The sequence below is a fragment of the Elusimicrobiales bacterium genome (genome assembly GCA_041651175.1).
Taxonomy (GTDB): Bacteria; Elusimicrobiota; Elusimicrobia; order Elusimicrobiales; family Elusimicrobiaceae; genus JAQTYB01.
Map to the genome: position 1 here is coordinate 112,339 of JBAZJT010000004.1, position 52,190 is coordinate 164,528.

Below are 52,190 nucleotides of genomic sequence, written 5' to 3' on the forward strand. Positions count from 1 at the left end.
CAGCGCCTTGTGAAAACGCCATTTTACCGTGTCCACCCCGTTGCGGATTACGGCGGCGCGCGCCGGATCATACCCCAGGCTGCCCACCAGGAAATCCCGGCTGGCGGAGGATTCGCAGACGGTAAACTCGTCTTTTGTCCTTGTAAGCGCGTCCAGCCACAGCAGCGGCAGAGCGCGGGTGCGGTAATTTACGCGCGGAGAAGTCAGCAGCGCCGCGCCGCCGCGCCGGGCCAGCCGGCAGAACTGTATCGCGCGGTAGAGGAGGGCGTGTATCACGTCCGGCTTGTGCCGGGCTATTATGCGCGAGAGCTTCATAACATCAAACGGCGCGGGCGCATAGCCGGAGCCCAGCGTCTCCACCGGAACGCCGGCATTCTCAATATCGGCGGCCAGATGGCCCCGGTGCTTTAGCGACACCGCGCACACCGGCTCGTATTTGGCGCGATTGAGGCCGGAGACTATTTTGAGCAGCGTATTCTCCGCCCCGCCGCGCGAGGTGGAAGTGATGACATAAAGTATGCGCATATCAACGTTTGAAATCCGCGCTCAATGCGGCGCGGCGGGGGCGGAAAGCATTTTCTCCCGCAATTGCGCGCTTGCGGCCTGCGGCTCCAGATTTTTGCTGACGCTGACCATCACGGTTTTGGCGCGCGTGGTGACTCTGCCGTGCTGGTTGCGGATGATGTATTCAAACTCCGTCTTTATCTCGCTCATGGCGGTTACTTTGGTTTCTATCTCCAGCTCGTCGCCGTAGAAGGCGGGGTATTTGTAGTCCACCTCCTGCCGGTAGACGACAAACATCAGCCCCTCGTCCATCAGCTTTTTGACCGACAGGCCGCGCGCCTCCATGTACTCCGTGCGCGCCTCCTCCAGGAACTTGAGATAGTTGCCGTAATAGACAACACCGCCGCAATCCGTGTCGTGGTAATATATCCGTTTTTTCATTCGCCTATTATTTTGACAAGCACGCGCTTGTCGCGCCGCCCGTCAAACTCCCCGTAGAATATGCGTTCCCAGGGGCCGAAATCCAGCCGGCCTTTGGTGATTGCGACCACAACCTCCCTGCCCAGCAGCGTCCGTTTGAGATGCGCGTCGCCGTTATCCTCGCCGGTGAGGTTGTGGCGGTAGCGGTCAACGCCGTAAGGGGCCAGTTTCTCGGTCCAGTCCAGAAAATCCTGATGCAGCCCGCTTTCATTGTCGTTTATAAAAACGCTGGAGGTGATGTGCATGGAATTGACCAGGCACAGCCCCTCCCGGACGCCGCTTTTTTCCACGGCCTCCTCCACCCGGTCTGTGATATTGATTATCTCATACCGCTTGCCGGTGTGAATTACAAGGTATTCGGTGAGTGATTTCATGACACCCGCTCCAGAACGCGGACCGCGCATTTGCAGAGTTTTGCGAAATCCGCGCCGTAATTTTCCTGCCCCGGCTTCCAGCCGTAATGCATGGGAACCGCGATTTTCGGATTGATGAGCGCAGCCGCCTGCGCGGCCTCCCCGGCATCCATGGTATAAGTTCCGCCCACGGGAAGCAGGGCTATGTCCGTCCGGCAGGCGGACATTTCCGGGATTTTGTCGGTGTCGCCGGCGTGATAGAGACGCTCGCCGTCTATTTCCGCGATAAAGCCGGTGTGGCCCAGGCTCCCGGCGTGATTGGGTATTTTCAGGTTGTATGCCGCCACCGCTTCAAAGGCGATTCCGGCGGCGGTATTTTTTTCGCCCGGCTTTACCGCAAGGATTTGCCGCCCCAGCTTCGCCGCGACGGCGGCATTGCCCGCGATGACGGTGGAATCTTTCGTTATCAGCGCGACATCTTCCGGCGAGCAGTGGTCGTAATGCTCGTGAGTTATGAAAATAACGCCGGCCTTGTCCGCGCCGGGCTTGAGCCGGAACGGGTCGAAATAAACGGTCAGCCCCCCCTCCGTTTTCACGCGGAACGCGGAATGGCCCAGCCACTCAAGCCTGTCAATCAGCATATGCGCCGGACCTTGTAGCCGGCGGCTTTAAGCTCGGCCTCCACGAAGTCGCGCCTGTCGCCCTGAAGCTCCAGCACGCCGTGCTTGACCGTCCCACCGGAGCCCAGCCGTTTCTTGAATTTCTTCAGCAGTTCTTCCTTGCCTTCGGGGTGCATTTGCAGCCGCTCTATAAGCGTAAGCCCGCTGCCCTTGTGCCCCGCGCGGAAGGAAACGCGCACCGGCTCCGCCTGTTTGGGCCCCGGGCATTTGCAGGGCGATTTGCCGCAGGAGGGGCAGGGCGGTTTCCACCCCGGCTCGTTGGAATAGACCACGTTCCCGTCGCAACTCATAAATCCATTTTAGATAACCTTGCGCGCAAAAAAAAGCCCGCCGTCAGGCGGGCTTTTCTGCCGGCGGGAAACTTACTGCGCGCCGTACCCGTTAAACTTCATTTTCTTTCCGTGGCGGCTGCCGGTATGATGCAGGTTGTAAATCTGGCCGTCGCCGCGAACGACATACATATTATTGCCCATCACGGTGGAGGTGAAGGTGGTTACCGCCCAGGACACGTTCACATTCATGGATGCCACAGGCTCATCCGCGGAACCGGCGTTGACTATGCCTTCCTTGGGTATCTGGCAGACTATATCCATCTTGTGTCCCCAGGAGGCGTAGCCGTCCACCATAACCGTAACGCCCTTGAGGTACTGCCCTTTCCCCATAAACTTCATGCCGGGCACGCCCACTATGGTGTATGTGGCGTCCACCACGGTAAAACCCAGCCAGGTGACATTCATGTAATAGGACTTGGCCACCGGCGGCTGCGCGTCGGTAAGCTGGTCCCATTCCGTCGCGGCGGCGGGGATGGCGTTGGCGTACTGATTCGTGGCCGCAACGACGCCCTTGTTTGTCACCACCACCTTGAATATCTGGGTGCCGGTGTTTATTATCTGGTTCACCGCGTCGGCGATATCGCCTACGGACGTTTTTCCGTCCGGCAGTCCGGGCATGTCCTCCCCCTGCCGAACCTGGGGCGGCACCTCGCGCACGCGCACTGACACCGCGTCCTCCGGGCTGGTGGCCATGGCCTTCTCATACAACTCCGGCGAAGAGCGCCTGAGTTGCTCCAGAAAAGGCTTCATATCGTCCGAAGGGCCGGCAAATCTAAGCCCGGAGGGTCCGGCAGGAATGAAAGCCTGCGCCGCCGCGCCCGCGGCGAAAACTGCGGAAACTGCCGCTGCCAACATCGCTTTTTTCATGTTTGCCTCTCCATGCCGCCCATCGTTATCCACGCGCCCCGCCGCAGGCGAACCTGCGGACGGGACTTTATAACAGGCGTCAGGTAAATGCTATCACGGCGCGGCAGGCGCGCGACAGGGCCAAAAGGCCCACACTCTCCGGTAATTTTACCGGCGGCGCGCATAAATGTTATAAAGGAAGAATATGGCCTTTGTCATCGCCTGGATTGCCATCGGGTCCGTTGCGGCGGCGGCGCTTATCGTTGCCGCAGCCTATTTATACAGCAAGCGCATGCTGCGCCCGCCCCATCACCGCGCGCCGGTTGCCGTATTCCCGGACCAGTTCCGCCTGCCGCACCAGAACACTGTTTTCACCTCGGAAGACGGGATAACCCTGCGCGGCTGGTTCATCCCGGCGGACAATTCGCCCAAAACCATAATTCTGCTGCACGGCTGGGGCAACAACAGGGGCGACGCGCTGGCCGCCACGCATTTCCTGCACGAGGCCGGCTTCAACCTGCTTTATTTTGATTTCCGCTGCTGCGGCGAAAGCGGGGGGGCGGTATCCACCGTGGGCTATCTGGAAACGCGCGATATGGAAGCCGCCCTGGAGTATCTTAAAACGCGCAAGCCGGAATGCGCGCAGGCCGTAGGCGTCTACGGCATGTCCATGGGCGCGGCGGTGGCGGTATACGCCGCCGCCCGGCACGACATCATAAAATGCGTCGCCCTGGAGGCGGCTTTTGATTCTTACGAGAAAGCGGCGGGCCGATATGCCTGGACACATCTCAGGATTCCCTATTATCCGTTCGTGCCGCCCGCGCTTATGTTTGCGCGCATGAAGCTGGGAACGGACCCGGAAAAATTCAGCCCGCAATACCACATACGGGCCGTCAGCCCCAGACCGGTGCTTTTCATACACGGCAGCCACGACGCGCTTGTGCCGCTCAAAGACGCCAAGGCGCTTTTTGAAAAGGCCGGCCAGCCCAAGGAATTCTGGACCGTTGCCGGCGCAAGCCACGCCAAATGCGCCGAGACCGGCGGCGCGGAATACCGCAAGCGCCTGACGGACTTTTTCACAGCCAATCTGAAGGGTTAACCCGGACCATTGCGCCGCGCGGCAGGCCATGATACAATAGATTTGCGCGGGCGAGAGTCCGCACATATATCAAAATCCCGCACGCAGCGGTTCAACGCCGTCCGGCGGAGTTTGCGCGTGATTGGCAGCCGGGGCGGGATTAATCCGGTAAACCGAGGAGAAACTGATGGCAAAGGCAATGATGTCGTTGTGCGCCGCCGCGCTGTGTCTGTCTGCTGCGGCGGTTTCGGCCCAGGATTTTGATTTCCGCTCGTATTACACGGACCATCAGGATGAAATAGAAGCCCGCCGGTCGTCCATGGAATTCCGGTCCCCCGATAGATTCATAGCGCAGGCCGGCCCCGGGCCGGACCTTCCCTGCCCGGTGGACAGCGATGTGCCGGAACGGGTGCAGCAGCAGCTCTCGGACGATTTTGCCTTCATCAAAACCATAAGAGGCTCCTCCGCGTCCAGGCTGCACCGCGAGGTATTCGGCGAAGTGGACGGCGAGAATTACTATAAATTTTTCACCTCGCGCGTGAAATCCATCGGGCTTGACGAATGCGGCGGCGGCAATGCCGTGGCCTGCGTGCAGCCTTATTATGACCCGTCAAAAATGTGGCTTACGCAGAACTACATAAAGTTCAGCCATCCGCAGATAGCGCGGCTTATGGTGGTGTTTCACGAATCCCGCCATACCGAAACCAATCACGGCAACTGGATGCACGCTAAATGCCCGACCCCCTTCGCGGATGAAAACGGCCGCGAATACACCAGCATCTGGACAGGAGCCTCCCTCGCGGGCGAGCCGGCGTGCGACCGCACCGCCTTCGGCTCTTACGGCTCTTCCATGATAATGCTCAAAAACGTCCAGAAATTCTGCTCCAGCTGCACCGACAAGGTGCGCATGGACGCCGGCATATACGCGGACGACCAGTTCAACCGCGTTATAGACGCGCAGGCCAGATCGTCAATCCGCAAGGACCTTTACTAATTTGAACAGCAAAACCGCCTGTCGTTTCCGCGCGGGTTCCGGCGATACGCCGGAACCCGCGCCGTTTACGGCGCGCGCCACGCTGGCCGTCGCGCTGCTGCTGTCCGGCGGCTGCGGCACCGCCGGGGGTCCAGCTCCGGCAATCCGGCAGAACGCGCAGTCTCTGCGGGAGTTGCGCGTTCTTGAGGAAATACTGGCCTCCAGAAACGACAACGATTCCAGACTGGATACCGGGTTCAACGGCCTTTCGCCGGAGACAAAAGCGCTGTTCCGGCAAAAATACGCCAGCCTGCCCGCGGAAGCCCGAAACGAGCGCGGCACCATCGTCTATATTATCGGCAAAAACCTGTCCCAGCCGGAAGATTGGGTTTTCCTGGAGGAAGTTGTCAGGGAAAAGCCATGCCTCAGCCTTCAGAACTGCGCCGCGGCGGCGCCGGCGCCGGACCACGAGCAGCACACCGTCAGCGTCACGCTGGCCTATCCCGCACTGGTCGCGCTGCGCCAGGCGGGCCGCGCCGCCGGCGGCGGCGATAACCGGCGAGCCGTGGCCGTTGCCGAAGCGGCCAGACTGTCGGAATCCAGGACCATATCGAATGCCGCGGTCAGGCTGGAACTGGAACTGCTGCGGCCTGCCGGCAAAACCCCGTAACGGGGGGCATTGCGGCCTTCACAGAATCTCCAGCGACCTCTGCCGCAATCGCCGCTTCACTGAACGGGGCGTGAATTTGTAAGATGGGTTTCAGTTGTATGAACAAAGTCTGCCCCTATTGCGGACACAACCGCAACACGCCCTGGGACGACTGTTGCCGCCGCTGCGGCAAGTCGTTTTTCCATCCGTCGCTTATGCCGGCGGCGGCCAAATGGCTCGCCGTTGCAGCCGTTCTGGGCGGAGCATATCTGCTGTTTGCCGCGAAATACGGGCACAAGCTGCCGCCCGCCGCCTCCAGGCCGGCGGAGTATGTCAAGGCGCGCGCGACCCAGTTGTGGAGGGAAGTCGGGGACAGGGCGCGGTTCAGGCACGGCTTTTCGCCGTCCATAAAACAGGAGAAGGCGCGGCATTCCGGCCCGCGGGACGGGATGGCATACATACCCGCGGGAACATTCCGCATGGGCGCGCCGGAAGAAAACGGCGTCAAAAACAACTGCCCCGTCCGACAAGTCAGCCTGACGGGGTTTTATATGGATATAAACGGCGTAACAGCCGCCGAATACGCGCAATGCGTCGCCGAAGGCGTCTGCCCGGCGGTAACCGGCCCGGCCTGCAACTCCGCCAATCCGGCGCGCGGCAATTATCCGGCAGACTGCGTTACCTGGCACGCGGCGCAGGCCTACTGCCGGTGGCGCGGCAAAACGCTTCCGTCCGGCGCGCAATGGGAAACGGCGGCCCGCGCCGGCAGCGCGGACGCTTATTATTTCGGCGCCGACACCAGGCAGCTGCACCGCCACATCTGGTATGACAGGAACTCTGACGGGCGCACCCATCCCGCCGGCCTGCTGCCGCCCAACGGCTATGGTCTGCGCGACATGCAGGGCCAGATACGGCAATGGGTTCTGGACGATTATGGCCAGTCCTGCGCCGGGCAGAACGCGCCAAAAGGCAAATACAAAATACTGCGCGGCTGCCACGCCGCCGAGGATGAAGAGGCCTGCCGCCTCAGCCGCGTCTCCAAATCCGAGCCCGGCAAATCCGGCGTCTCCATAGGCTTCCGCTGCGCGGCGCAATGAAATTCACCCTTATAATTCCGGCCAGAAACAGCGCGCCGCTGCTTGCAAAACTGCTGCCCGCCGCGCTGGCGCAATCCCGCCCGCCGGAGGAAATTCTGGTGCTGGACACCTGCTCGGAAGACGGCACCGCGCAAACCGCGCGCGGTTTCGGGGCCAGGGTTATAGAAGTGCCCGTTGCGGAATTTGACCACGGCGGCACGCGGACGCTGAGCGGCAGGGCCGCCTCGCATCCGCTGCTGCTGTATATGACAGACGACGCTTTCCCCGCCTCTCCTGACTGTTTTGAAAAGCTGCTTGCCGCCTTTGACGACCCCGCCTGCGGCGCGGCATACGGAAGGCAGCTCCCGAAAGAAAATGCCTCGCCGCTGGCGGCGCATCTGCGGCTGTTTAATTATCCCCCGCAATCCTGCGCACGCTCCTACGGCGACCGGGCAAAATACGGGATAAAAACCGCTTTTCTTTCCAACAGCTTCTGTGCCTACGACAAGGCCGCGCTTGAGGCCGCCGGCTGGTTTCGCGGCAACCTTATTATCGCAGAAGATATGCGCGCCGGGCTGGAACTGCTGCTGCTGGGCCGGACACTGCGCTATCAGGCGGACGCCTGCGTGTATCATTCCCACAATTATTCCGCGCGCCAGGATTTCAGCCGGTATTTCGACATCGGCGTAATGCACGCCCGCGAAAAAACGCTGCTCCGGGAATTGCGCGGCGCCGGGGGCGAAGGATTGCGCTATGCCACCAGCGCCGCCGCATACCTGTGGCCGCGCGCATGGCTGTATCCGCTGCTGCTGTGGCGCACCTGCGTGAAACTGCTGGGCTACCGGCTGGGCATGGCGCACCGCGCGCTGCCGCTCCGGCTGAACAGAAGGCTTTCCATGCATCCCCGCTGGTGGGACAAAAACCGGTAGCGCCGCCCGGCAGCACGCGCCGGAGAAGGCTTCAGCGCGGGAGACTGCTGTTCATCATTGCGCCGTAGCGGAAAACGTGATACCATGCAAACGGTTCCCAGAACAGGAGGAGATGATGCTTAAAAGAACGGTTGCAACAGCGGCCTGTATGGCCGTGTTCGCGGCGCTGGCAGGCGCCGCCGTTAATGCCGATTTCGACAGGGGAGGACAGGGCGTGAAAGCCGCCGCGCGCCCGGAAGCGGCGCTGTCGCAGGAAGTCCCGTCCGCTAAGGCGCAGCCCGCCGTTTTGGAAGAAAAGCAGCCCAGGGCCGCTGCGGACTGGACGCTTATGGTGTTCATGAACGGCAAGAATAACCTTGAGCCCTACGCCTTCAAAAACTTTTACCAGATGGAGCGGGTCGGCTCCAGCGACAAGCTCAACATCGTCGTGGAGTTCGGGCGCATGGCGAAACACTCCTCCAACGACGGCGGATGGAAAGGCTGCCGCCGCTACCTGGTCCAGAAAGCCGACGACAGCAACGCAATCTCCTCCCCCGCGGTGGAAACCTACCCCCAGTGCGACATGGGCGATTACAACCGCGCCATAGACTTCGGCAAATGGGCGATGCAAAAATACCCGGCCCGGCATTACATGTACATCATCTGGAACCACGGCTCCGGCTGGACCAGGGCCGGCAAGCCCGAGGTGATCAAAGCCATTTCCAGCGACGACGAAACCCGACACCGCATCAACACCCCGCAAATGGGCGATATTCTCAAGGCGCTGGGGCATATAGACGTCTACGGCTCCGACGCCTGCCTGATGCAGATGGCGGAAGTGGCCTATCAGATAAAGGATTACACCTCCTTTATTGTCGGCTCCGAGGAAAACGAGGCCGGCGACGGCTACACCTACGACAAATTCCTCAACGCCGCGCTGGCCTCCGGCATGTCGCCCGAAGACGTGGCCAAAGCCGCGGTTGAAACCTACACAGAGCATTACGGCAGCGGCGCCACGCAATCCTATGTCCGGTCAGCCGCGCTCAAGGGGCTTCCCGGAAAGCTGGACGCCTTTGCCGACGCCGTCATGCTTGGCGGCGACAAGGCCGCGGTGCAGAAAGCGCGCGCGGATGCCCAGCATTTCGCCGTGGAATACAATTACCGCGACAATGCGGACCTGGGGCACTTCGTGTCGCTTGTTATAAATTCGCCCGGCTGCCGCGAAGATGTGAAAGCCGCCGGCGGAGCGCTGCTGGACTATCTCAACCGCGAGGTGGTGGGCCTCAGCCGCGTAACCGACGATTATTCCAACGCGACCGGCCTGGCGATATACCTGCCCGCGCAGGGATACAACATGACCTACGACGAGCTGGCCTTCGCCAAATCCGGCAAATGGCCGCAATTCGTCAAATGGCTGCTTAACTGAACGGCAAACTATTGAAAAAGGCCCGCGCCCGGCGCGGGCCTTTTTTTCATCACGGAGGACACAAATGAAACGGCTTATACTGGCGTTCCCTCTGCTGGCGGGGGCGGCTTTCTCGGCGGAGACGCCGGAAAAGCACATTCAGGTCTACGCGCACAGGGGAATGCGTTCTTTTTTGCCAGAAAACACGCTGCCGGCCTATGATGCTGCGCTGCGGCTGGGAGTAGACTGGGTGGACATGGACGTAATTCTCACCAAAGACGGGCAGGTGCTTGTCTCCCACGACATGGCGCTGAACCCCGACATAACGCGCGGCCCGGACGGCAAATTCATCGCGGAAAACAAGGAATCGCTCAAAACCCTTTCCACAGAGGAGCGCGCGGCTTTCAACCGCAAATACGCCGTTCTCGGCATGACGCTGGAACAGACGCGCGTCTTTGACGTCGGACGCCTGAACAGGAGCAGCGCGTATTCCCGCTTTTTCCCGGACCAGACAGCGATTGACGGAACCAAAATGCCACCGTTGCGCGAGGTGCTGGAGCATGTGAGCCGCATCGCCGGAAGCGGAGTCGGCTTCCAGCTTGAGATGAAGACGGATCCCGCGCATCCCGAATACAGCCCGGACCCGGCAGCTTTCGCCAAAGCGGTGTACGGGGCGGTGTCCGCCGCCGGCGCGCTGGACCGCACCGAGATACAGGCTTTTGACTTCCGCTGCCTATACGAACTGCAAAAGCTAAACCCGAAGGTGAAAACAGCCTACCTCACCTCGCGCGACAACGAGCGCGGCGGCGAGGACGATTTTTTCAGCCCGGATGCTGCCGCCGCCGGACGCTGGACGGGCGGAAAGCTGGTTAAAAATTACGGCAATTCCATTCCGCGCATGGTAAAGGAATTGGGCGGCTTTGCCTGGGAGCCGGAGGACGCCCAGCTTACCAGGCAATCGCTGGACGAGGCGCGCGGGCTGGGGCTGAAGGTGGTTGTCTGGAGCTGGCCGGAGAAAAACGGGACGGCCTTTGACCCCGCCATGATGGCGCGGCTGATAGACTGGGGCGTGGACGGAATAATCACCGACGACCCGGGACGGCTTTCCTCAATGCTGGCGGCGCGGGGGCTGCGGCTGCACAAACGCTGCGATATTCCATAACCTGAAAGTTTCAGTTGGTGCGAGGACCGAGGCGAAAAAGCGCGAGATAATGCCGAACAAAATTATCCGCGCGTGCTTCACAGCACGAAAGGATAATTTTGTGAAGGCAGTATGAAGCGATTTTTCGCCGAATCCCGCAGCCAACTGAAACTTTCAGGTAAACCTGAAACTTTCAGGTAAACGCGCCCGCGGCTGGCGGCAGGAACAGGGGCGGCGGAATACCGGGCAAAACGGCAATACGCCCCGGCCTATGCCGCCTGCGGTTCGGGAAGCGGCTCATCCCCGCCGTCCGTTTTCGGGACCGGGATTTGCTCCGGCTCCGGCGGAACCTGCGGCGCGGGCGCCGCTTCCGCCGGCTTCGGGTTGAGAATGGCGTCTATCTCGGCGGCGTCAACCGTCTCTTTTTCCAGCAATTTCATGGCAAGCGCGTCCAGCGCGTCCCGGCGGGAGGACAGCAACTCCTTCGCGCGCACGTACGCGGCCTGGACTATGGCGAAAACTTCCTCGTCTATCTCGCGCGCGGTGGTGTCGGAATAGTGCTGCGGGCGCGCGATATCGCGCCCCAGAAACACCTCGCCGGAATCCTTTTTAAGCGACACCGGGCCCAGCTTTTCGCTCATCCCGTATTCGGTTACCATCTCCTGCGCGTAGGCCGTAACCTTGGCAAGGTCGTTATGCGCCCCGGTGGTGATTTCGCCGAACACTGTTTCCTCTGCGGCGCGCCCGCCCAACGTTATCGCCAGCCGGTTGAGGATATGGCTCTTGGTGGTCATGTAGCGGTCTTCAATGGGCAGCTGAAGCGTGTATCCCAGCGCGGGGCCGCGCGGTATTATGGAAACCTTGTGCACCGGGTCGCTGCCCGGTATCAGCTTGGCCACCAGCGCATGGCCGCTTTCGTGATAGGCGATGATCTTCCGCTCCGCCTCGGAGATGATGCGGCTTTTGCGCTCCGGGCCGGCGACCACGCGCTCGGTCGCGTTTTCCAGGTCGTGCATATCAACGGCTTTCTTGTCCTTGCGCGCCGCCAGCAGCGCGGCCTCGTTTATGGCGTTGGCCAGGTCCGCGCCCACAAAGCCCGGCGTCTGCCGCGCCACAACGGAAAGGTCAACGGTAGGCTCCAGCTTGATTTTTTTGGCGTGGACCTTGAGAATCTCGTGCCGGCCCTTGATGTCGGGGACAGGGACATTGACATGCCGGTCAAAGCGCCCGGGGCGCAGAAGCGCGGGGTCCAGCACGTCGGGGCGGTTGGTGGAGGCGATTAGAATTATGCCCTCTTTGGACTCAAAGCCGTCCAGTTCTATAAGCAGCTGGTTGAGGGTCTGCTCGCGCTCGTCATGTCCGCCGCCTATGCCGGCAAAGCGGTGGCGGCCCACGGCGTCCAGCTCGTCTATGAAAACAATGGCGGGCGGGTTGCGCTTGGCCTGCTCAAACAAATCGCGCACACGGGAGGCGCCGACACCCACAAACATCTCCACAAATTCCGAGCCGGACGAGGTGAAAAACGGAACCCCCGCCTCGCCCGCCACGGCGCGGGCCAGCAGCGTCTTGCCGGTTCCCGGCGGGCCGTAAAGCAGCACGCCCTTGGGCAGGGTGCCGCCCAGCTTCTGGAATTTCTTGGGGTTTTTGAGGAAATCTATAATATCCTTGAGCTCCTCCTTAGCCTCGTCGCAGCCGGCTACGTCTGCGAAGGTTGCCTTCTGCTTGGAAAGGTCCTGCTCCTTGGCGCGCGAGCGGCCAAACGCCATCGCCTGCTTGCCGCCGGACTGCATTCCCCGCATGAAGATAAACCACCACAGGAAGAAAAACAGCGCTATCCAGCCGATATTGAGCAGCAGGCTGGTAACCCAGCCGCGGTCCGGCTCGCCCTGAAAGTTGACTTTGGCCTTTTCCAGGTCCTCCACCAGCCTGCCGTCGTTTAGCGGGATGGCGCGGAAGAGGACGGTCTTGCCGCCGTCGCTGTACTCGCCGTGGATAAGGTCCGGCCTGATGGAGAGCTTTTTCACCGTCCCGGCGGCGACTTTGGCCTTGAAATCGGAATAGGCGATTTCGGTTTCCTTCGGCTGGGTCTGCATCCGCTGGTAGAACATCAGTATCAGCGCGAACGCCATAACCCACAGCAGCACCTGCTGCAACGGATTGAACTTCTGTTTCTTTGGAGGCATGGTTATATCCTTGTCTTCTTCAACGTTCCGACATAGGGCAGATTGCGGTAAAGCTCCTTGTAATCCAGCCCGTAGCCGACGACAAACTCGTCGTCTATTTCAAACCCGCTGTAGCGCACCGGCACGTCGGCTTTGCGGCACGGTTTCTTGTTGAGCAGCGCGCAGATGGAAAGCGATTTGGGTTTTCTGGTGTTAAGATTGTCCAGCAGATAGCGCATGGTCAGGCCGGAGTCCACCACGTCCTCAATGAGGATGACGTCTTTGCCCGCTATATTTTCCCGCAGGTCCAGCAGCAGCCGCACCACGCCGGAGGATTTCATCCCGCCGTTATAGGAGGACGGGCAGATGAAATCCATGGAGCAGTCTATGCTTATGTTCTGCGCCAGGTCCGACAGGAAAAGCGCGCAGCCGCGCAGCACGCCCACAAGCACCGGCTTTTTGCCGGCGAAGTCGCGCGAAATCTCGCGCCCCATGGCGCGGACGCGGGCCTTAATCTCGTCGCGCGAGACCAGGACTTTTTCTATGTCGGGATGAATATCCGTCATGTTCAGTCCGTATAATCCCGCAGCAGCTTGCTGCGCGAGGGATGGCGCAGCTTCCTGACGGCCTTGGCTTCAATCTGGCGGACACGCTCGCGCGTAACTTTGAATATGCGGCCCACTTCCTCCAACGTGCGCGGATACCCCGTGCCGATGCCGAAGCGCAGCTTGATAATCTCGCCCTCCCGCTCCGAAAGGGTTGCCAGGACGTTGTTGACCTCCTGCTGGCGCAGGAAATCCACCGCGGAGGAGGCGGGGCCGGGGCCGCTTTTATCCTCTATGAAATCCTCCAGGTGGGAATCCTCGTCCTCGCCGATGGGGGTGGCAAGCGATATGGGGTCCTGCATGATTTTGAGGACGTTTTTGACCTTTTCAACCGAGATATGCAGATGCTTTGAATACTCGTCCAGCGCGGGGTCGCGCCCATGCTCCTGGCGGTAGCGGTTGGTCACCTTGGTGAGCTTGGAGACAAGTTCCTTCATATGCACCGGGATTCTGATGGTGTTGGCCTGGTCGGCTATGGCGCGGTTAATGGACTGCCGTATCCACCAGGTGGCGTAGGTGGAGAATTTGAAGCCGCGCTTGTATTCAAATTTCTCCACCGCCTTCATCAGCCCCAGCCCGCCTTCCTGTATGAGGTCGGACAACTCCAGGTTGGAGTTCACATGCTTTTTGGCGATGGAAACCACAAGCCGCAAATTCGCCTTTATGAGCTTGAGCTTGTCTATCAGAATCATGTCTTCCAGGAACACTATGCGCTCGTTGAGCGACATGAATTCTTCCAGCGAGATGGGCAGCATATTGGTTGTCCGGCGCAGCCGGTCCCGCACGGCGGTCATGTTTTCCAGCGCGGCCTCCACGGCGTTTAGGCCGAAGCCCGTCCGGTCCTTGAACTGCGAGGGGGAGAGCTTGCCGCGCTTGGCCTGCTCGCAGGCTTTTTGTATGTTGTCGTATTTGCCGAAGCGCTTTTCGTAACGCTCCAGCTCGAAGCGGCATTCGGTGACTTTGCCGGCTATGCTTTTGATTTTGTTGGTCAGCCGCTTGATTTTGTCCTGATTCAGATTCAGCGCTATTATCTGCTCCACCACCGCCTTGCGCCGCTTGTCCAGCTCGTGCTCCAGCTTGCGCCTTTTGACCTCCGGCATTGAGGCTGCGCGCAATTGCGCCATTATGGCGGTGATTATCTTCTCGTTTTTGGAGATGAATTTGGCTGTCTGCTTGAGCTTGCGGCGCATGGCGGAAAGCTCCTGTATGGACTTTCTGCCGCGGGGCATAAGCTCCTTGGGCGTCATCTCGTTCTGCTCCACCAGGTCTTCCCAGGAGCAGATTTCGCGCATGGTGATGGGGGATTCAAGCACCAGCTGGCGCAGCTCCCGCTCGCGCTCCCGGATATTGCGGGCGAGGGTGATTTCCTCGTCCCGGGTCAGCAGCGGGACCTTGCCCATCTCGGAGAGGTACATTCTTATGGAATTGGAAATATCGGGGTTGGAGACCCATTCCTCGGTATAAGCCTCTTTCTCGGCCATGGAGACGGCCTTGTAATTCTTGCGGTCCACAACCTTGATGCCCAGGTCGTCGAGGGTGGTCATCAGGCTGTCCATCTCCTCGCCGCTCATGGTGGCAGACATCAGCGAGCGGTTTATATCCTCCAGCGTCAGGTAGCCATGCTCCTTGCCGACCTCTATCAAATCGCGCAAAGCCTTGTTGTATTGGGCCATGATATTCTCCTATGGGTTGCGTCCCGATTTAAGCGACACGGCTATCTCGCACTGTTCCTTCAAAAGCGCCGCCGTATCCTGCCCGGCGGCGGAAACCCGCTTTATTTCCCCTTTAAGCTCCGCAAATCTGCGCGCCAGATACTGCCGCCGCACGCGGACGACGCAGGTTTCAATGTCGCGCGCGCCGTCAAAATCCGCGGGCAGCGGCTGCGCCGCCAGCCTGGTTACCAGAGCCGCTTCTTCCGGCTGGGACTGCCGCGCCAACGTGGCCGCCAGGCAATCCGCCGCCGCGCCGGAGCGGGCCAGCTTCATCACCTCGCGCAGCAGGCCGAAGGCGCGCGGGCTGGAAAACTCTTCCGGCGACAATTCCGCCGCCGCCATGCAGCATTGCGGCGCGTGAAGCGAAAATCTGACAAGGTCGCGCTCCTCCACCGGCATTTCCGGCTCGGGCACGGGCGCGGTTTCCGGCGCGTGGCGGCGCGGCGCGCGCGGGGAGGCCTCGGCCTGTTTTCTGGCCAGAATGCCGGTCAACGCTTTTTCTATGTCCAGGCTGGGCAGCGAAAGCATGTCGGAAACCGCTTTTGTCCACTCCACCCGCACCAGCTTGTCGGGATGGCGGGAGACAGTCTCCATCAGCGCGTCGGCGGCGCGGGTCTTGTCCTGCGCGGCAAGCGCGCGCAGCGGCCCGCCGGACTCCTCGCGCAGCAGCCGCGCGTGGAAAGCCAGCGCATCCTCGGCCCCTTCCAGCGCGGCGTCAAAGGCCGCCCTGCCGTGCTTGAGCAGATATTCGTCCGGGTCCAGCCCGCCGTCCAGCGAGGCCGCCTTCACAAACATCCCCGCCGAAACCAGCGTGTTCGCCGCCTTAAGCGCGGCTTTTTTTCCGGCGGCGTCGGGGTCAAAAAGCAAAAGCGCGCCGTCGCAATAGCGTTTCAGCAGCCGGGCATGCTCCTCGCCCAGTGCCGTGCCCAGCGGCGCCACCGCATTCTCCTGCCCGAACTGGTGGCAGGCGATGACGTCCATATACCCCTCCAGCACCAGCGCGCAGCCGGCCTTGCGTATATGCGGCCCGGCCTTGTCTATCGCAAAAAGCGTTTTGCTCTTGGAAAAAAGCGGAGTGTCGGGCGAGTTGAGATATTTAGGCTCGCCCTGGCCCAGTATTCTGCCGCCGAAACCCGTCATCTCGCCCCGGTGGTTCTTGATGGGGAAAAGAACGCGGCCCCGGAAATAATCCCAGCAGCGGCCCTCCCCCCTGCCCATAAGCCCGGCGCGGAACAGGATATCGTCCGCATGCCCGGCCTTGCGCGCGGCTTTTATGAAAGCGTCCGATTCCGCCGGCGCCCAGCCCAGCTCGAAAGCCGAGATGAAAGCCGGCTGTATCCCGCGCTTGTGAAGATATTCCAGCGCGGCCCGGCCCGGCGGCCCCGCCAACTCCTTGTGATAAAATGATTTGGCGAAATCCAGCGCGCGGCGCATGTCCAGCCGTTCCTTTTCCCCGCCGGAGAGCGAGCCGGAAGCCCGCCACTCCAGCCCGGCGCGGCCGGCCAGCTTTTCGCCGGCTTCGGGGAAGGTGAGACCTTCTATTTTCATCAGGAAACCGAAAATATCCCCGCCCGCCTGGCAGCCGAAGCAGTAAAACAGCCCCTTCTCCTGGTTGACGGTGAAGGAGGGGGTTTTTTCGTCGTGAAAAGGGCAGCAGGCCTTCCATGTCCGCCCCGCTTTTTTAAGCGAAGGGACATACTCGCGCACGAGTTCCACTAGATCAACCCGTTCGCGTATGGAATCCAAGCTGGCGCCCGAATCTCGCATGGTATAAATGATAGCCGTAACTCCTCCCCCCTGCGGGGGGAGGAGTTACGAATTGGCGATAACCCGTATCAGGAATGCCGGCGTCTTGACCGGCGCATTTTGCGCTGCGCTTCCTGCGATTTCAGCTTGCGCTTCACGCTGGGGCTCTGGTAAAACTCCCGGCGCTTGATTTCCCGCAGAATGCCGTTGCGCTCGCACTCGCGCTTGAAACGTTTTACTGCCTCTTCAAGCGGCTCTCCTTCGCGCACTTTCACGAAAACCATGTCTATCACCTGCCTTGTCCGTAGAAATAAATTGACGCTGCCTTTCCCCGCCGCCGGGGTTGCGGCGGCCCGCTATCCGGGCGGCCAGTTCATGCGCCGCCCGCCGAGCAAATGGTAATGCAAATGGTCCACCGACTGGCCCGCGCTCCTGCCGTTGTTTGTCACCAGCCGGAATCCCCTGTCCAGCTTCAACTCTTTGGCCAGTTTTGCGGCGGCAAGCTGTATTTCGCCAAGCAGCGCGGCGTCCGCCTCCCCGCATTCGGCAAGTGAGGCGATATGCTTTCTGGGAATTAAAAGCACATGCTCCGGCGCCTGGGGGTTGAGGTCGCGGAACGCCATCACGCGCTCCGTCTCCAATACCAGCCGGGCGGGAACCTCGCCGGAGGCTATCTTGCAGAATATACAGCCTGACATACTGCTATTTTATCTTTTTGCCGCAATGGAGGCAATGACAACATCAGCCACGGCATCAGGGTTTGTCCGGATTTTGGGAACCCGGGGAATTGCCCGCATCAGCCGGCTTGCCGCCTGCGCCGATAATATCGCCCGCTTCGCCCGGAGGGCGGCCATCGCCTTCCGGCAATTCGCCGGAACTGCTGTAATTGGAGGGTATGACTCCGCCCGAATACTCCCCGTCATAAGCGGAAGACACCACGTCGTCCCTGGTCCCGCCGCCCCTGATGCCGACCGATGGCAGGCCGCTGGACTTATTGATGGCTATGGCCGTGAACGCAGCCGTGACTCCCGCGGCGCCAAGCCCCGCGGTGAAAAACGCTATCAGCGAGCCGGCAAGGCCGGTTGCCGCGCTGGCGCTGAAACCAAGCGGCAGATAAACCCCGCTGCTGTCCACCAGTCCGGATGACAAAAGCAGCGCCCCCCCCGCCGCAAGCGCTCCGCCCAGCAGCGCCGCCCCAAGCCCCATCACCGCCACCGAAGCCACCACCAAAGCCACGCCCAGAATGACAGACAACAGGCACAGAATGACGCTGCACGGGTCTATATGCATTCTGGCATACTGGTTGCAGTCAACCTGCTGGTTATAGCTCTGGCAGGCGGAGGCCATAAGCCTGCCGTTGGTATTGAGCTTGATGCACAGCAGCACAAGGGCATACACCCGCTGATTCCATCTTTCCACCGCGCCATGGTCGCAGCAGCGCGGCGGGGAGCCCATGGTGGTGGCTATGCGCTCCATAAGCAGGCCGTCGGAACTCCAGGCCTTTCCGTAAGCCGTCTGGGCGCTGATGCACTTGAATTCCGCATCCTCAAGCTGGCGGGCGCCGCTTATCATGGTGGTTACGGCCCTGTTGGACACCGAGGGCAGCATCTGCTGGTAGGAAACGCTGAGCAGCCCGCTGTTTACGGTGTTGCCGTCATAAGGCGCGCCGCTGAAAGAAGCCTTCGTCTCGTAGGCTATGTTGCCAAACGCCACGGAAGCCATGCTGAACGCGGATGACAGCTGCCTTACCGCCTCTTTGGTTTTGTATAGCGCATACTGGCTGCCCATGTGCATGGCGACGCTTACCTTGTCCCACGCAAAGCTTGAAATTTTTCCCGTCTTCACGTCGGAATAGGAGGCGGACGGCTCGCCGGGCAGTTTGCTCGCCTTGCTGGAAAACGCGCCCTCCACCATATCCATACCCGCAAGCACAGAGACCGAATCCTTCCCGGTTCCCGGATAACGTCCGAGATAGGGGCGGTTGGACATTCCCGCTATCATTCCCCCGCCCCGCTGCCCGGACAGCATATCCGCCACAGACACGCCGTCGGCGCCGTTGCCGCTTTTGCGTTCTTGCGGGGTTACGGCTCCACGTATCGTCCCGGGCGGCAGCATTCCCACCTCTATAGCTGTGGCGCCGCCGGTTACAAGATCCACCGAGGAGATTGCATCCGCCAGCGCGCCGCCCCTAAGCGGACGGCCGCCGGACAGCCCGCGTCCGTACATACGCGCCTGGGCGGACAAATCCATCACCTCCCCCTGCGCCGCAGCCTGCGCCGTGCCGGAAACCCCTGCAACAGAGCCGTGTATCCTGACCGCCAGGTCCGCGCCCGCTCCGCCGGAATTGGAAACATACGCGAAAGTGTCAGCTTCCCCGCCGGACAGCCCCGCGCCCGCGACTCCCTTCACCGCCGCTCCGCGCCGCGCGGCGGATTTCGCCGCGGCGCGGCCCTGCCCGGACGCGAACTCGTCCGCCCCGTCCCCATAAAAATCACCGCCGTCTCCGGACGCGCCCCCCCGCCCTCCGGCGCGGCTGCCGGACAAATCCGAGCCCGCAGCCGCAGACAGCGCGGCAGGCGCGGCCAGTCCCGCGCCGGCGGTCAAGGTTCCGGCCCTGGCCGCCATAATGCCGGCGCTTTTCATGGCTGCCAGCACGGCGCCGGTTCTGGCATAAGCGTCCGTTCCGGAGTCCAGAGGCAGGGCGGAAACCGCGTCCGCTCCGCCGTAGCCGGCAGCCCCGCGCTCCGCTCCGCCCGCACGGGAGCGGCCGCCCGCTCCCGCGCCGGAAAAGGGCTTGCGCCGGAAAGCAAAGCGCGAACCGCCGCTTCCGAAACCGTCCTCGCCTGATTCATCGGACAGAGAGTAGCGCGCCTCCTCCCCTTGTCCGGCATCCGCGGCGCGCGCCATCGCGCGGGAGGTTCCGCCTTCCGCAACGGCATTCCTGCCGGCGCCGTAAGACACGCCCAGAAATTCCCTGAACCTGAACAGATAGCCGGCAAACTGGCCGCCCCAGAGCATGGATTTGCTGCCGAAGAGGCCCTCTTCCGTCTGCGTCATGAATCTGCTCATCATCGGAACTTTGACAAGCACGGTTTCCGGCAGGACGACCATGGCGGAAATAACAAGCAGCACCAGCACGAGCAACGCCATGAAAGCATTGCGCCTGTTGCCTATCAGCAGCAGAAAAAGGCCCATCAGGCTCATTTTCCGCTTGCGTCTGAGTCTTAGCTCCGCCATAGCCTATTTTGCCACGGTTTTGCCGCCGGGAACATTGGCGTTGACCACGCCGGCGTTCTGTATGGCATCGGCGGTTTCGGCCTGGGTGGCGTCAAAATCGCCCTGGAACGGGTTGTCCTGCCTGAGGACATTGGTGGCAAGAGTCGCATTGCCCTGCTCTCCGGCGTCGTTGCTGTCCTGCGTTGCGGTTCCCATGGCGGCTATCATGGGCGCGGCGGCGGCCATGACGACTGGCATAAGCTGCATGGACTGGCCGCCCATGGCGCTCATCGCGCCGGCGGAGGTGGTGGCGCCCGCCGCCATATATGACTGGCCCACCGCGTTCTGCCCCCACTGATTCTGAAGATTGGACCCCGTGCCAGAAACCTTTGAGCCCATGGCCGCAGCCGCGGCGGCAAGCGCCATCGCCGCCGCCATCAGCATCTGCATTCCCGGCATCTGCGCCATCATGGCAAGCATGGCGGCCATCACAATCATCATGGCCGCGGAGGAAAGGTTGTTATTGGCCTCATCGGTTTCCGGCTGCCAGGGGGTGGCGTCGGTCTCGGCGGTGTCGGGCGCGACATCCGGCATCGGCGCGGAAACCTCCTTCATATTCGCGTTATCCAGCGACGGGCTGGTAACCACGCTGCCGGCTACTGTCACGCCGGAGGCGCCGGCTGAAGACGATGAACCGCCGGACGAGCCGCCCGTCCCCGCCGCGGCGGAACCTGTGGAGCCGCCTCCGATACCGGAACTGCCGGTTGCGCCGCCGGAACCGCTCGCCGCCGTGCCGCTTGACGCCGAGCCTATCCCGCTGCCGGAACGCCCGCTTTTCTGCTTGTCCGCGCGGCTTTGCATCCACTGGGCGGCTCCGGCCCCGCTGAGGGACTGGCCCTCCCAGGCGTTATCAGACACGCTGCGCATGGTATCCACTTTATTTCCAGACGAGTTCTGCGCCAGCAGCGCGCCGACCACGTTAGCCTGGGAGCAGGCATTTGAATTGGTCCCGGAGCATTGGGCCAGGCCCAGCTTGGAGACCGGAGCCTCGTTGGCGCGGACATGCGCGTTTTTGGTCATGTTATCCATTTTACCCAGATTGGCTTTCCCGAATGCGGAGAGCGTCCCGCCGGACCCGCGCCCATTCCTGGCGGAATAAACCCTGTCGGACGTGATATCCAGCAAATCGCCGTTTCTGCCGGCTGCCGCGATTCCAAGCGCGGCGCTGCCGAAACGCCCGCGCAGCGCGCCCTCGGTGGTGCCGGTAACGCCGGTTTCCCTGATTCCGTCCACGGAGCGTTCGCCGGACGAACTGCCGGTTCCGCGGGAAGCGCCCATCCCGGCGGCGCCTTCCGCCCCGGCAATTGCGCCGCCCGCGCCGGCGCGCGCCGAAGCAGCCGCGCCGCCGACTGCGGCCATGCTGGCAATGCCCGGCTTAAAGCCCTTTCTCGCGCCAGCCCCGCCGCCCCCGCCCGATGCCCCGGAATCCGCGCCGCCAATACCGCTTTCCCCTGCGGACGACATGGCGGAAGAGCCGCTCCTGCCGCCGGCTCCGGCCCCGCCCGCCGCCCCGCCTTTACCGCTTATTCCGCGCGCCACGCCGCCCGCAGCGCCTGCGGCTCCGGCCCCGCCCGCCGCGGCGCCGCCCGCGCCGCCCGCGCCGCCCGCGCCGCGCAAACCACCCAAAGCCTTGAATTCGCCGAAACCGCCGTTGCCCGCCGCCCCGCCTGAGCCAAGGCTCAGCACGACACTGGAGGAAAGCCCGCCGAAACGTTTGCCCTCAAATTTCGGGATGTCGGTGCGCGAGGCCGCCGCCGCTTCCGGCTCCGCGTTTTCCGGCGGCGCAATTTCCCCGGGCGGAGGCGGCACGGGCAGGTCCGGCATCTCTTCCTGCGGCCTCTGCTGGTCCAGCGGCATATCCACGTCGTTGGTCTCCAGCACCTTGCCGCGGTTGATATCGGCGGCTATCTGCAGCGCGGAGGCATTCTGCTTGTCGCGCATCAGAAGCGGGACATACGGCTCGTTTTTAAGATTGGACATCGCCGGCGCCACCGGCCCATCAAAGGTAACGCCGCTGTTGCTGCTGTTCATGACCCAGCCCATCACGCCCGCCACCGCCGTAAGCCCCAGGGCAACGGCTATCTGCCCGAATCTTCCTGCCAGAAGACCGCGCAGCAGAATTCCCGCTCCCATCCCCGCGCCCGCCGCAGCGGCGCCTCCCCCCGCAAGCGCGCCCGCCGCGCCGCCCGCCGCCGCGGCAGCAGAACCCATCACCACGCCCGCGGAAGAGCCCACCAGTCCGGAAACCCCGGCCACGCCCGCCGCGCCCGCCACGCCCGCCGCGGCAACGCCTCCCGCCGCAAGCGCGCCCGCCGCGCCGCCCGCCGCGGCATTGGCCATTCCGGCGGTGGCTATGCCCCCCGCCTCAAGGCCTGCCGCGCCGGCCTGAAGCCTGGCCGCCATCGCCGCGCCTTCCAATTCTATGCCGCTTGCGCCGCCTGCGCCGGTAACGTTGGTTACAACCCCCGCGCCCGTGCGCGTGCCGCCGAACAGCCACGGCAGAAATCCCTTGCGCTCCTTGTGTTTCTTGTCGCGCCGGGGAATATTAAGATGAGGAAGATCCTGTTCCGGCATAACTTTCTCCTGGCGCGGCGGATTCCGCCGCGTCAAATTATGCTTGCCGCCGCCGCTCCGGTTGAGGCTCCCAGTTCCGAAGTGTTGGCGCCCACCTGGCCGGAATCGCTCTGCCCGAATCCGCTGGAATCCTGGCCTCCGATGTCCGATATGCCCTGGGCCGCCCCTTCCGCGCCGGCCTGCGCCTGCTTGGCCTGAGGTTTGGTCTTCTCGTTTGAGGCCAGCATCTTGGCCAGCATCATCAGCAGCAGAGCCAGCATCAGCAGCATCATGGTTTTGTTCGTATTATCTTCCCACGGGGTTGAATCCTGCTGGCTGGGCTGCGGAATGGTGCCGCTGACCTCCACCGGATACGAAACATTGGCATTGTCCCCGCAGTTGCTGAGACCGGGCGGCACGTTGGCATTGGACGAACTGACGCCTCCGCTGGTGGCAGCGCCCTGTCCGCCCGCGGAACCGTTTTCAAAAGCGTCCACGGCAGCCGCCTTGGACACGGACAGATCGCGCGATTTCGCGCCGGACATAACCCTGTTCACGGCCACCACCTGGCCGTATGCGGTGCCGGCATTAGCCGAGCCGAAGCTGGGGGTGCTGGAACCGGCCAGCTTGCTGTTTCCGCCAAACGCCGAGGAACGGGACGCTTTTCCCGCAACGCCGGAAAGAGCCCTGCCCTGCAAGTCCCTGGCCATGGCCGAGCCCGGAGTTGACAGGCTGCCCAGAGCCGCCTTTACAACGCCGTCACCGTCGCCGGAACCGGAGCCGGAGGCTTTCTTCCCGCCGGACGCCTTATCCATTATCCGGCCCGCCTCCGCGGAGGCGTCTGTGAATACCTTGTCGCCCGACTTGCCCGCCTTCGCCTCAGTGCGGGTGCCGCCCCCCGGCTGGCCGGAACCGCTCTCCGCCGCCTGGGCCGCCTTGTCCCGCGCGCCGCCGGAGGCCTCGGACGAAACAGACTCCGCCGCCAGCCCCGCCTTTTCCGGGGATTTGGAATTGGGCGACGCGTGCGGAAGCCCGCCTGCCTCGGCCTCGCTGAATCTGTCTGAGGTGGCGCCGCCTCCCGCTCGCGAGGCTGCATAATCGCCAACGGAGCCGGAGCCGCCGCCCTGCGTTCTGGCGGCCGCCGCGCCGGCCACCGAGTAGGAACCGCCGCTTTCAGAGCCGGCCCTGGCAGCCATCCTGGAGCCGGAGGCGCCCCGCGCGGAGCCGCCGCCGAAAGAGTTGTCGGTTTCCGTCTTGCCGTAGTCGGCGTTTGTCACGGAATAATACGGCGACCGCGACGCGAAATTACCCGAACTGCCGCCGGATTGTCCGTAAGCTCCCGCCCTGCGGGCGCCGCTGGCGCGGGCGGACGAACCGCGCCCCGCGTCTTTTGCCGAAGAGGCAAGCACCGCCCTGCGGTCTTCCATCGGCGCGGCCACCGGCTGGAACTGCTTGCCTATGCCGCCGGACATCCCTCCCCCGCCTGAAAGCCGCCCGCTGCTGAGGCTGCCGCTTAACTCGCTGTTAAACCCGGCGCTCTTTTTCATCGCCGGCACCACCGGATTGATGGCGCCCGCGCTCTCCGCCACCGGAGCCGGCGCGCCGGAAACCGGCGCCGCCGGCGCATCCACCCGCCCGTCCGCGCCCGGCGCCGGCGCTGTCTCAGAGAACATGCCGTCTTTCTTGACTTCCTGGCGCACAAGATCCAGGGACGAGGCCGCCTTCTTTCCGCGCTGCGACTCAACCGTGCTGGCGCGCTCCTGCGCGGCGTCGCTTATCATGGACTGATACGCCTGATTCTGGAACAGCCCCTCGCGGTAATGCGCCGGAGAAGAAGAACCCATCATGTTGTACATCGCTCCCGCGCCGGCAGTAAGCAGCGTCGCGCCAAGCAGCACGCCCATCACTGCGGCTTTGCTGCCCAAAAGCGCGCCCAGCCCCCACAACCCGGCGGAGCCGCCTCCCAGCGCGCTGCCGGCAAGCCCGCCCAGCCCGGCCACACCGGCAAGCCCGCCCGCCGCCGCGCCCATGCCCCCGCCGGCAAGCCCGGCTATTCCGCCGGCGGAGCCGGCCACGGACACCAGCCCCGATATCGCGCCGCCCCCTCCGGGCAAAGCGGCAGGGGTTATGGGTATAATGGCCTTTTTTTCCTTGCTTTTTTTGCCGAAACGGCCAAGGCTTTCGGTATTTACATCCAAATTGTCAGAGTCCATAATAGCCTCCTAAACCCGGACGGCGCGGGCCTCACGAGTACTTGCCGCTGTTGACCCCGCTGTTCATATCCTGCTGCTGCTGATTCGTGTCGCCGAAAATCCCGTCGTTGCCCAGTATCGCGCCCATGGCCATCTTGACTATCATAAGGATGATCTCGTTGACCAGCTTCTGCTGCGGGCTCTCCTGCGGCTCGGACGCGGGCGGCGGCGTCGGGGTGCTGATGGTCGGCGGCGTGGGATAGGAAATTTCCTTTGTGCCCATCATGTCGCTGTTGGGAACCATGCTCTGCAACTGCCCGCCCGTGGAAGAGAATATCTGCCCCGCCTGCTGCGCGCTGGCCTCCATCCCGTCCTTGAAATGCTGCGGCATCTTGTCAAACGCGGACTGCGCCTTGCTGCGCGCATCCTCTTCGGAGCGCGAGGATGCGGCGGTCTGGCTGGACTTGTTGCCCTGCACAAGCGCATCCATCGCCTTGCCGCCCTGCCTGTCCTCCGGCTTTGAATCCGGCCTGGAGCCGGAGACGGGCCCCTTGTCGGGATGTGCCGCGCTTTTCGTCTCTCCGGCGCCGAAAAAGCTTTTCGCCTCAGGCTGCCTGCCGTCGCCCGCGGAGGGCTGCCCGCCGGCGCGCAACTGCTGAAGCGGCGCCTGCGCCGGGCTATACTCGTTTCTGGCCGGTCCCGTCCTGGCCAGCGCGTTCGCGCCGGCCTGCGAACTCTGGCCGCCGGCAGGCTGTCCCGCTCTGCCCGGCTGGCCTGCGGCATCATACAAAGTCTGGCTCCGGGTGGCCGTTCCCGCGGCCAGCGCAGCCCTGGGCGCGCCCCTGTCCGAAGACTCCGCCGGGGCTGACTGCCTCGCGGCGGACGCCGCCTGCCTTCCCTGCTGCTGGGGCTGCGTCTGCCCGGAAGCTCCTTGCGCGGCAAAATTTCTGGCGGGGGCGCTTTCCCCTCCCCTGACCGGAGAATGCGCCGCGAAGGATTCGCCGCTGGCCTGAGCGTTATGCCCGCCCGGTTTGGCAACGCCCTGTTTCACCCCGCCCTGCGCGCCCGCGCCGTATGAAGCCTGTCCTCCGGGCGCGCCTCCGCCGGACATCGGCCCCTGTTTCGAGGAAAGCTGGCCCGCCGCCCCGGAAGTATTCTGATACGGCGCTGTTTCCCTGGCCTGCTGGCCGGACTGCCTGCCGTAAGCCGGCCCGCCGGCCTCGCGCAGCGGTGGCTGGTTTTTCGCTGACGCCGGCTGAGTCGTGATTTTATGTCCGCCGGAGGTGTTGGCGCCGCGCATTGCAGCCGCGCCGTCGGCTGCGGAAGAGACGGACGCGCCGGACCGGCCCGCCAGCGGCGACTGCGGCCTGAGTTCGGCCCCGCCCTGCTTTGAAACGCCGCCACCCATGCTGGCGCCCATCAGCTTTCCCCCGGAAGAACTGCCCCCGGAACCGCCTATGGACGGCATCATGGACAGCCGCTTGGCCGCCCCTCCGGCCCCCCCCCCGGCTCCGGATGCGCCGTACGCCGCCGATCCTCCCCCGGCAGCCGCGGGCTGCGGCGCCACCGCCGGAATATCAACACGGGAAGGAGTTCCGGGCGCTTCCTCAAACTGTATTCCGCCGGAAAGGCCGGCATTGTAAAGGGATGAGCCTGCCGCAGACTTTTCGGACGATTGCCCGTATTGCGAAAAATCCTCCCCCAGCGAACGCAAATCCACGGCCCTTCCGCGCATATTTGCCGGACTTGGCTCGGAATTTTTGTCGGTAAGCGGCAGCGAAACCCACAGCCCGACAAGCACCGCGATAATAATCCCCGCCACGGCGTACTTGCCTGTCTGGAATTGCTGGGGCAAAAGTTTTTTCATAGCCTGTTCCTCTGCAACCGCTCCCGTAACCGGCCCGCCGGCGGTATCACGCCGGTCGCGCGCAGGACGCATTCATCCTCTCCGCCGCAGCCTCCGTCCTAGCGCCGGCGCGCGCGGGACGACTTTTAGTCTAATCCGGCTGGGGTCCGTTGTCAAGACCCGTTTTCCCGTCTAAAAACCGCCGGCGGCGCGCGCTCATATCGTCGCAGAGCCTCCTCCGCCGGAACTGCCGCCGGAGCCGCTGCCGGAGCCGCTGTCCGAACCGCTGCCGGTATCTCCGCCTTCGCCGTTTTTTTCCTTCAGCTTTTGGTCGGCTTCCGGCGGGGATTCGGCTGAGAGGGTGTTGCCGTTCTTGTCTATGACGGTGGTCCAGCCGTCGTCGGTTTCCTGCACGTAATAGCCGTTGCCTTCATCGTAGGACAAAGAGTAGCCGTTGCCCTCGGCCCATTCGTCGGCGGTATTGAGCACTTCATCCGGCGGAGAATCGCCCATACTCATCATGGTATCGGTATTGCCATCCGAGCCCCATGCCGAATTGTCGGAACCGCCACCGGAATCTCCGCCTGAACCACCACCTGAACCGCCGCCCGAACCACCACCTGAACCGCCGCCTGAACCACCACCTGAACCGCCACCCGATCCGCCGCCTGAACCGCCGCCCGAACCGCCGCCTGAACCGCTGCCTGAACCGCTGCCGGAGCCGCTGCCGGAGCCGCTGTTTGAGTTGCTTCCTGAACCTCCAGCGCTGCTGAGCATGGAGGAACTAAGCGAATCCAGCCCGGAGGATTTGGATGATTTTGAACCGGAACTGGCATTGCGCATCCCGTCAGCCAGTCCGCTCAGGGCGGAATTGGTTACGCCGGAGGCGGGGTTGAGCGACCTCTTCATCACCTGGTTCAGAGTGGAATTCAGCGGATCGGACTGGGTGGCTTCCTTATTTATCGCCAGCCCCGTGGGCGCGGGCGCGTTGACCGGTCCCATGGGAGGAGGCATCGTCATCGGCGGAGCCTTCATTTTCTCCATTTCGGTCGCCACGGGAGCGGTATTGGACATGCGCGGATTATGCTGCAGCGCGCTCGCCATGCCGGACATGGACACTGCGGCGCTGCGGCGTTCGCCGGTGCTGTAAAAGCCGCCCGCGGTATCGTTGCGGCTGAAACCAGACTGCGTCGCTGCCGCGCCGCCGGAAAACAGTTGAAACGACCTGGCAGCCCGGCTTTCCCCGCTTCCCGAAGGCGCGGAACCGGAAAAGCCAGCCGGTATTGAGGCGCTTTCAGAGCGCGCTCCCCCAGCAGACTGGGACAATGTCCTGCCCTGCTGCTGGGACGGCGCGGCGGCTGCGCGTGCGGCGCCGGAAAGCTCCAGCGAAGAGCCTTCCTCCGCAGCCAGTCCGCGAGCGCCGCCCTGAGTCCGGCGCGGCGTCCCTCCGGCGGCGGAGGCGGAATACGCCACGCCCGACCGGCCGCCGGATTCTGTGGAGTAGTCCTGTCCGGAACCTGCCGAACGCGCCTGCCCGCGGGAATAATCCGCAAAACCGGCGAACTGATTCGCAGTCCCCGCTGAACGCATCGCGGCGCTGCGGGACTGCGGCGTTTCACCCGGCAGGCGCTCCGCGCCAAGGCGCAACTCGCGCTCCGAAACATGGGAAACCGCCGCTGCCCGCCCCTGCGCGGCAGACTGCGCATATGACCCCTGTTCCACCGCTCGCGGCACCGAGGTAAATCCCTTTTCAACCTGAATGCTGTTGTCCCGCTGCTGCTGTTGCGCCCTTACGTCCGCAGCCTCGCGGGAACTGGCCATTCTGTCCATGGATTGCAGCGGAGAACCGGCATACGACACCGCCGTCTCCGTTCTTCCCGCGCCGTAAGCTGCGTCCATGCCCTGCCTGCTTTCCGCCGCGGAGGAGGCACCCGCCGCCGAAACAGACCGCACCGCCATTCTGCGCAACGCGGTCAGCGAACGGATGTCCGCGCCATCCGGAGACTGCTGCCCGCCGGACGGGCCGCTAACCCGCGCGCCGGAGCCGCCGGACGAACCGTTAAGAGTTCCCCTGGGAGCCGACGATGACGTTGAAGAACTTCCGGAGGACCGGGAACCGCCTTCAGCGGCCCCCGCAATGGTCCCGGACGCGGAGGTCCCGCCCGCGGAGGCAATCTTGCCCATGCTTGACGAGGCGGCCATTTTGGGTATATTGGTGTTGCCCCCCGGGCGGTTTAACGCCGTGGAGGAAGCCGGTTTTCCCGAGCCGCCGTCCCTGGAACCGGCGCCGGAGGAAACCGCACGGCTGCCTTCCGCCGCCGCTGAATATGCGCCCGCCGCGCCCCGCCCCGCCGCGGCCCCTGCGGCTGCCGCCGCGCCGCCCGCGCCCGCCGCGGACGCGCCGCCGGAGAGGCCCGCGCCCTCCCGGCTGCCGGAGAGGCCCGCCGCAACGCCGCCGCCGTCAGCGGAACCGCGCTCCGCCGCGCCGCCCTGAAAACCTCTCTGCCCGCCGCGCAGCGCGCCGCCTTTGCCCGCGCCGGAGGAGCCCGCCCTGCCCGCCGCGGCGCCGCCGCCGCCGGAACCGGCCCCGCCGGATGAGTTGCCGGCGCTTTCGGCAAACAGCGAGCCGCCGGAGCCTATCCTGCCGGAAAGGCCGCCGTTGCCGGAGGTGGTGGAGCCTACGGCGGAAGCCCTAAGTTCCGCCGGGGTGAAATCCGCGGGCGGCACCGTCCACGACATCGGGCCGCGCCGGCGCGCCGCCTCCTGCGCCGCGCGGTTGAATTTGGCATCGTCGCCGAAAGGCTTGTTGTTGAGAAGGATGGAGGAGACATTGGGCCGGGCCACCGGTATCGCGCTCCAGCGTTTTTTGGGCGGCGACGCCATGTCCACCGCCTTCTGGAAACCGGCGAAAAAAGCCACGCCGCTGCCGGCCCCTACCAGGCCCAGTATCAGGAATACCAGCGGTCTGTTGTCGTGGTCGCGTCTTTTCTTGTCCGCCATGACATACCTCTGCCCTGCTGAAAACGCCCTCCGGGCTTTCCATCAGTCCTACCATAAGTTTACCGCCTCAAACCGGCGGGCGCAACAGGAATCTATAACGTTGATTTGAAGCGGCGGCGCGCGGCCCAGGCCGCCGCCGCGCCCATTACGGCAAGCGCGCCCAGATAACGCAGGAACAGCCCCCAGTCGCCGCCTTTGAGCAGGATGTTGCGCGCCAGCGCGGCGAAATACATCAGCGGGTCCAGATACGCCGCCCAGCGCGCCGCGGGCGGGATATTTTCCACCGGAAACATTATGCCAGACAGCAGCATCGCCGGGAAAAGGAACATGAAGCCCCCCATCATCGCCTGCTGCTGCGTGGCGGCGAAAGTGGAAATCAGCGCGCCGATGTTGACGGTAACAAACACGAAAGCCAGCCCCGCCAGCGCCATTTGAATCGCGGGGCCGCGCAGCGGCACCCCGAATATGGCATACGCGGCGGCCATTATAAGCGGCACCTCAATGAACCCCAGCAAAATATAGGGGACGGTCTTGCCCGCTATTATTTCCGACGGCGACACAGGGGCCGACAGCAGGGTCTCCATAGTGCCGCTTTCGCGCTCGCGCGCGACGGCCATGCTGGTTACAATCACGGTGATGAGGCACAGTATCATGCTCATCACCCCCGGCACCATAAAAAGCGCGGATTCCATCGCGGGGTTGTAAAGCACCCGTATGTCCAGAGACGGCGGCGGGCCCGGCGGCATTTCGCGGGACACAACCGCTTTGACATACCGCTCCACCTCCCGCGCGCGCACCGGGTTGGAGGCGTCAACCAGAAGCTGCATTTTCGCGCCGCCGCGCGCCGCCGCGCGGGCCGGACCGCCCGGCGGCATCACCAGAACGGCTTCCGCCCCGCCGCTTTCAACAAGCCGGGCGTAGTCCCCGTCCGGCGCGTCTTTTGCCGGCGCGAACCAGCCGGAGGCCCCGGCGCGCTCCTCCAGGCGGGCGGCCAGCCTGTCGCCCGGACTGCGCGCGATCAGCAGCCTGATATTTTTAGCCTCGCTTGAAAGCGCAAATCCGAACACCGCAAGCTGCACCACCGGCACCAGAAAAATAAGCGCGCGCATTCTTTTGTCGCGCAGCGACTGGCGCAGCTCCTTGATTATAAAGCCGCGCAGGACTTTACTCATGGCTCCACATCCGTCTTGAATTTCAGGGTGGCCAGGGTTATGAGAACCGCGTCAAGCGCGGCCAGAGCGCAGAGCGGGCCGGCAGCCCCGGCAAGCCCGCCGCCCTTGAGGAAAATCCCCCTGCTTATCTCCATGAACCAGCGCGGCGGCAGAATTGCCGTCAGATATTTGAAAAAAAGCGGCATGTTCTCCACCGGAAAAATGAAACCCGACAGCAGGAAAGCCGGCAGCAGGCCAGATACCATCGCAAACTGCATCGCTATCTGCTGCTGGCGGGTAAGCACCGAAATCAGCAGTCCCTGCGCCAGCGCCGCCGTTACAAACATCGCGCAGGCCAGCCAGTAAACCGCCATATCGCCCGCCGCCGGGACGGAAAACACCAGCCGCCCCGCCGCATACACCGCCGCCGCGCCCGCAAGCCCCAGCAGAAAATAAGGGGCCAGTTTCCCCGCCACAATCTCAGACGGGCGCGCGGGGGTGGAAAGCAGCAGTTCCATGGAGCCGCGCTCCCATTCCCGCGCCACCGTCAGCGCGGTAAGCAGCACCGACAGCACCCCGATTATCACCACCGCCAGCCCCGGCACCACGAACCAGCGGCTGTTGAATTCCGGGTTGAACATGAACCGCGTCCGAATCTGCGGCGCGCCCTCCGGCGCGGTGGAGGCGGCCTCCGTGATTTGCGCGATATAACCCAGCGCCGCGCCGGCGCGCGCGTTGTCGGAGCCATCCACCAGCATCTGCGCCCCGCCGCCCCGCCGCCCGAAACGTTCGTTGATTACAAGCGAGCAGACCGCCTCCCCCGAATCCAGCGGCTGCACGGGCGAGGCCCCGCTTTCCGGCTCAATCCGCGCGAAATAGCCGGAGGAGGTGAATTTTTGCGCGAAATCGCGCGAGAGGCGCGAATTATCCCTGTCCCGCACCGAAAGCGGAATCCTGTCGTAATTGAGGTCTATCACAAACCCGAAAAAAAGCAGCAGCACCAGCGGCAGCCCCAGCGCCAGCGCGAGGGTGAACGGGTCCCGCAGCAGATGCTTGAATTCCTTTGCGGCGATGGCGCGGGCGCGCTCAATCCTCATGGGCCACCTTCAGGAAAACATCTTCCAGCGACGGCTCTATCCGGCGCGAGCGCATTTCCGGGCGGGCTTTGGCGAATTTTTCCCAGGCCGCGCCGTCGCGCGCCTCCACATGCCAGAACAGCCCGAAAGGCACAACCGGCCCCGCGCCGCAGGATTGCAGGTCGCGCGCGAAAGCCGCCTCCCCCTCCGGCGCGGACACCTCGTAGAGCGGGGCGGGAAAATGCGCGGCCCGCAGCCCCGCCGGAGAATCCAGCGCGATGATTTGTCCCGCACGCATGAACGCGATGCGCGAGCATTGCCCCGCCTCGTCCATGTAATGCGTGGTCACGAAAACGGTTTTTTCCCGCCCGGCCAGTTCGGTTATCAGTTTCCAGAACCGCGCGCGGGACAGGGGGGAGACGCCCGCCGTCGGCTCGTCCAGAAAAACGACTTCCGGCTCGTGCAGCAGCGCGGCGCACAGCGCCATTATCTGCCTGTCGCCGCCGGGCAGCTCGCCGGCCAGCGCGGCGGGCGCGCGGTCAAAGCCCGCAAACTCCAGCAGCCGGCGCGCGCGCACGCGAATCTGCCCGTCCGAAAGCCCGCGCAGCGCGCCGGCAAAAGCCAGGTTCTCCTCCACGGTCATATCGGGGTAAAGCGTGAATTTCTGCGACATGTAGCCGATTTTACGCTTGACCTCCGCCGCCGCGGAGCGCGCGTCCGCGCCGCAGACGGTTATCCGGCCCGCCGTCGGGACCAGCAGCCCGCAAATGGCGCGTATAAGCGTGGTCTTGCCCGCGCCGTTTGCGCCCAGAAATCCGAATATCTCGCCCGCGCCGGCCTTGAAAGACACGCCGTCCACCGCCCTGAAATCCCCGAAAGCGACGGATACATTTTCAACATCAACCGTAATCATTTGCCCGCCATGAAAAGTTCCGAAAAGTCTTTCGCGCCGTAATTGTCCAGCACGGATTGCGGCGGCCCGCTTGCTATAACCGAGCCGCCGTCCAGCAGATGCGCGCGGGCGCAGCGCAGCGCCTCGTCCATATACGAGGTTGACATTATTATCGTGGCGCCTTCGGCGCAGATTCCGCGCATGAGCTGCCACAGCTCCAGCCGGCTGACGGGGTCAACGCCTATGGTAGGCTCGTCCAGCAGCAGCAGTTTGGGCGAGCGCAGCAGCACGCAGGCCAGCCCCAGCTTTTTATACATCCCGCCGGAAAGCCGGCCCGCCCTGCGCTCCGCGAAATTTTCCAGCCTTGTCAGATGAAGCAGCCGCGCGCTTTTTTCCCTGAATTCACTTTCCGGCAGGCCGTAGAGGCCCGCGAAAAATTCCAGATGCTCCATGCACGAGAGGTCGGCGTAAAGGCTCTGCTCCTGCGGGAAATAGGCGATGCCTTCGCGCATTTGCTGGAACGGAACTTCCCGCCCGCCGGAAGAATAGGCGATTGCGCCCCCGTCCGCGCGCAGCAGCCCCGCCAGCAGCCGCAGCAGAGTGGTCTTGCCCGCGCCGTTTGGGCCTATAACGCCGTGCAGCAGCCCCCCTTCAAAATCCAGCGAGACGTTTTTGAGCGCGGCGTTTTTTCCGAGCTTTTTGCTTACAGCGTCCAGCCGGACCCGCGCGGAGCCGTCCATATCACTCCGGCAGCCGGACTTCCACCGTCATGCCGGGCTTGAGCAGGTTTTCCGGGTTTTTGAACACCACTTTAACACCGAAGACAAGGCGGGTGCGTTCTTTGCGCGTCTGGACGTTTTTGGGGGTGAACTCCGCCTCGTCGTTGACGACGGCGATTTTTCCGGGAAATTCTTTTTGCCCCAGCTCCGGCAGATACCCCGTTACTTCCATGCCCGTGGAGAGTTTGGCTATCATGTCGTGCGGGACATAGACCCAGCCGTAAACCTCGCTCAAATCCGCCACGGTGGCCAGCTTGGTTCCGGGCTGCACCAGCTCGCCGTTTTCGCGGTGCTTGTAGAGCATTTTGCCGTCCACCGGAGATTTTATGACGCACCAGGAGGCGCGCAGCGCGGCGTCGTCGCTGCGGTACTTGAGCCTGTCGAAATTCTCGCGCGAAAGCGAGCCGGACTCGTGCAGCCCGACGGCGCGCTCGTAATCCTTGCGCGCGATATCCGCGGCGAGTTTGGCGTCATCGCAGTCCAGCGATACCAGCGTCCGGCCTTTTTTGACGGAGCCGCCCTCCTCCGCGCCGTAGCCGGTTATCTGGCCGGAGATGCGGGCGGAGAGGTCTATCTCGGTGGCCTCTATGGTGGCGGCGTAAAGAAAGGGTTTTTTCGCCCGGAAATTCCAGGCCAGCGCGGCGGCAGCCGCAACGGCGGCAATGACGGCGATTTTGCGTTTATCCATAATCACTCCAGGCTTGCCAGCAGCGCAAGCTCCATCAGCATCTGCGCGTCGGTCAGCGCGGTCTGGGTTTTGGCCTCCAGCTCGCGCAGGTTGGCGGCCTCCAGCTCCAGATAGGTGGAACGGCCCGCGTTGTAGGAATCATACGTCAGCCGGGCGGCCTCCTCGGCCTCCTTTGCGGCCTGGATATTGAGCCGCTGCTGCGCCTCAAGCGAGGCGAAGGCGTCCGCCGCCTCGCCGAAATCGCGCCGGATTTCGCGGACAAGCTGGAGGCGGCGCTCGTCGGCGGAGAGGGCCATGCTCTCCTGCTGCTGCGAGAGAAAACCGTTTTTGCCGCTTTCAAAAAGCGGGAATGAAACCGCCGCCCCTGCGGAATTCTGCCCGAAACTATACAGCGACGGGCCGTTGGGATATTCCAGCGCCGAGCGCGCGGACAATGTTATTTTCGGCCCCGTGTCGGCCAGCCGGCTTTGCGCCGCCGCGCGGTAAGACGAGGCCGACAGTTCCAGCGCGCGCAGGCCGGGGCTGTTGAAATCCGGTTTGGCGGCGGCGTAGCGGCGCATTTTCTCAAGCAGGCCGGCGGCGGGCTCCGCGGAGACAAGCGCGGTGGGCGGCTCTATGCCGTAATCGCGGTAATTCAGCCGCCAGTCCAGCGGCAGCGAGGGGTCGTAGCCGCACTCGTCGCCGGAGACGGCGCACAGCGCGCGCAGCGCGGCGGACAAGTCGCTGCGCGCCTGGCGCAGCTGCCTGCCGCGCTCCAGCAATTGCTGGTGGGACATCAGTTCGTCCAGCCGGGTCTTTACGCCGGCGGCGGCGTTGAGCGAGATGTCGCGGTACTGCTCCGCCGCCAGCTTGTGCTGGCCCGCCACCAGATACAGCCGCTCCAGCGAGTATTGCGCCCGGAAATAAGCCATGCGCGCGGCAAGGGCGACCTGGCGGGAGATGTTTTTTACTTCCTCTTCCTTTGCCAGCGCCAGCTTGTCGGCGCTTTCATGCGCCAGGGCGCGCGCCCCGGCGTCGTAAACTGTCCAGTAGGCGGCGGGGCCTATGGAATAATTCCAGTTGTCGCCCAGATACTGCTTTCCGACTATGGGCAGCGTCATCGCCGGAATAACGCCGGAGTATTTCAGCCAGCCTTCCATTGCAATGCGCGGATACAGCGGCGAGAGCAGCGCATTCTCCGCGCTGATGGCGGCGGCAAGCTCGGCCCGCGCGCTTTTAAGCTGATGCGACGAGGAAAACGCCGCCTCCTCGCAGCCGGAGAGCGAAAGCGAAACCGCCTGCTGCGCCCGGCAGTCGGCGCAGAGCAGAAATAACGCAATCAGAACAGTCATCGGCATACTTTAGTAAACCCAGAAGTCGCGCGGATACACAAGGACAAGCGGCTCCGTCTCGCCGCGGCCTTCAAGCCAGCGTCCGTATTTCAGCGCCATCGCCTCCGGCGCGATGGCGAAAGTTTTGGCCCCCGGCTCTTTTGACAGCGGCCTGCCCGGCAGCGGCAGCGCGCGCCCCGCCGCCAGCGGCGCGCGGCGGGAAAGTTCGGCGGGCGCGTCCGGCCTTGCGCCAAGCGAGAGCAGCGCGGTCTTGAACCGGCGCACAATTTCCGGCGAAAGTCCGTCCGCGAAATCGCAGGCGGCGGCGTAGCCGCGCGCGGACGGCGAGTCGCCGCCGCGGTAATCGCCAAAACAGTTGGACAGCGCGTAATCCGCCAGATACGGCTGCGGCGGCACCGGCTTTTCCGCGACGGAGGCGGCAAATTCCAGCGTAAGCGGGAGGTCGGGGCAGCGCTCGGCATAATAAGAGAACTTTCCGCTGGCGGGGTTTGCGCCTATTCCGTTGCTGTAGGCCAGCCCGGCGTCCCATGTTTTCATAAACAGCCCGTGCGGCCCGCCGCCGCCCAGCAGCTTAAGCGCGAGGAACCGCCACAGCTTCTCCTCGTCCGTATCCCTGTAGGACACGCCTTCGGCCCTGGTCAAAATCACGCCGGAGGAGCCGGCGGCGTTGACGAAAGCGCCGTGAACCAGCCGCCCGGCGGCGGGACTGCGTTTTCGCACATTGGAAAGGACTATATCCGCGCCCGCGGGCGCAGCCGGGCGTTCCGCGGCGGCGGGCAGTTTGGAAAGCACGGCGTCAACCGCGCGCAGCGCGGCGGCGGCATTGGCGGGCGAGCCGGCAACGGCGGCGCGCGCATTGTTGCGGTCAAGCAGTCTGCCCAGCGCGGCTTTCAACCCGCCCAGCGCGCCCTCCGGGCCGGAGCGCAGCGCGCGCAGGAATTCTCCCGCCAGGAAAGCCGTGTCGCCGCGCGCGCTTTGCGGCGGGAAGCGGCGGATATTCCACTCCAGCGATTCCAGCAGCCAGCGCGGCAGCGGCGCGCCGGGGCGCAGTTCGCCGGAGGCGGCCAGTTCCTCCAGCGCGCGCGGGGCCGCGTCATCGGCGAGCATGACGCGCAGCCGCTCCAGATGGAACAGTTCCGTAAACGGGCTGTGCAGGCTCATAAACAGCGCATCATCGCTGTGGAAAAAGCCGGAGGCGGCGTCGCGCGCCCAATGCTCTTCGGAATGGTTGAACATCCCGCGTATTTCCTGGACGGATTCGTCTATAATATCGCGCAGCCGCGCCGTGTTCCCGGCGGAGAGGTCATGGCGCAGCAGGCAGTTTTCCAGCCACGCGGCGGCGGCGGGAATTTCCTCCGCGCGCGCCGCGGAGGCGGATATCGCAATCTCCGCCCTGCCCGTGGCGGTGTTGGAGGAGACAAAAGACGACAGCGCGAATATCTCCGCCCGCCAGCGCTCTATCATGGCGGCGTAATCCAGAGTTTGACCGGAGGCGGTTTTAACGCCCGTATCCGCCAGCGCGCTTGAGAGCAGCGGCGCGCAGAGGCAATCCTCCGGCTTCAGCGCGGCGAGGTTGAAAAACAGGGTTATGTCCGTAAACGGCGTCTCGCCCACGGTGGCGGCCAGCGCGGGCGCGCCGCAGGGCAATACCGACGGGAAAACCGTTATCCCGTCGTCCAGCGTAAGCGGCGGGCTCTCCACAAAAGGCGGCCTGGGAATTGCGTCCAGTTCGCTTTCCAGGCGCAGGGTATCGCGCCGGGACTCTTCAAATTTGAGTTTTAACGGCTCTTCGCCGCGCGCGTTAAAACGGGTTTCCAGTTCCCCGCGCGCATAATCCAGCCGGGCGGCTTTATCCGCGGCGCGCCGCTCCAGCAGCCGCGAGTCCGGCTTGGAGGAGCAGCAGAACGGGATTTCGTCCAGCCCGTTTTTGGCGGCGGTCTCCCGCCAGATGTTCTGGCCGGAGTTTATGCGCCGCTCCAGAACATCTATCGCCTCAAGCTGCGCGACGGGGCGTATAAAGCCGCCGGTTTCCTCCAATGCCCGCAGATGGCGGTGCCAGCCGATGCCGCCGCCCCTGTCGCCGAATCTGGGAGGATTATCCAGAAATTTCAGCATCATCCGCCGCCGCGAGCTTAAAAGCGAGACCGCCTTTTCGCGCATCTCCCCCGCGCCGGCGCCGGACGCCATCCATTGCGCCCGCGCGGTTATCACCTCGCGCATTTCTGAAAGCATGGCCCGGCTGATATTTTCCGGCGGCAGCGCGGCGGCGTAAACCCCCGCGATATTGGAGGGCGCATCCTCGGCAAAGCCGTCCACCGCCGCCGCGCCGCAGTCGCATTTATGCGACGAGCTGTCCACCAAATCGCGGTGCAGGTAAGACGTCTCCCCCCCGGCCAGAATTTCCATGAAAAGCGAAAACGCCAGCCTCTCGCCGTAACCGGGCCGCCGCGCCGGTTTCCAGGCGAAAACCGCGTCCTGCGGCGACTGCGCGTCGCCGGAGGGATAGGGGGCTATCACCATCTCCCCGGAGGCGGCAGGCGAGAAATCCGGCATTTCCTGCGCGCCGCCGCCCGCCCCCTGCGGCAGCCAGGCGGAGAGTTTTTCCAGAAACTCGCCCGGCGGCATTTCCGGCGGCAGCGCGGCTATCAGTTCGGCGCGCGCCATATTCCTGTAGTTGGCGGCGTGGAAAGCGCGCACCAGCGCGGGGGAAAGCCCGCGCATGGCCTCCGGCGCGCCGCCGCTTTCCCGCGCCAGCGGGTGGTTCGCGCCGTAGGCCAGTTCCGCCAGCGCGCGCCACAGCGCGTAGGACGGCTTTTCCGACGCCGCCAGCATCTCGTTGTAGACCGTGCCCTTCTCCTCCAGCGCGTAGCCGGAGGAGGAGAACGCCGCGTCAACATTGTAAATCTCGCGCCGCGCCTCCTCGTCCGAGAAATCCGGTTCCAGCAACGCGGAGAAAAATCGCTCCGCCAGCCGCAGGAAGGCGTCTTTTCCGCCGGCGCAGGAAAACTGGTAATTGGTGATGTCGGGATAGGTGGCAGCGGTGTTTTCGGCCAGGCAGGCGTCAAACATCATGCTAAGCCGCTTGCCCTGCCTGCCTTTGCCCAGGACTATATGCTCCAGCGCGTGCGCCTCGCCCCCGTCGCCAGCCGGCAGCGTCTGAAAACAGATTGACAATTGCGGCAGGCAGTTAAGGCGCAGCAAATCCGCCGGCAGTCCGTTGGGATGCACAAACCGCGCGCCCACCGGCGCGCCGAGATGGTTGGTATAGACCGCGCGGACACGCCAGCCGCAAAAATCCTGATTTTCGGAGAGTCCCGAGTAATCCGCCTCAGCCGGTTTCATATTAGAACAGTCTAAAAGAAAATGGCGGGTTTGACAACCGCCGGAAAAACCGTTATACTATAACAGCGTCTGGGAGGAGTCGCCTAGCGTCTCCTAAGAAAAGCCGAACGGCTTTATCCCCAGTCGCTTTTTTTTGACCGCTTATCATGTACTTCTGCTACGTGGATGAATCCGGAACGCCGGACGACGGAACCACCAGCCACTACGTGCTGGCCGGAATCTCGCTGCCTGTTCTGGAATGGAAAAAATTTGAGCAGACAGTGAACACGCTGAAGACGAGATGGGGCATAGCCGGCGCTGAAATTCACACCGGCTGGCTGCTGCGTTCCCTTATTGAGCAGAAGCAAATCCCCGGTTTTGACGGTTTGCCACGCGCCGAACGGAAAATACGCGTTGAGATTTTCAGGAAAGAGGAAATTCTGCGTTTGCAGAAAAGCAATCCCGGACAGGTATCGCAGATAAGGAAAAATTACAGAAACACCGAACCGTATACCCATCTCACCCTGGCCGAACGCCGGGAGCTTGCCTCCCAGTTTGCCGACATAATAGGGGGATGGGGGCATATCCGCCTGTTTGCCGAATGTGTGAACAAACCATTTTTCGGAGCAAAATTTCCCGGCGTCTCTGTGGCCGAATCGGCCTTTGAACAGCTTGTTTCCAGATTTGAATGCTATCTTGATGTCACCTCTCTCGGCCAGTCCGCTGATAACATGGGCGTGCTGATTCACGACAATAACCAGACAACCGCAAAAAAACTGCGGGACCTGATGATGGAATTCCACAGGCGCGGCACATCCTGGCGGGAAATAACGCACATCATAGAAACTCCCCTGTTTGTTGACAGCCAGTTGACAAGCCTCATTCAGGCCGCGGATATTTGCGCCTATGCCCTGAGACGCTATCTGGAAAACGGCGAAGACCGGCTTTTTGACAAAATCTATTCCCGCGCCGACAAAAAAAACGAAAGAGTCGTTGGGGTGAGGCATTTCACGGACCCCGCCAAGCTATGCAACTGCAAAATATGCGTTTCAAGATGACGGCTGCGGACAAAGCCCCGCGTTTTGAACCCTCCGTGGACGGCGGGCTGCGCGGCATAGCCGCCACGGTTTATGTGGACCGCGCCCAAAGCACCCAGGATATAGCCCGCGCGCTGGCCGAAACCGGCGCGCCGCAGGGAACCCTTGTAATCGCCGGCGAGCAGTCCGGCGGCAGGGGCCGGCTGGGGCGGAACTGGCACTCCGCGCCCGGCGGGCTTTACATGAGCCTTATCCTGCGCCCCAAAGCCGCCCCGGCGGATTTGAGCGCGCTGGGCATAGCCGCGGCGGAAAGCGCGGCAAAGACGCTGAAATCGCTCTACGGCCTTAAAACGCGCGTCAAGCCGCCAAACGACGTTCTTGCGCTTGACCCGGCAAAACGCGCGTACCGGAAAATATCCGGCATACTGGCCGAGGCCCCCTGCGCCGGCGCGTCGGCTGAATGGATAGCGCTTGGCATGGGCGTCAACCTCTCAAACGCGCTGGCCCGGGAATTGGATTCGGCCACGACGGTAAAACGCATCACCGGAAAAACGCCCGCGCGCGACGAGTTTCTGAAAGCCTTCTTCTCCGATTTCTGGAACAAGTATTCGGCATGGGAATTGCAGGCGGCCTCAAGGCGGAGATAAAAGGTATCGCGCTGGACTGCGGCGCGACTTCCGCCGGCATAGCCTCCGCGGAGCCGCTTTCGGCGGAAATCCCGCGCATCGCCGGATACGTCCGCTCCGGCCTGCCGCCGGGGATGGAATATATAGCCCGCCCGCCGCGCCTTCACGCCGATATAAGGGAATGGTTCCCCCCCGCGAAATCCGCGCTGATATGCGCCTTCGGCTACGGCGGCCTGCTGCCGGAACTGCGGCTTGAAATGCCGCCGGCGGAGCTGGACGCGCGCATGAAACTGCGCGGCCACGCGCTGGACAGCCATTTTTTCAAATATAAAACCGTGAAAGCGGCGGCCTTTTCCGTTCTTGATTATCACGCGGCGGTGAAAGCCGCGCTGAGAAAAATGCTGGCCCGCGCACGGGAAAAATATCCGGGGCTTGAGGGGAAAATTTTCTGCGACACTTCCCCGGTTCTGGAAAAGGCGCTGGCGGCCAGGGCCGGGCTTGGCTGGATAGGCAGGAACACATTGCTGCTTACGCCGGAATGCGGCAGTTTTCTGGTGCTGGGAGGAATTGCGCTGTCGGCGGAACTGGAACCGGATTCCGCGCCCGGATACTCCGGCTGCGGCGATTGCAAAGCCTGCCTGGCCGCCTGCTCCAACGGCGCGTTATCGGATTACAGGCTGAACCCCGCCCTCTGCTCGTCGTGGCGGAACATCCCCCGCAAAACTCCGCTTTCGGAAAAAGACGCCCTTTTATGCGGCGACCGCGCCGACGGCTGCGATATCTGCCAGAGGGTTTGCCCCCGCAATCACAGCGCAACGGCGCGGTCTGCGATATTCAAACCGCGGTCTTGATTACCGACACCAGCTCCGACGCGGAAAACGGCTTTGTCACGAAAGACTTCACCTGCCCGAACTTGTCAAACAGCGATTTGGACTGGACAAGCGCGGTTATCACCACTATCGGTATTTTCTTTGTGGTGTCGTCCTGCGAGAGCTGGCTTGCTATCGCGTGGCCGTCCATGCAGGGCAAAATGACGTCCAGCAGAATCACGTCGGGCATTGTCTCCTTTATTTTGACAACTGCGTTTCTGCCCGTTTCCTGCCCGGCGACCTCAAACCCTTCCTGGCGCAATGCGGCTTCTATGACTTCCAGCAGTTCCGGCGAATCCTCAACTATGAAAACTTTTTTACCCATGCGCAAATTTTACCTTCTCTGAAACGGGCAAGTCAACACAAACCGCGCGCGGCGGATGAACGGCAACGGCAAACGGCGGTTTATCCACAGATTGATCACAGATTTTCACAGATTATCCAGACTCTTTCCCTTACCCCGGAAATTGCAGTTGGTTGCGAGAACCGAGGCGGCAGCTGGCGCGGACAGTCCGACGCAGAATTTGACGAGCATACCCGCAGGGTATGTAAGGAAAATTATGCACAGGAATGTCCCGCCAGCCACCGCCGAATTCCGCAATCCAACTGCAATTTCCGGGTTACCTGAATGTTTCAGTTGGCTTGCGGAATTCGCCAAAAAATCGCTTCATATTTGCTTCTAAAATTTTCCTTACAGGCCAACAGGCCTGCTCGGAAAATTTTATGCGCAAAATTGCGCATAACTCAAAATCTGTGATCAATCTGTGGATAAAAACTCCCCGCCGTAAAGCGGTCCCGTCTTTAACAGCTTTTATCACGGATTACCAGCCTGTGGAAGCTATTTCCCCTGCTTGTCCTCAAGGGCTTTAAGCCGGTTGGTCAGCGCCCGGATAGCCTCGGCCTGCGCCGCGTTCTCCGCCCGGAGGGCCTTCATTTCCTCATCCTGCCTGTCGCTGGCGGCCTTGAGTTCCTTGACCGACTCTATCATCGGGGCCGCCATGGCGTCGTATGATACCACCTTAAATCCCTCGCGCGTCGTCCGCACGGCCTCGGGCATGACTTTTTCAAGCTCCTGAGCTATAATGCCGTCGTCACGCTGTCCGTCCGATTTCCATTTGAAGCTCACGCCGCGCAGTTTGGTGATGATGTCCAACCCCTTGCTGGTGTTAATATCGGTTTTCAGCCGTTCATCCGAATTGTGATAATAGTTGTTGGCGTACACATCCCCTGTCACCGTCAGCTTCGCCGAACCGGCTCCGGCGTTGAATATGGACATTGTGTGCGCGCTGGAATCATTCCAGAAGAAGCGCCCATCGCCGCCGTAATTGTCAAATGTGAAGCTGCCATTGGAACCCGCGCCGGTCATGGTTATCTCGGCGCCTTCGTTGGAGCCGTCCTGCGCGCGCATTCTTATAGAGCCGGCCTCGGTGTAGAACGTGCCGGCCACATCCAGCCGTCCCGCCGGCGCGGTGCTGCCTATGCCGATTAAGTTGCCGGTTGTAACCGTAAGCGCCGGCACGGAGCCGGGCACGCTCAGATAGAATTTGGAGGTGTTCGGGTCCGCCACCAGGTCCCAGAAACCGTTGTAGCCACCGTCAACACTGCGCAGCGTCAGTATAGCGGGCCGGGTGGAGCCTGTGGCGACAACCGTCAAAGTTCGCAGCGCATCCCCGGGATCAGTGCCGGAGCTATAGTTGCTGCCGGGGGCCGCCGCTATTGTTGTCCCCAGCGCCCGTAAGCCGGTATCGCCGGAACTGTTGTTGAGCCATGTTGTCCCGATAACATCCAGTTTGGCTACCGGCGCCGTTGACCCTATCCCCACGCTCCCCTGCAGTACCGTCTTTGTGATGCTGGCATTGCCCAACGTCGCGCTGTTGCTGCCGTTCCCTCTGCCCGCGTAGCCGATTACGATTTCATTGGTCTCCGCGTCAGCCGCCGGCCTTGCGTCGTAGCCGAGATAAACTGAATTCGTCGGTGTCAAATTCTGACTGGTTCCCGTGCCGTAATACATGCCCGCCTGATAGCCGATAGCGGTGTTATACCCGCCTGTGGTGTTGTAGTACAGCGTCCGATAGCCAAAAGCGGCATTACCGGCGCCTGTGGTGTTGCCGTACAACGCCTGATACCCATTGGCGGTGTTATTACCGCCCGTGCTTTGGCCGGACACGCCGTACATCGCCTGATACCCGTTGGCGGTATTATTGGCGCCCGAAGTGTTGTACAAAAGCGCCTGCATACCCACAGCGGTATTGTAGTTGGCAGTATTGCTGCCAAGGGCGCTCACGCCAACCCCCGTGTTGTTGGAGCCGGTATTGAAGCCAAGCGCGGCAGCACCAACGGCGGTATTATTGTTGCCGGCACTTTCCCCGGACACGCCAAATATCGCCCCATACCCGATAGCGGTATTGTTGCCCCCGGTCGTGTTATAAAGAAGCGCGCGGTAGCCGTTGGCGGTATTGCTGTCCCCTGTGGTAGTGGCGTTGCCCGCCTGACAACCCACAAGCGTGTTGTACAAACCGTCGCTCGCATTCGCCGCCCCTGCGGCGTTGCCCAGGAACGTCCCGGCAACAGCGTTGTCGACATTCATCAGGTTGCTGATAACAGCTCTCGTAACACTGGTGTTCCCCAACGTAACGCTGTTGCTCCCGTTGCCTCTGGCGTTATAGCCGATGACTATTTCATTAGTATCCCCGTCCGCCGCGGGCCGCGTGTCGTAACCCAGATAAACCGAGTTGGCGGTGGTCTGGTTCGCGCCGCCGGCGGTTATATATCGGCCCGCATTATACCCCATCGCAACGTTGTAGTTGCCCGTGGTGTTGCTATAAAGCGCGGCGGTGCCAGTGGCGCTATTGCCAGTTCCTGTGGTGTTCCCGTAAAGCGCCTGATAACCATAAGCGGCATTGTTGCTCCCCGTGCTTTGGCCGGATACGCCCTGCATCGCATACATGCCGGTGGCGGTATTATTAGCGCCTGTGGTGTTGTAATAGAGCGCGTCGGCGCCGATGGCGGTATTCTGTGTGCCTGTGGTATTGCTGTAAAGCGCCGAATAACCATAGGCGGCATTATTGGCGCCTGTGGTATTGCCGGCAAGCGCCGCATAACCATTGGCGGTATTATAGCTGCCCGTGCTTTGGCCTGAAACGCCCAGCATCGCATACATGCCGGTGGCGGTATTGTTGCTGCCTGTGGTGTTCTCTTTAAGCGCGTTGGCGCCGATGGCGGTATTATAGTTGCCTGTGGTTTTGTACCCCGCATAATAGCCAAAAGCGGCATTATCACTGCCGGTGTTATAAAATAGCGCCCTCTCACCAAAAGCGGAATTCTGGACGCCTGCAATGTTGGTATATAGCGCCTGCAAACCAAACCCGGAATTATCGGAGCCGGTGGTATTGGCTTTCCCGGCTTCCATGCCCACAAAAGTATTACTGTCGCCCGTGGTGTTGGAATTGCCCGCCTGATAGCCGACAAACGTGCTGTAATACCCGTCGCTCAGATTTCCCGCTCCCGCGCCGTTGCCTAAAAATGTAGCGGAAGCCGCATCATAGAAGTTGATGTAGTTGGTTACCGCTATCGCCGTGCTGAATGTCTGCGCCGCCGACCACGTATGCGCGCCGGTCTGCGCGGTCGCCAATGTCGGGTTCGGGTATGTGCCGGTCAAATCGCCAGCCGCGTTTCCGGTAGGCGCAGCGCCAGTGATGGTTACATTCGTCGCTGAAGTTATCCGGCCTTTCGCATCAACCACAAGCTGCGCAACCTGCGTCCCGCTGCCGTAGCTCCCGCTGGTAACCCCGCTTGTCGCCAGCGTCGGATTCGGGTAGGTGCCGGTCAAATCCCCCGCCGCAGACCCGCCGGGCGACACATTCGTCAGCGCGGATCCATTGCCCGAGAACGCCGTAGCCGTTACCGTCCCCACAACCTGCAATGCCGTTGACGGATTGATTGTCCCTATCCCCACGCTCCCCTGCAGCACCGTCTTGGTGATGCTGGCATTGCCCAATGTTACGCTGTTGCTCCCGTTGCCTCTGGCAGCGTAGCCGATAACGATTTCATTGCTGTCGCCGTCGGCGGACGGCCTTGCATCGGTACCCAGGTAAACCGAATTGTACGAGGTCGCATTCTGACCGGTTCCCGTTCCGTAATATCGCCCGGCATTATAACCCATCGCAATGTTATTGTCAGCCGTGGTGATGTGGTAAAGTGCAGCATAACCGAAAGCCGAGTTGTTGGCACCCGTGGTATACCCGCCAAGCGCAGCCGCGCCAAATGCCGAATTGTCGCCGCCCGTGCTTTGGCCGGATACGCCAAGCATTGCCTGATACCCGTTGGCGGTATTATTGTTGCCCGTGGTGTTGAAATTGAGCGCGTTAACCCCAAAAGCCGCATTATTGACGCCTGTGGTATTGCCGGCAAGCGCCGAATAACCAGTGGCGGTGTTATAGCCGCCCGTGCTTTGGCCTGCCACGCCTAACATCGCATTTCCGCCGATGGCGGTATTATAGTTGCCGGTGGTGTAGTATACGAGCGCCTGATAGCCATACGCGCTATTATAACCGCCCGTGGTGCTATACTTAAGCGTGCTGACGCCGTTGGCGGTATTAGCTATACCCGAAGAGTTGGTGTAAAGCGCCGCATAACCGATGGCGGTATTGGCGTTACCCGTGGTGTTGCCACTACCGGCATACCTCCCGAAGAAGCTGTTGTAAGAGCCGTCGCCGCCGCTCGTATAGGAGGAACTCTGCCCGCCGCCGCCAATGGATATGTTGTGGCCGACTGCGCCGGACGGTTTGTAGCTGCTTATCAGAATATCTTCTCCACTGGTAGTGATATTCACCGCGTCGGTAAACGTCTGCGCCGCCGACCACGTATGCGCGCTGCCCTGCGCAGTCGCCAATGTCGGGTTCGGATACGTCCCCGTCAAATCACCAGCCGCTGAACCGGCAGGCGCAACGCCGCTTATCGTAACATTGGTCGCCGCCGTAACCCGCCCTTTCGCGTCAACGGTAAGCTGCGCAACCTGCGTCCCGCTGCCGTAGCTGCCGCTGGTAACCCCGCTGGTTGCCAGCGTCGGATTCGGATAAGTTCCGGTTAAATCGCCCGCTGCCGTCGTGGTGGTGTAAATGCCGTTTGTAACAGTGGCCGCGTTGCCCGTTATGCTGCCTACTATACTCTGGCTGAAGGTCTGCGCCGCGCTCCATGTATGCGCGCTGCCCTGCGCGGTCGCCAAAGTCGGGTTTGGATATGTTCCAGTCAGTTCGCCTGCCGCGCTGCCGGACGGCGGCCCGCCCACCTGGCTGCCGTTCCAGTACAGGCTGCCGCCGTTATTATACAGCGCAGCCGTCGTATTCGTCGGCACGCCCGCCGCTATCCTTATACCCGTGTTGCTGCCGGAACCCGTCACATCCAAAGCGTTCGCGGTGGGGTTCACCGTCCCTATCCCAACACTGCCATACAGCACGGTCTTTGTGATGCTGCTGTTGCCCAGCGTCGCGCTGTTGCTCCCGTTGCCTCTGGCCGTGGAGCCGATTACGATTTCATTAGTCTCCGCATCCGCCGCCGGCCTTGCGTCGTAGCCCAGATAGACTGAGTTGCTCGGCGTCGCATTCTGGCCGGTTCCCGCGCCGTAATACCGCCCGGCTTCATTGCCAACGGCGGTATTATAGGCGCCGGTGGTGTTGTTGTAAAGCGCCAAAAAACCGTTGGCGGTGTTATTGCTGCCAGTATTGGCAGAAAGCGCGCCGGAACCCGTGGCGGTATTATAGTTGCCTGCGGTATTGTAATAAAGCGCGCTCTGCCCGATGGCGGTATTCTGTTCGCCTGTGGTATTACTGTAAAGCGCCGCATAGCCATAGGCGGCATTATAGTTGGCTGTGGTATTGCCGCGAAGCGCCTGATAACCATTGGCGGTATTATAGCTGCCCGTGCTTTGGCCGGACACGCCCAGCATCGCGCTTGCGCCGATGGCGGTATTCTGGCTGCCTGTGGTGTTGTAATAAAGCGCCTGATCACCATTGGCGGTATTATTGCCGCCAGTCGTGTTGCTATAGAGCGTCTGGCTGCCGACCGCAGTGTTGTTGTCGGAACTCTGGGCCGATGCGCCGAACATCGAATAATGGCCTATGGCGGTGTTGTTTGAACCGGTAACGTTGTAATACAGCGCAGCCACGCCGACACCGATATTTCCCAGACCCGTAGTAACGCCATGCTGGGACGCATAACCAAAAGCGGTATTGAAAGCGCCCGATGTGTTGCTAATGCCGGCAGTTGCCCCGAAAAAGCTGTTGTATGACCCGGCGCTGCCGCTTGTAAAAGAGGAGTTCTGCCCGCCCCCGCCGACAAATATGTTATACCCGATGGCGCCCGTCGGCTTGAAACTGCTTATCAAAACATCCTGCCCGCTAGTGGTAACATTGACCGCGCCGGTAAACGTCTGCGACCCGCTCCAGGTATGCGCGCCGGTCTGCGTGCCGGCCAATGTCGGATTCGGATACGTCCCCGTCAAATCACCAGCCGCTGAACCGGCAGGCGCAACGCCGCTGATGGTTACATTCGTGGCCGCAGTAACCCGCCCCTTCGCGTCAACAGTAAGCTGCGCAACCTGCGTGGTGTTGCCGTAACTGCCTGAAGTTACACCGCTCGTCGCCAGTGTCGGGTTCGGATAGGTACCGGTCAGGTCGCCCGCCGCAGACCCGCCGGGCGACACATTCGTCAGCGCGGACCCGTTGCCCGAGAACGCCGTAGCCGTAACCGTCCCCACCACCTGCAATGCCGTTGACGGATTGATTGTCCCTATCCCCACGCTCCCCTGCAACACGGTCTTTGTGATACTGCTGTTGCCCAATGTTACGCTGTTGCTCCCGTTACCCCGGGCCGCATAGCCGATAACAACTTCATTGCTGCCGCCGTCCGCGGACGGTCTTGCATCGGTACCCAGGTAAACTGAATTGACCGAGGTCGCATTCTGTCCGGTTCCCGCGCCGTAATACATGCCCGCCTGGCTGCCGATAGCGATATTATTGCTGCCCGTGGTGTTGTAGAAGAGCGCTTCATAACCATCAGCCGAATTATTGGCGCCGGTGGTGTTGCCGGCAAGCGCCTGATAACCGTTGGCCGTGTTATAGCTGCCCGTGCTTTGGCCGGACACGCCCAGCATCGCATACATGCCGGTGGCGGTATTATCGCTGCCTGTGGTGTTTTGGCGAAGCGCCTGATAGCCGTTGGCGGTATTCTGCAAGCCTGTGGTGTTGTACTGAAGCGCCTGATAACCATAAGCGGCGTTATTGCCGCCCGTGGTGTTGCCGGCAAGCGCCTGATAACCATAAGCGGCATTATTGCTGCCCGTGCTTTGGCCGGACACGCCCAGCATTGCCTGATAGCCGGTGGCGGTATTCTGTGCGCCTGTGGTGTTGTAGGCAAGCGCGGCGGCGCCGCCGGCGGTATTGTTGCTGCCCGTGGTGTTGTACTGAAGCGCGTTGACGCCGTTGGCGGTATTATTTGTACCCGAAGAGTTGGTGTAAAGCGCCGAATAACCGATGGCGGTATTGAGAGCGCCCGTGGTGTTGCCCTGTCCGGCACCCTTCCCGAAAAAGCTGTTGTAAGAGCCGTCGCTGCCGCTCGTATAGGAGGAACTCTGGCCGCCCCCGCCGATGAATATGTTATAACCGGTTGCGCTGGCCGGCTTGTAGCTGCTTACCAGAATGTCTTGCCCGCTGGTGGTGATGTTTACCGCGCCCGTGAATGTCTGTGTAGCCGACCACGTATGTGCGCCGGTCTGCGTGCCGGCCAATGTCGGATTCGGATACGTCCCCGTCAAATCACCAGCCGCTGAACCGGCAGGCGCAACGCCGCTGATGGTTACATTCGTGGCCGCAGTAACCCGCCCTTTAGCGTCAACCGTAAGCTGCGCTACCTGTGTGGTGTTACCGTAGCTGCCTGAAGTTACACCACTAGTCGCCAATGTCGGATTCGGGTAGGTACCAGTGAGGTCCCCCGCCGCCGACCCGCCGGGCGACACATTCGTCAGCGCGGACCCGTTGCCCGAAAACGCCGTAGCCGTAACCGTCCCCACCACCTGCAAAGCCGTTGACGGATTGATTGTCCCTATCCCCACGCTCCCCTGCAGCACGGTCTTGGTAATGCTGCTGTTGCCCAACGTCGCGGTGTTGCTCCCGTTGCCTATGGCCGAAGCGCCAATTACGATTTCATTGGTCTCAGCATCAGCCGCAGGCCTTGCCTCGTAACCTATGTAGATCGAACTGGACGGCGTCTGGTTATGCCCCGGTCCAGCTCCGTAAAGCAGGCCGGCATTAACTCCAACAACCGTGTTATACGCTCCCGTGGTATTATATGCTGCCGCATTGACGCCCACAACCGTGTTATAGCTGCCCGTATTAGTGTAAAGCGCGGAATTGCCAATGGCAGTATTCCAATTGCCGGAACTTTGCCCGGAAACACCACGCAACGCTTCCTTGCCAACGGCGGTATTGATGATGCCCGTGGTATTGTAGTAAAGCGCCTGACTGCCAATCGCAGTATTGGAAGCTCCTGTGGTGTTGTCGTTACCGGCATCCACTCCGAAAAAGCTGTTATAGGACCCATCGCTGCCGCTCGTATAGGAGGAGCTCTGACCGCCCCCGCCGATGAATATGTTATAACCGCTGGCGCCGGAAGGCTTGTAGCTGCTCATCAGAATGTCTTGTCCGCTTGTGGTGATATTCACCGCGCCCGTGAATGTCTGCGTAGCCGACCACGTATGCGCGCCGGTCTGCGCGGTCGCTAAAGTCGGGTTGGGATAGGTCCCGGTTAAGTCACCCGCCGCAGCGCCGGAGGGTGCAACACCGCTTATAGTCATATTCGTAGCCGATGTAATGCGCCCTTTCGCATCCACCACAAGCTGCGGAACTTGTGTGGTGTTGCCATAGCTGCCTGAAGTTACACCACTGGTCGCCAGCGTCGGGTTCGGATAGGTGCCGGTTAAGTCGCCAGCCGCTGTCGTGGTCGTATAAATACCGTTCGTCACGGTCGCCGCGTTGCCGGTGATACTGCCGATTATGCTCTGTGAGAATGTCTGCGCCGCGCTCCATGTATGCGCGCTGCCTTGCGCGGTCGCTAAAGTTGGATTCGGATAGGTCCCCGTCAGTTCGCCCGCCGCGCTGCCGGACGGAGCCACCCCGCTGATGGTTACATTGGTCGCCGAAGTGATGCGCCCTTTCGCGTCAACCGTAAGCTGCGCAACCTGCGTGGTATTGCCGTAGCTCCCTGAAGTTACGCCACTGGTCGCCAGCGTCGGGTTCGGATAGGTCCCTGTAAGGTCGCCCGCTGCCGCGCCGGACGGCGGCCCGCCCACCTGACTGCCGTTCCAGTACAGGCTGCCGCCGTTATTGTACAGTGCAGCCGTCGTGTTTGTCGGCACACCCGCCGCTATCCGTACGCCAGTGTTGCTGCCGGAACCGGTTACATCCAAAGCGTTCGCCGTCGGCGCTGTCGTCCCTATCCCGACACTGCCGTACAGCACGGTCTTGGTAATGCTGCTATTGCCCAATGTTACGCTATTGCTCCCGTTACCCCGCGCCGCATACCCGATGACAATTTGATTGGTCTCTCCGTCCGCTGCTGGCCTTGCGTCAGACCCCAGATACACCGAATTGGAACCCGTCTGGTTCTGCCCGGTCCCTGTTCCGTAATACATGCCGGACGCATGGCCCAAAGCCGAGTTGTAATTACCTGTGGTGTTGTACTCAAGCGCATACATGCCCACCGCATTATTCCAACTACCCGTGGTGTTGTACTCAAGCACGGATGCGCCATTGGCGATATTGAAACGCCCAGACGTGTTGGACACCAAAGCCTGATAGCCGACGGCGGTATTGTAATTGCCTGTTGTGTTGGAACTGCCGGCATTTATCCCGAAAAAGCTGTTGTAAGAGCCGTCGTTGCCGCTCGTATAGGAAGAACTCTGCCCGCCGCCGCCAATGAATATGTTGTAACCGCTTGCGCTGGCCGGCTTGTAGCTGCTTATCAGAACGCTGTCCCCGCTTGTATTGACCCTCACCGCGCCGGTGAACGTCTGCGACCCGCTCCAGGTATGCGCGCCGGTCTGCGAAGTCGCCAATGTCGGATTCGGGTAGGTACCGGTCAAATCACCAGCCGCGCTGGTCGTCGTGTATATACCATTCGTAACCGTCGCCGCGTTGCCCGTTATGCTGCCTACGATGCTCTGGTCAAATGTCTGCGCGGCGGACCACGTATGCGCACTGCTCTGCGCGGTCGCTAAAGTCGGGTTCGGATAGGTACCCGTCAGTTCGCCCGCCGCATTGCCGGTGGGCGCCGCGCCGGTTACTGTTACATTCGTAACCGAGGTTACGCGGCCTTTCGCGTCCACCGTAACCTGCGCCACCTGCGTCCCGTTGCCGTATGTCCCGCTGGTTACCCCGCTGGTGGCCAGCGTCGGGTTCGGATACGTCCCCGTCAAATCGCCCGCTGCCGTCGTGGTGGTATAGATACCGTTGGTAACGGTAGCCGCGTTGCCGGTGATGCTGCCGATTATGCTCTGGCTGAACGTCTGCGTTGCACTCCACGTATGCGCGCTGCCTTGCGCGGTCGCCAATGTCGGGTTGGGATAGGTGCCGGTCAACTCGCCAGCAGCGTTACCGGCAGGCGCAACACCGCTGATGGTTACATTCGTAGCCGCAGTAACACGCCCTTTAGCGTCAACCGTAAGCTGCGCAACCTGCGTGGTGTTACCGTAGCTGCCGGAGGTTACCCCGCTAGTCGCCAGCGTCGGGTTCGGGTACGTGCCGGCCAGGTCCCCCGCCGCGCTGGTCGTCGTGTATATACCATTCGTAACCGTCGCCGCGTTGCCCGTGATGCTGCCTACGATGCTCTGGTCAAATGTCTGCGTAGCCGA

Annotated in this window: 36 protein-coding genes (1 of these 36 running past the window's edge); 10 read left to right on the forward strand and 26 right to left on the reverse strand. The window is 62.3% G+C overall.

Features of this window, described 5'->3' with window-relative positions; all coding sequences use genetic code 11:
* The 6 genes from WC421_03840 to WC421_03865 all read right to left on the reverse strand — a co-directional run.
* A protein-coding gene (locus WC421_03840; protein ID MFA5161357.1) for a glycosyltransferase crosses the window boundary here: on the reverse strand, window positions 1–525 show its beginning. Its footprint begins 573 nt before the window's first position; only the first 525 of its 1,098 coding nucleotides appear in the window; it begins with the start codon at window positions 523–525; the stop codon falls past the left edge of the window.
* 21 nt (window positions 526–546) lie between these two features.
* Window positions 547–945, reverse strand: a complete 399-nt coding sequence (locus WC421_03845; protein ID MFA5161358.1) for a thioesterase family protein — start codon at window positions 943–945, stop codon at window positions 547–549.
* The gene (locus tag WC421_03850; GenBank protein MFA5161359.1) at window positions 942–1,358 is read right to left on the reverse strand and encodes a secondary thiamine-phosphate synthase enzyme YjbQ; all 417 of its coding nucleotides are present in this window, start codon (window positions 1,356–1,358) and stop codon (window positions 942–944) included. Before WC421_03850 ends, WC421_03845 begins: the two co-directional genes overlap by 4 nt.
* Window positions 1,355–1,978 (reverse strand): MBL fold metallo-hydrolase, encoded by a 624-nt coding sequence (locus tag WC421_03855; GenBank protein MFA5161360.1) that lies wholly within the window; start codon window positions 1,976–1,978, stop codon window positions 1,355–1,357. The genes WC421_03850 and WC421_03855 overlap by 4 nt, the downstream gene beginning before the upstream one ends.
* A complete protein-coding gene (locus tag WC421_03860) occupies window positions 1,972–2,307 on the reverse strand; it encodes a hypothetical protein (protein ID MFA5161361.1) in 336 nt (111 codons plus the stop codon). Before WC421_03860 ends, WC421_03855 begins: the two co-directional genes overlap by 7 nt.
* Window positions 2,308–2,379: 72 nt before the next feature.
* On the reverse strand, window positions 2,380–3,216 hold the full coding sequence (locus WC421_03865) for a hypothetical protein (protein MFA5161362.1): 837 nt from the start codon (window positions 3,214–3,216) through the stop codon (window positions 2,380–2,382).
* A 184-nt stretch (window positions 3,217–3,400) separates the two neighbouring features.
* Between WC421_03865 and WC421_03870 the strand changes: the two genes are divergently transcribed.
* The 7 genes from WC421_03870 (at window position 3,401) to WC421_03900 (ending at window position 10,446) form a co-directional block, all read left to right on the forward strand.
* On the forward strand, window positions 3,401–4,294 hold the full coding sequence (locus tag WC421_03870) for an alpha/beta hydrolase (protein MFA5161363.1): 894 nt from the start codon (window positions 3,401–3,403) through the stop codon (window positions 4,292–4,294).
* 166 nt (window positions 4,295–4,460) lie between these two features.
* Window positions 4,461–5,267 carry a hypothetical protein gene (locus WC421_03875; GenBank protein ID MFA5161364.1) on the forward strand — a complete coding sequence of 269 codons (807 nt, stop codon included), beginning with the start codon at window positions 4,461–4,463 and terminating at the stop codon, window positions 5,265–5,267.
* 1 nt (window position 5,268) lies between these two features.
* A complete protein-coding gene (locus WC421_03880; protein ID MFA5161365.1) occupies window positions 5,269–5,916 on the forward strand; it encodes a hypothetical protein in 648 nt (215 codons plus the stop codon).
* Between the two features lie 98 nt (window positions 5,917–6,014).
* A complete protein-coding gene (locus tag WC421_03885; GenBank protein MFA5161366.1) occupies window positions 6,015–6,992 on the forward strand; it encodes an SUMF1/EgtB/PvdO family nonheme iron enzyme in 978 nt (325 codons plus the stop codon).
* On the forward strand, window positions 6,989–7,900 hold the full coding sequence (locus WC421_03890; GenBank protein ID MFA5161367.1) for a glycosyltransferase: 912 nt from the start codon (window positions 6,989–6,991) through the stop codon (window positions 7,898–7,900). Before WC421_03885 ends, WC421_03890 begins: the two co-directional genes overlap by 4 nt.
* A gap of 112 nt (window positions 7,901–8,012) precedes the next feature.
* The gene (locus WC421_03895) at window positions 8,013–9,305 is read left to right on the forward strand and encodes a clostripain-related cysteine peptidase (protein ID MFA5161368.1); all 1,293 of its coding nucleotides are present in this window, start codon (window positions 8,013–8,015) and stop codon (window positions 9,303–9,305) included.
* A gap of 64 nt (window positions 9,306–9,369) precedes the next feature.
* Window positions 9,370–10,446 carry a glycerophosphodiester phosphodiesterase family protein gene (locus tag WC421_03900; protein ID MFA5161369.1) on the forward strand — a complete coding sequence of 359 codons (1,077 nt, stop codon included), beginning with the start codon at window positions 9,370–9,372 and terminating at the stop codon, window positions 10,444–10,446.
* A gap of 248 nt (window positions 10,447–10,694) precedes the next feature.
* Here the strand turns inward: WC421_03900 and ftsH are convergent, their stop codons facing one another.
* From ftsH to WC421_03990, 18 genes are all read right to left on the reverse strand, one after another.
* Window positions 10,695–12,608, reverse strand: coding sequence for an ATP-dependent zinc metalloprotease FtsH (gene ftsH / locus WC421_03905; protein ID MFA5161370.1), 1,914 nt, complete (start codon window positions 12,606–12,608; stop codon window positions 10,695–10,697).
* Between the two features lie 2 nt (window positions 12,609–12,610).
* The gene (hpt, locus tag WC421_03910) at window positions 12,611–13,153 is read right to left on the reverse strand and encodes a hypoxanthine phosphoribosyltransferase (protein MFA5161371.1); all 543 of its coding nucleotides are present in this window, start codon (window positions 13,151–13,153) and stop codon (window positions 12,611–12,613) included.
* Window positions 13,154–13,155: 2 nt separating this feature from the next.
* Window positions 13,156–14,865 carry a sigma-70 family RNA polymerase sigma factor gene (locus tag WC421_03915; protein ID MFA5161372.1) on the reverse strand — a complete coding sequence of 570 codons (1,710 nt, stop codon included), beginning with the start codon at window positions 14,863–14,865 and terminating at the stop codon, window positions 13,156–13,158.
* A 9-nt stretch (window positions 14,866–14,874) separates the two neighbouring features.
* Window positions 14,875–16,671 carry a DNA primase gene (gene dnaG, locus WC421_03920; GenBank protein ID MFA5161373.1) on the reverse strand — a complete coding sequence of 599 codons (1,797 nt, stop codon included), beginning with the start codon at window positions 16,669–16,671 and terminating at the stop codon, window positions 14,875–14,877.
* Between the two features lie 68 nt (window positions 16,672–16,739).
* Window positions 16,740–16,934, reverse strand: coding sequence for a 30S ribosomal protein S21 (rpsU, locus tag WC421_03925; protein MFA5161374.1), 195 nt, complete (start codon window positions 16,932–16,934; stop codon window positions 16,740–16,742).
* 72 nt (window positions 16,935–17,006) lie between these two features.
* Window positions 17,007–17,348, reverse strand: a complete 342-nt coding sequence (locus WC421_03930) for a histidine triad nucleotide-binding protein (protein ID MFA5161375.1) — start codon at window positions 17,346–17,348, stop codon at window positions 17,007–17,009.
* Between the two features lie 55 nt (window positions 17,349–17,403).
* Window positions 17,404–19,887, reverse strand: coding sequence for a hypothetical protein (locus WC421_03935; protein ID MFA5161376.1), 2,484 nt, complete (start codon window positions 19,885–19,887; stop codon window positions 17,404–17,406).
* 3 nt (window positions 19,888–19,890) lie between these two features.
* Entirely contained in the window at window positions 19,891–22,500 is a 2,610-nt protein-coding gene (locus WC421_03940) for a hypothetical protein (GenBank protein MFA5161377.1), read from the reverse strand.
* A gap of 32 nt (window positions 22,501–22,532) precedes the next feature.
* The gene (locus WC421_03945) at window positions 22,533–24,692 is read right to left on the reverse strand and encodes a hypothetical protein (protein MFA5161378.1); all 2,160 of its coding nucleotides are present in this window, start codon (window positions 24,690–24,692) and stop codon (window positions 22,533–22,535) included.
* Between the two features lie 31 nt (window positions 24,693–24,723).
* A complete protein-coding gene (locus WC421_03950; GenBank protein MFA5161379.1) occupies window positions 24,724–26,538 on the reverse strand; it encodes a hypothetical protein in 1,815 nt (604 codons plus the stop codon).
* A 195-nt stretch (window positions 26,539–26,733) separates the two neighbouring features.
* Window positions 26,734–29,517, reverse strand: a complete 2,784-nt coding sequence (locus WC421_03955) for a hypothetical protein (GenBank protein ID MFA5161380.1) — start codon at window positions 29,515–29,517, stop codon at window positions 26,734–26,736.
* A gap of 92 nt (window positions 29,518–29,609) precedes the next feature.
* Window positions 29,610–30,689: an ABC transporter permease gene (locus WC421_03960; GenBank protein ID MFA5161381.1), complete on the reverse strand. Its 1,080-nt coding sequence runs from the start codon at window positions 30,687–30,689 to the stop codon at window positions 29,610–29,612.
* The gene (locus WC421_03965; GenBank protein MFA5161382.1) at window positions 30,686–31,765 is read right to left on the reverse strand and encodes an ABC transporter permease; all 1,080 of its coding nucleotides are present in this window, start codon (window positions 31,763–31,765) and stop codon (window positions 30,686–30,688) included. The genes WC421_03960 and WC421_03965 overlap by 4 nt, the downstream gene beginning before the upstream one ends.
* Window positions 31,755–32,657 carry an ABC transporter ATP-binding protein gene (locus WC421_03970; protein ID MFA5161383.1) on the reverse strand — a complete coding sequence of 301 codons (903 nt, stop codon included), beginning with the start codon at window positions 32,655–32,657 and terminating at the stop codon, window positions 31,755–31,757. Before WC421_03970 ends, WC421_03965 begins: the two co-directional genes overlap by 11 nt.
* The gene (locus tag WC421_03975) at window positions 32,654–33,376 is read right to left on the reverse strand and encodes an ABC transporter ATP-binding protein (protein MFA5161384.1); all 723 of its coding nucleotides are present in this window, start codon (window positions 33,374–33,376) and stop codon (window positions 32,654–32,656) included. The genes WC421_03970 and WC421_03975 overlap by 4 nt, the downstream gene beginning before the upstream one ends.
* Window position 33,377: 1 nt before the next feature.
* Window positions 33,378–34,103 (reverse strand): efflux RND transporter periplasmic adaptor subunit, encoded by a 726-nt coding sequence (locus WC421_03980; protein MFA5161385.1) that lies wholly within the window; start codon window positions 34,101–34,103, stop codon window positions 33,378–33,380.
* 2 nt (window positions 34,104–34,105) lie between these two features.
* Window positions 34,106–35,434: a TolC family protein gene (locus WC421_03985; protein ID MFA5161386.1), complete on the reverse strand. Its 1,329-nt coding sequence runs from the start codon at window positions 35,432–35,434 to the stop codon at window positions 34,106–34,108.
* A gap of 9 nt (window positions 35,435–35,443) precedes the next feature.
* Window positions 35,444–38,776 carry a hypothetical protein gene (locus tag WC421_03990; protein ID MFA5161387.1) on the reverse strand — a complete coding sequence of 1,111 codons (3,333 nt, stop codon included), beginning with the start codon at window positions 38,774–38,776 and terminating at the stop codon, window positions 35,444–35,446.
* A gap of 146 nt (window positions 38,777–38,922) precedes the next feature.
* Here WC421_03990 and WC421_03995 point away from each other — a divergent pair, with 146 nt between their 5' ends.
* From WC421_03995 to WC421_04005, 3 genes are read left to right on the forward strand one after another with little or no spacing between them, the layout of a single operon-like run.
* Window positions 38,923–39,813, forward strand: coding sequence for a DUF3800 domain-containing protein (locus WC421_03995; GenBank protein MFA5161388.1), 891 nt, complete (start codon window positions 38,923–38,925; stop codon window positions 39,811–39,813).
* Entirely contained in the window at window positions 39,810–40,439 is a 630-nt protein-coding gene (locus tag WC421_04000; protein MFA5161389.1) for a biotin--[acetyl-CoA-carboxylase] ligase, read from the forward strand. Before WC421_03995 ends, WC421_04000 begins: the two co-directional genes overlap by 4 nt.
* Window positions 40,406–41,269, forward strand: coding sequence for a 4Fe-4S double cluster binding domain-containing protein (locus tag WC421_04005; protein ID MFA5161390.1), 864 nt, complete (start codon window positions 40,406–40,408; stop codon window positions 41,267–41,269). The genes WC421_04000 and WC421_04005 overlap by 34 nt, the downstream gene beginning before the upstream one ends.
* Here WC421_04005 and WC421_04010 read toward each other — a convergent pair.
* Window positions 41,253–41,612: a response regulator gene (locus WC421_04010; protein ID MFA5161391.1), complete on the reverse strand. Its 360-nt coding sequence runs from the start codon at window positions 41,610–41,612 to the stop codon at window positions 41,253–41,255. The two genes, WC421_04005 and WC421_04010, sit on opposite strands and share 17 nt — an antisense overlap.
* 513 nt (window positions 41,613–42,125) lie before the next feature.
* Window positions 42,126–52,190: tail fiber domain-containing protein (locus WC421_04015; GenBank protein MFA5161392.1), on the reverse strand; the 10,065-nt coding region annotated here is incomplete at its 5' end.

Coding starts and splice junctions, on each gene's coding strand:
- WC421_03865 (MFA5161362.1), bottom strand. CDS start 3,216: ATGAAAAAAGCGATGTTGGCAGCGGCAGTTTCCGCAGTTTTCGCCGCG.
- WC421_03860 (MFA5161361.1), bottom strand. CDS start 2,307: ATGAGTTGCGACGGGAACGTGGTCTATTCCAACGAGCCGGGGTGGAAA.
- WC421_03940 (MFA5161377.1), bottom strand. CDS start 22,500: ATGCCGGAACAGGATCTTCCTCATCTTAATATTCCCCGGCGCGACAAG.
- WC421_03875 (MFA5161364.1), top strand. CDS start 4,461: ATGGCAAAGGCAATGATGTCGTTGTGCGCCGCCGCGCTGTGTCTGTCT.
- WC421_04000 (MFA5161389.1), top strand. CDS start 39,810: ATGACGGCTGCGGACAAAGCCCCGCGTTTTGAACCCTCCGTGGACGGC.
- WC421_03980 (MFA5161385.1), bottom strand. CDS start 34,103: ATGGATAAACGCAAAATCGCCGTCATTGCCGCCGTTGCGGCTGCCGCC.
- WC421_03850 (MFA5161359.1), bottom strand. CDS start 1,358: ATGAAATCACTCACCGAATACCTTGTAATTCACACCGGCAAGCGGTAT.
- WC421_03960 (MFA5161381.1), bottom strand. CDS start 30,689: ATGAGTAAAGTCCTGCGCGGCTTTATAATCAAGGAGCTGCGCCAGTCG.
- WC421_03985 (MFA5161386.1), bottom strand. CDS start 35,434: ATGACTGTTCTGATTGCGTTATTTCTGCTCTGCGCCGACTGCCGGGCG.
- WC421_03855 (MFA5161360.1), bottom strand. CDS start 1,978: ATGCTGATTGACAGGCTTGAGTGGCTGGGCCATTCCGCGTTCCGCGTG.
- WC421_03975 (MFA5161384.1), bottom strand. CDS start 33,376: ATGGACGGCTCCGCGCGGGTCCGGCTGGACGCTGTAAGCAAAAAGCTC.
- WC421_03995 (MFA5161388.1), top strand. CDS start 38,923: ATGTACTTCTGCTACGTGGATGAATCCGGAACGCCGGACGACGGAACC.
- dnaG (MFA5161373.1), bottom strand. CDS start 16,671: ATGCGAGATTCGGGCGCCAGCTTGGATTCCATACGCGAACGGGTTGAT.
- WC421_03945 (MFA5161378.1), bottom strand. CDS start 24,692: ATGGACTCTGACAATTTGGATGTAAATACCGAAAGCCTTGGCCGTTTC.
- ftsH (MFA5161370.1), bottom strand. CDS start 12,608: ATGCCTCCAAAGAAACAGAAGTTCAATCCGTTGCAGCAGGTGCTGCTG.
- WC421_04005 (MFA5161390.1), top strand. CDS start 40,406: ATGGGAATTGCAGGCGGCCTCAAGGCGGAGATAAAAGGTATCGCGCTG.
- WC421_03885 (MFA5161366.1), top strand. CDS start 6,015: ATGAACAAAGTCTGCCCCTATTGCGGACACAACCGCAACACGCCCTGG.
- WC421_03965 (MFA5161382.1), bottom strand. CDS start 31,765: ATGAGGATTGAGCGCGCCCGCGCCATCGCCGCAAAGGAATTCAAGCAT.
- hpt (MFA5161371.1), bottom strand. CDS start 13,153: ATGACGGATATTCATCCCGACATAGAAAAAGTCCTGGTCTCGCGCGAC.
- rpsU (MFA5161374.1), bottom strand. CDS start 16,934: ATGGTTTTCGTGAAAGTGCGCGAAGGAGAGCCGCTTGAAGAGGCAGTA.
- WC421_03970 (MFA5161383.1), bottom strand. CDS start 32,657: ATGATTACGGTTGATGTTGAAAATGTATCCGTCGCTTTCGGGGATTTC.
- WC421_03870 (MFA5161363.1), top strand. CDS start 3,401: ATGGCCTTTGTCATCGCCTGGATTGCCATCGGGTCCGTTGCGGCGGCG.
- WC421_03845 (MFA5161358.1), bottom strand. CDS start 945: ATGAAAAAACGGATATATTACCACGACACGGATTGCGGCGGTGTTGTC.
- WC421_03955 (MFA5161380.1), bottom strand. CDS start 29,517: ATGGCGGACAAGAAAAGACGCGACCACGACAACAGACCGCTGGTATTC.
- WC421_04010 (MFA5161391.1), bottom strand. CDS start 41,612: ATGGGTAAAAAAGTTTTCATAGTTGAGGATTCGCCGGAACTGCTGGAA.
- WC421_03915 (MFA5161372.1), bottom strand. CDS start 14,865: ATGGCCCAATACAACAAGGCTTTGCGCGATTTGATAGAGGTCGGCAAG.
- WC421_03930 (MFA5161375.1), bottom strand. CDS start 17,348: ATGTCAGGCTGTATATTCTGCAAGATAGCCTCCGGCGAGGTTCCCGCC.
- WC421_03895 (MFA5161368.1), top strand. CDS start 8,013: ATGATGCTTAAAAGAACGGTTGCAACAGCGGCCTGTATGGCCGTGTTC.
- WC421_03935 (MFA5161376.1), bottom strand. CDS start 19,887: ATGGCGGAGCTAAGACTCAGACGCAAGCGGAAAATGAGCCTGATGGGC.
- WC421_03990 (MFA5161387.1), bottom strand. CDS start 38,776: ATGAAACCGGCTGAGGCGGATTACTCGGGACTCTCCGAAAATCAGGAT.
- WC421_03950 (MFA5161379.1), bottom strand. CDS start 26,538: ATGAAAAAACTTTTGCCCCAGCAATTCCAGACAGGCAAGTACGCCGTG.
- WC421_03900 (MFA5161369.1), top strand. CDS start 9,370: ATGAAACGGCTTATACTGGCGTTCCCTCTGCTGGCGGGGGCGGCTTTC.
- WC421_03890 (MFA5161367.1), top strand. CDS start 6,989: ATGAAATTCACCCTTATAATTCCGGCCAGAAACAGCGCGCCGCTGCTT.